The organism is Acinetobacter sp. WCHAc060042, assembly GCF_003231195.1.
Taxonomy (GTDB): domain Bacteria; phylum Pseudomonadota; class Gammaproteobacteria; order Pseudomonadales; family Moraxellaceae; genus Acinetobacter.
In genome coordinates this window covers 1-57671 of sequence record NZ_QKVN01000003.1, presented here as the reverse complement: position 1 = coordinate 57671, position 57671 = coordinate 1, and the positions used below count along the sequence as shown (strand labels likewise).

The 57671-nt window shown below is 38.9% G+C and carries 60 protein-coding genes (1 of these 60 running past the window's edge); 23 read left to right on the top strand and 37 right to left on the bottom strand.

The window, feature by feature from the left end; all coding sequences use genetic code 11:
* Window positions 1-90: the 3' portion of an ABC1 kinase family protein gene (locus DPG01_RS02065; protein ID WP_110974047.1), read on the top strand. 1209 nt of this gene lie to the left of the window's left edge; only the last 90 of its 1299 coding nucleotides appear in the window; its start codon lies beyond the left edge, outside the window; the stop codon is at window positions 88-90.
* 133 nt (window positions 91-223) lie between these two features.
* On the top strand, window positions 224-478 hold the full coding sequence (locus tag DPG01_RS02060) for a type B 50S ribosomal protein L31 (RefSeq protein WP_086208998.1): 255 nt from the start codon (window positions 224-226) through the stop codon (window positions 476-478).
* Window positions 479-595: 117 nt separating this feature from the next.
* Here the strand turns inward: DPG01_RS02060 and crcB are convergent, their stop codons facing one another.
* Entirely contained in the window at window positions 596-973 is a 378-nt protein-coding gene (gene crcB, locus DPG01_RS02055) for a fluoride efflux transporter CrcB (RefSeq protein WP_086208999.1), read from the bottom strand.
* A 221-nt stretch (window positions 974-1194) separates the two neighbouring features.
* Here crcB and DPG01_RS02050 point away from each other — a divergent pair, with 221 nt between their 5' ends.
* Window positions 1195-1527 (top strand): HopJ type III effector protein, encoded by a 333-nt coding sequence (locus DPG01_RS02050; protein WP_086209000.1) that lies wholly within the window; start codon window positions 1195-1197, stop codon window positions 1525-1527.
* 188 nt (window positions 1528-1715) lie between these two features.
* On the opposite strand, the gene DPG01_RS02045 is transcribed toward DPG01_RS02050, so the two are convergent.
* Complete coding sequence (locus DPG01_RS02045) at window positions 1716-2276, bottom strand: hypothetical protein (protein WP_110974046.1); 561 nt, start codon at window positions 2274-2276, stop codon at window positions 1716-1718.
* A gap of 172 nt (window positions 2277-2448) precedes the next feature.
* On the opposite strand from DPG01_RS02045, the gene DPG01_RS02040 reads away from it, so the two are divergent.
* A complete protein-coding gene (locus tag DPG01_RS02040) occupies window positions 2449-3075 on the top strand; it encodes a class I SAM-dependent methyltransferase (protein ID WP_110974045.1) in 627 nt (208 codons plus the stop codon).
* Between the two features lie 73 nt (window positions 3076-3148).
* On the opposite strand, the gene DPG01_RS02035 is transcribed toward DPG01_RS02040, so the two are convergent.
* Window positions 3149-3622, bottom strand: coding sequence for a Holliday junction resolvase-like protein (locus DPG01_RS02035; RefSeq protein WP_110974044.1), 474 nt, complete (start codon window positions 3620-3622; stop codon window positions 3149-3151).
* 123 nt (window positions 3623-3745) lie between these two features.
* Between DPG01_RS02035 and DPG01_RS02030 the strand changes: the two genes are divergently transcribed.
* The 5 genes from DPG01_RS02030 (at window position 3746) to DPG01_RS02010 (ending at window position 9157) form a co-directional block, all read left to right on the top strand.
* Window positions 3746-4390 (top strand): ParA family protein, encoded by a 645-nt coding sequence (locus DPG01_RS02030; RefSeq protein ID WP_086209004.1) that lies wholly within the window; start codon window positions 3746-3748, stop codon window positions 4388-4390.
* A 137-nt stretch (window positions 4391-4527) separates the two neighbouring features.
* Window positions 4528-5649, top strand: a complete 1122-nt coding sequence (locus DPG01_RS02025; protein ID WP_162900251.1) for an AI-2E family transporter — start codon at window positions 4528-4530, stop codon at window positions 5647-5649.
* Between the two features lie 144 nt (window positions 5650-5793).
* Window positions 5794-6345 (top strand): superoxide dismutase family protein, encoded by a 552-nt coding sequence (gene sodC / locus DPG01_RS02020; RefSeq protein ID WP_086209006.1) that lies wholly within the window; start codon window positions 5794-5796, stop codon window positions 6343-6345.
* 218 nt (window positions 6346-6563) lie between these two features.
* Window positions 6564-8714 carry a YccS family putative transporter gene (gene yccS, locus DPG01_RS02015; protein ID WP_110974092.1) on the top strand — a complete coding sequence of 717 codons (2151 nt, stop codon included), beginning with the start codon at window positions 6564-6566 and terminating at the stop codon, window positions 8712-8714.
* Between the two features lie 143 nt (window positions 8715-8857).
* Window positions 8858-9157, top strand: a complete 300-nt coding sequence (locus tag DPG01_RS02010; protein WP_087527333.1) for a DUF3817 domain-containing protein — start codon at window positions 8858-8860, stop codon at window positions 9155-9157.
* Between the two features lie 124 nt (window positions 9158-9281).
* Here DPG01_RS02010 and DPG01_RS02005 read toward each other — a convergent pair whose 3' ends face one another.
* The 5 genes from DPG01_RS02005 to DPG01_RS01985 all read right to left on the bottom strand — a co-directional run bounded on the left by DPG01_RS02005 (window position 9282) and on the right by DPG01_RS01985 (window position 15174).
* A complete protein-coding gene (locus DPG01_RS02005; RefSeq protein WP_110974043.1) occupies window positions 9282-10511 on the bottom strand; it encodes an MFS transporter in 1230 nt (409 codons plus the stop codon).
* 249 nt (window positions 10512-10760) lie between these two features.
* Window positions 10761-11651, bottom strand: coding sequence for a pirin family protein (locus tag DPG01_RS02000; RefSeq protein ID WP_110974042.1), 891 nt, complete (start codon window positions 11649-11651; stop codon window positions 10761-10763).
* Between the two features lie 87 nt (window positions 11652-11738).
* Window positions 11739-13157: an AbiH family protein gene (locus DPG01_RS01995; RefSeq protein WP_110974091.1), complete on the bottom strand. Its 1419-nt coding sequence runs from the start codon at window positions 13155-13157 to the stop codon at window positions 11739-11741.
* A gap of 94 nt (window positions 13158-13251) precedes the next feature.
* Window positions 13252-13623 (bottom strand): hypothetical protein, encoded by a 372-nt coding sequence (locus DPG01_RS01990; RefSeq protein ID WP_087527330.1) that lies wholly within the window; start codon window positions 13621-13623, stop codon window positions 13252-13254.
* Between the two features lie 141 nt (window positions 13624-13764).
* On the bottom strand, window positions 13765-15174 hold the full coding sequence (locus DPG01_RS01985) for an FAD-binding oxidoreductase (protein WP_086209010.1): 1410 nt from the start codon (window positions 15172-15174) through the stop codon (window positions 13765-13767).
* 364 nt (window positions 15175-15538) lie between these two features.
* Between DPG01_RS01985 and serA the strand changes: the two genes are divergently transcribed.
* From serA to DPG01_RS01970, 3 genes are all read left to right on the top strand, one after another.
* The gene (gene serA, locus DPG01_RS01980) at window positions 15539-16771 is read left to right on the top strand and encodes a phosphoglycerate dehydrogenase (protein WP_086209011.1); all 1233 of its coding nucleotides are present in this window, start codon (window positions 15539-15541) and stop codon (window positions 16769-16771) included.
* A gap of 138 nt (window positions 16772-16909) precedes the next feature.
* Window positions 16910-17785 carry an EamA family transporter gene (locus tag DPG01_RS01975; RefSeq protein WP_110974041.1) on the top strand — a complete coding sequence of 292 codons (876 nt, stop codon included), beginning with the start codon at window positions 16910-16912 and terminating at the stop codon, window positions 17783-17785.
* A gap of 179 nt (window positions 17786-17964) precedes the next feature.
* Entirely contained in the window at window positions 17965-18837 is an 873-nt protein-coding gene (locus tag DPG01_RS01970; protein WP_110974040.1) for an EamA family transporter, read from the top strand.
* Window positions 18838-18877: 40 nt separating this feature from the next.
* Here DPG01_RS01970 and DPG01_RS01965 read toward each other — a convergent pair whose 3' ends face one another.
* The 3 genes from DPG01_RS01965 to truB form a co-directional block, all read right to left on the bottom strand.
* Window positions 18878-19336: a hemerythrin domain-containing protein gene (locus DPG01_RS01965; protein WP_110974039.1), complete on the bottom strand. Its 459-nt coding sequence runs from the start codon at window positions 19334-19336 to the stop codon at window positions 18878-18880.
* Between the two features lie 163 nt (window positions 19337-19499).
* Window positions 19500-20267, bottom strand: a complete 768-nt coding sequence (locus DPG01_RS01960; RefSeq protein ID WP_110974038.1) for a sulfite exporter TauE/SafE family protein — start codon at window positions 20265-20267, stop codon at window positions 19500-19502.
* Window positions 20268-20300: 33 nt separating this feature from the next.
* Window positions 20301-21206: a tRNA pseudouridine(55) synthase TruB gene (gene truB, locus DPG01_RS01955; protein ID WP_086209016.1), complete on the bottom strand. Its 906-nt coding sequence runs from the start codon at window positions 21204-21206 to the stop codon at window positions 20301-20303.
* 155 nt (window positions 21207-21361) lie between these two features.
* On the opposite strand from truB, the gene DPG01_RS01950 reads away from it, so the two are divergent.
* From DPG01_RS01950 to DPG01_RS01940, 3 genes are all read left to right on the top strand, one after another.
* Window positions 21362-22396, top strand: coding sequence for a lipase secretion chaperone (locus DPG01_RS01950; RefSeq protein ID WP_110974037.1), 1035 nt, complete (start codon window positions 21362-21364; stop codon window positions 22394-22396).
* Between the two features lie 53 nt (window positions 22397-22449).
* Window positions 22450-23415 (top strand): esterase/lipase family protein, encoded by a 966-nt coding sequence (locus DPG01_RS01945; protein WP_228156955.1) that lies wholly within the window; start codon window positions 22450-22452, stop codon window positions 23413-23415.
* A gap of 172 nt (window positions 23416-23587) precedes the next feature.
* Complete coding sequence (locus DPG01_RS01940) at window positions 23588-24559, top strand: esterase/lipase family protein (protein ID WP_086209018.1); 972 nt, start codon at window positions 23588-23590, stop codon at window positions 24557-24559.
* Window positions 24560-24619: 60 nt separating this feature from the next.
* On the opposite strand, the gene rplS is transcribed toward DPG01_RS01940, so the two are convergent.
* The 12 genes from rplS to ispH all read right to left on the bottom strand — a co-directional run bounded on the left by rplS (window position 24620) and on the right by ispH (window position 35467).
* Window positions 24620-24991 (bottom strand): 50S ribosomal protein L19, encoded by a 372-nt coding sequence (gene rplS, locus DPG01_RS01935; RefSeq protein ID WP_004974529.1) that lies wholly within the window; start codon window positions 24989-24991, stop codon window positions 24620-24622.
* A 136-nt stretch (window positions 24992-25127) separates the two neighbouring features.
* Window positions 25128-25871: a tRNA (guanosine(37)-N1)-methyltransferase TrmD gene (trmD, locus tag DPG01_RS01930; RefSeq protein WP_086209019.1), complete on the bottom strand. Its 744-nt coding sequence runs from the start codon at window positions 25869-25871 to the stop codon at window positions 25128-25130.
* Window positions 25872-25898: 27 nt separating this feature from the next.
* Complete coding sequence (gene rimM, locus DPG01_RS01925) at window positions 25899-26447, bottom strand: ribosome maturation factor RimM (protein WP_086209020.1); 549 nt, start codon at window positions 26445-26447, stop codon at window positions 25899-25901.
* 25 nt (window positions 26448-26472) lie between these two features.
* Window positions 26473-26730 carry a 30S ribosomal protein S16 gene (rpsP, locus tag DPG01_RS01920; protein WP_004718284.1) on the bottom strand — a complete coding sequence of 86 codons (258 nt, stop codon included), beginning with the start codon at window positions 26728-26730 and terminating at the stop codon, window positions 26473-26475.
* Between the two features lie 149 nt (window positions 26731-26879).
* The gene (locus DPG01_RS01915) at window positions 26880-27323 is read right to left on the bottom strand and encodes a type IV pilin protein (RefSeq protein WP_110974036.1); all 444 of its coding nucleotides are present in this window, start codon (window positions 27321-27323) and stop codon (window positions 26880-26882) included.
* Window positions 27310-27834 (bottom strand): type IV pilin protein, encoded by a 525-nt coding sequence (locus DPG01_RS01910; RefSeq protein ID WP_110974035.1) that lies wholly within the window; start codon window positions 27832-27834, stop codon window positions 27310-27312. Before DPG01_RS01910 ends, DPG01_RS01915 begins: the two co-directional genes overlap by 14 nt.
* 9 nt (window positions 27835-27843) lie before the next feature.
* Window positions 27844-31743: a PilC/PilY family type IV pilus protein gene (locus tag DPG01_RS01905; RefSeq protein ID WP_228156954.1), complete on the bottom strand. Its 3900-nt coding sequence runs from the start codon at window positions 31741-31743 to the stop codon at window positions 27844-27846.
* 26 nt (window positions 31744-31769) lie between these two features.
* Entirely contained in the window at window positions 31770-32459 is a 690-nt protein-coding gene (locus DPG01_RS01900) for a pilus assembly protein PilX (RefSeq protein ID WP_110974088.1), read from the bottom strand.
* Complete coding sequence (locus tag DPG01_RS01895) at window positions 32459-33379, bottom strand: PilW family protein (RefSeq protein WP_110974034.1); 921 nt, start codon at window positions 33377-33379, stop codon at window positions 32459-32461. Before DPG01_RS01895 ends, DPG01_RS01900 begins: the two co-directional genes overlap by 1 nt.
* Window positions 33372-33899 (bottom strand): type IV pilus modification protein PilV, encoded by a 528-nt coding sequence (gene pilV, locus DPG01_RS01890; protein ID WP_110974087.1) that lies wholly within the window; start codon window positions 33897-33899, stop codon window positions 33372-33374. Before pilV ends, DPG01_RS01895 begins: the two co-directional genes overlap by 8 nt.
* Before the next feature lie 17 nt (window positions 33900-33916).
* On the bottom strand, window positions 33917-34351 hold the full coding sequence (locus DPG01_RS01885; protein ID WP_110974033.1) for a pilus assembly FimT family protein: 435 nt from the start codon (window positions 34349-34351) through the stop codon (window positions 33917-33919).
* Window positions 34352-34516: 165 nt separating this feature from the next.
* Entirely contained in the window at window positions 34517-35467 is a 951-nt protein-coding gene (gene ispH, locus DPG01_RS01880; protein ID WP_110974032.1) for a 4-hydroxy-3-methylbut-2-enyl diphosphate reductase, read from the bottom strand.
* Window positions 35468-35601: 134 nt separating this feature from the next.
* Between ispH and gmk the strand changes: the two genes are divergently transcribed.
* The 6 genes from gmk (at window position 35602) to bfr (ending at window position 40434) form a co-directional block, all read left to right on the top strand.
* Window positions 35602-36225, top strand: coding sequence for a guanylate kinase (gmk, locus tag DPG01_RS01875; protein ID WP_086209028.1), 624 nt, complete (start codon window positions 35602-35604; stop codon window positions 36223-36225).
* A gap of 77 nt (window positions 36226-36302) precedes the next feature.
* A complete protein-coding gene (gene rpoZ, locus DPG01_RS01870; protein WP_086209029.1) occupies window positions 36303-36584 on the top strand; it encodes a DNA-directed RNA polymerase subunit omega in 282 nt (93 codons plus the stop codon).
* A gap of 223 nt (window positions 36585-36807) precedes the next feature.
* Entirely contained in the window at window positions 36808-38907 is a 2100-nt protein-coding gene (locus DPG01_RS01865; RefSeq protein WP_086209030.1) for a RelA/SpoT family protein, read from the top strand.
* A gap of 70 nt (window positions 38908-38977) precedes the next feature.
* Window positions 38978-39361, top strand: a complete 384-nt coding sequence (locus tag DPG01_RS01860) for a RidA family protein (protein ID WP_004691470.1) — start codon at window positions 38978-38980, stop codon at window positions 39359-39361.
* Between the two features lie 153 nt (window positions 39362-39514).
* Window positions 39515-39709 carry a bacterioferritin-associated ferredoxin gene (locus DPG01_RS01855; protein ID WP_010327639.1) on the top strand — a complete coding sequence of 65 codons (195 nt, stop codon included), beginning with the start codon at window positions 39515-39517 and terminating at the stop codon, window positions 39707-39709.
* Window positions 39710-39969: 260 nt separating this feature from the next.
* Window positions 39970-40434 (top strand): heteropolymeric bacterioferritin subunit Bfr, encoded by a 465-nt coding sequence (gene bfr, locus DPG01_RS01850; protein ID WP_110974031.1) that lies wholly within the window; start codon window positions 39970-39972, stop codon window positions 40432-40434.
* Between the two features lie 32 nt (window positions 40435-40466).
* On the opposite strand, the gene DPG01_RS01845 is transcribed toward bfr, so the two are convergent.
* On the bottom strand, window positions 40467-40652 hold the full coding sequence (locus DPG01_RS01845) for a pilin (protein ID WP_228156956.1): 186 nt from the start codon (window positions 40650-40652) through the stop codon (window positions 40467-40469).
* A 115-nt stretch (window positions 40653-40767) separates the two neighbouring features.
* On the opposite strand from DPG01_RS01845, the gene DPG01_RS01840 reads away from it, so the two are divergent.
* Together DPG01_RS01840 and DPG01_RS01835 are read left to right on the top strand one after the other, a co-directional pair.
* On the top strand, window positions 40768-42678 hold the full coding sequence (locus DPG01_RS01840) for an acyltransferase family protein (protein ID WP_110974029.1): 1911 nt from the start codon (window positions 40768-40770) through the stop codon (window positions 42676-42678).
* Window positions 42659-43819 carry a glycosyltransferase family 4 protein gene (locus DPG01_RS01835; RefSeq protein WP_110974028.1) on the top strand — a complete coding sequence of 387 codons (1161 nt, stop codon included), beginning with the start codon at window positions 42659-42661 and terminating at the stop codon, window positions 43817-43819. Before DPG01_RS01840 ends, DPG01_RS01835 begins: the two co-directional genes overlap by 20 nt.
* On the opposite strand, the gene DPG01_RS01830 is transcribed toward DPG01_RS01835, so the two are convergent.
* From DPG01_RS01830 to DPG01_RS01770, 13 genes are all read right to left on the bottom strand, one after another.
* Window positions 43802-44875, bottom strand: coding sequence for a glycosyltransferase (locus tag DPG01_RS01830; RefSeq protein WP_228156953.1), 1074 nt, complete (start codon window positions 44873-44875; stop codon window positions 43802-43804). The genes DPG01_RS01835 and DPG01_RS01830 overlap by 18 nt on opposite strands.
* A gap of 33 nt (window positions 44876-44908) precedes the next feature.
* Complete coding sequence (gene glf, locus DPG01_RS01825) at window positions 44909-46000, bottom strand: UDP-galactopyranose mutase (RefSeq protein ID WP_110974026.1); 1092 nt, start codon at window positions 45998-46000, stop codon at window positions 44909-44911.
* 9 nt (window positions 46001-46009) lie between these two features.
* Window positions 46010-46912, bottom strand: a complete 903-nt coding sequence (locus DPG01_RS01820; RefSeq protein ID WP_110974025.1) for a glycosyltransferase family 2 protein — start codon at window positions 46910-46912, stop codon at window positions 46010-46012.
* A gap of 13 nt (window positions 46913-46925) precedes the next feature.
* Window positions 46926-47789, bottom strand: a complete 864-nt coding sequence (locus DPG01_RS01815; protein ID WP_110974024.1) for a glycosyltransferase family 32 protein — start codon at window positions 47787-47789, stop codon at window positions 46926-46928.
* A gap of 41 nt (window positions 47790-47830) precedes the next feature.
* Entirely contained in the window at window positions 47831-48841 is a 1011-nt protein-coding gene (locus tag DPG01_RS01810; protein ID WP_162622317.1) for a stealth family protein, read from the bottom strand.
* 38 nt (window positions 48842-48879) lie between these two features.
* On the bottom strand, window positions 48880-50589 hold the full coding sequence (locus tag DPG01_RS01805) for an ABC transporter ATP-binding protein (protein ID WP_110974023.1): 1710 nt from the start codon (window positions 50587-50589) through the stop codon (window positions 48880-48882).
* 6 nt (window positions 50590-50595) lie between these two features.
* Entirely contained in the window at window positions 50596-51450 is an 855-nt protein-coding gene (locus DPG01_RS01800; protein ID WP_110974022.1) for a glycosyltransferase family 2 protein, read from the bottom strand.
* Entirely contained in the window at window positions 51443-53416 is a 1974-nt protein-coding gene (locus tag DPG01_RS01795; protein WP_162622316.1) for a hypothetical protein, read from the bottom strand. Before DPG01_RS01795 ends, DPG01_RS01800 begins: the two co-directional genes overlap by 8 nt.
* A 72-nt stretch (window positions 53417-53488) precedes the next feature.
* Complete coding sequence (locus DPG01_RS01790) at window positions 53489-53920, bottom strand: pilin (RefSeq protein ID WP_110974020.1); 432 nt, start codon at window positions 53918-53920, stop codon at window positions 53489-53491.
* A 196-nt stretch (window positions 53921-54116) separates the two neighbouring features.
* Window positions 54117-54677, bottom strand: a complete 561-nt coding sequence (locus tag DPG01_RS01785) for a TPM domain-containing protein (RefSeq protein ID WP_110974019.1) — start codon at window positions 54675-54677, stop codon at window positions 54117-54119.
* A complete protein-coding gene (locus DPG01_RS01780; protein WP_110974018.1) occupies window positions 54671-55744 on the bottom strand; it encodes a TPM domain-containing protein in 1074 nt (357 codons plus the stop codon). The genes DPG01_RS01785 and DPG01_RS01780 overlap by 7 nt, the downstream gene beginning before the upstream one ends.
* Before the next feature lie 37 nt (window positions 55745-55781).
* The gene (locus tag DPG01_RS01775; RefSeq protein ID WP_058870410.1) at window positions 55782-56372 is read right to left on the bottom strand and encodes a LemA family protein; all 591 of its coding nucleotides are present in this window, start codon (window positions 56370-56372) and stop codon (window positions 55782-55784) included.
* Between the two features lie 148 nt (window positions 56373-56520).
* A complete protein-coding gene (locus DPG01_RS01770; protein ID WP_110974017.1) occupies window positions 56521-57399 on the bottom strand; it encodes a metal-dependent hydrolase in 879 nt (292 codons plus the stop codon).
* Window positions 57400-57671: the final 272 nt, after the last annotated feature.

Here is a 57671-nt window from a genome sequence, read left to right as displayed (position 1 = left end):
GTGTCTGGACATTACTGGAACCTGATTCATCTCAAAGTCCACGACAACCTCAACGATCTGTTTGAAGAGTTGGTACCGCCCACAGCTTAAATAATGACGATAGCTGAGAACAAAACCAATTCAACTCCAATAAACCCAGTTACATAAAGTCACTGGGTTTATTTTGACTTTAATATTGTTATATTATAACATTTCAAAAATAATAGATTTAAGGAGATGCCGTATGCGTGCCAATATTCATCCAGAGTATCGCGAAGTGCTATTTCACGACACCAATGCCGATGCATTTTTCATTATCGGTAGTACATTACAAAGTAACCAGACCCGTGAGCATGAAGGTAAAACGTATCCTTATGTCAGTTTGGATATTTCAAGTGCGTCACATCCGTTTTATACGGGTGAGCAACGTCAAACCAGTAATGAAGGTCGTGTTGCAAGTTTTAACAAACGTTTCGCGCGTTTCAAACGCTCACAATAATTTCATTTTTCTTTAAGCTATACGCGTTATAGTAAAGATATCAAGAAGCCTAAGACCTCCTCCAGCTTAGGCTTCTTTTTTTATGTCTTCAATTGCGACAATGACGGTCTAAAATATTTAAGGCTTAAAAAGGCTGTCGAGTAAATAGAATCCTATTCCAAGTACAATCACGCCCACCACTAAACTTGACAATGCATAACTCAAAGCGAGTAGCATTTGCCCCTGTCTCAGTAATTGAAACGTTTCGAGACCAAAACTTGAGAAAGTGGTAAAACCGCCCAATACACCCACCATTAAAAATAAACGTGCTTCTTGTTGAAGTACTGGATATTTTTGACTGAGTGCAAAAAATAGTCCCGCAGTAAAACAGCCGATAATATTGATCCACCACGTCGGCCATGGAAAGCTCATATTCGGTTTGAAGAGCAATAAGCCTGCACCATAGCGTAAACAGGCCCCTATTCCACCGCCCAAAGCCACCAAGATCCAATTCATTTAATTGCCCTATTTTTCGCAAAAGCTGTATGGATAAGTCCAAAGTTATCCACAGTTCATCAATACTAGACCTATTAAACCCGAATCAATCTACCGACATCAAGGCTTTTCAAGCTTGAGCCGATTCTTAAAATAAGCTCAAAAGTTTTCTCAAATGCAAAACTCACAAACCTACACTTTTTGGGTATGATGTGAGCATAAATTTAATCGGACATATATACATGGCACAGGTCTTATTGGCTCAGCTTGCAACGGGCGAAGCAAAATTTTCAGATGTACTGGCTTTTATTGAAGCTGCTTATACACATACGCCAACTGCGTTTAAAAATGGTTTACAGCACAATGCGGCAACTGAAAACCAAGGCAGTGCCAAAGTGTTTTCGTTTGCACAGCTTCAAGGGCTCGATCAAGCACAAACCTTAAGCTTATTTGCAGAACACTATGCCTCTGTTTTAGCGACACCTGATGCAACGGATCATCAAAATATTCGTCAGTTCATGTTGAATGGTTGGGATGGTATTGCGTTTGATGGTACGGCATTAACCGCAAAATAAAGATAAAAAACCACGTTCAAACAATTTGAACGTGGTTTATCAATAAAATAGTTTAAAATTACGTATCTATAAGTATTTACAGCATATATTAAATAGGTTTCACGTGGAGCAAGACGATATGGTTTGTTCTGTCCTACAATACTGTCGAACAGCATAGTGTAAAGAACTCGTTTAACCTGATTTATCGCTTATCCCTTCACCCGTTCAATCCATTGGATTGAGCTGACACGAAAGACTTCACAAGCGCCATCGCCAGTATCGGTTGGGGTTAAAGAAGACGTCCAGACCAGATCTTTATCTTTGATTTCAACCAAATCACCTTTTAAACGAACCAAGTCACCACGTTTTACATGTTTAATTTGTTTCGCAATTTCAGGGTTAGCTGGAATGATGTGCATATTCGAAACCATCTGCATCGCTTGCTCAGCAGGTACAGGCAGACGATCAATTTTCCAATTGAGATAACGGTCGTATTGATTCACAGTAATATGTCGTGCAATTTCAGGCTCAGCAAATAACCCCCAACTCACTGCATAGTCTATCGGTGAAAATTTGGCTTGCTCATCTTCCGAATAGGTCTTTGAACCCAAAATTCGAAAATCACCTTTAAATGGTTTCAATACCGAAATCGATTGATCTTTAGAGGTCGGCGCTAAACCTTTGGCAATGTTATAATCTACAGTGGCACTGGCACTGATCGGCAACAGTAAACTTGAAAATAAACTGAGTAAGATAAATTTAGATTTCATTGCAAACCTCATTCCCATCGACCTAGGAAAATACGAACTAATCTCATCTTAGTCGAGTTTCCTGAAAAGAAGCTTATGAACTTAGTAACATTGTGAACGAATTATGCAGTCTACTTTTAGCTAGAGCATTTTTCAGTTAGGCTAATCAACAATAAAAAAGATCCATTCGCTCATGCTTTATAAATATTATCAACAACACATTTTTCCACATGTATTAAATCAGGTCATGCAAGTGCCCAGTTTAATGGACAAGCGCCGTGAACTACTTTTACCGATTCAAGGAGAGGTATTGGAAATTGGTTTTGGTACAGGGCTGAATCTGCCTTTTTATCAAAATGTCGATACGCTCTATGCCCTTGAACCCAGCCCTGAAATTTATCATTTGGCTGTAGAGCGGGTACAGGCGGCCCCGTTTGAAGTACATCACTTACAAGCACGGGCAGAAAAGCTACCTTTTGCTGACCACAGCCTTGAACATGTAGTCAGTACGTGGACGCTGTGTAGTATTGCAGAGCTAGAACAGGCTTTGCTAGAAATATTACGCGTGCTCAAACCCGGCGGTACCTTACATGTAGTGGAGCATGTGTTAAACACCAGTAATCTGTATATTCAGCGCCTACAACACTTACTCACGCCTGTGCAAAAGCGTTTAGCGGATGGCTGCCATCTCAATCGAAATATTGAACAGTCCTTAAAAGCAGCAGGATTTAATGTGATAGAACAACACTACTTTTATGCTGAGGGAATCCCGAAACTCGGACAACTGATGTACTTTGCTCGTGCGCAAAAACCCAATTAAGATAATCGCAATATTCATATCATGCTGTATTTGAAGTTGTTCAATTGAATGGACATGTTTGTTGCTACTTGGCTTATTCCGTCGTATCAAAGTCGATGCGTACCGTTTCAAAACGAACTCGCCCTGCTTGAATCGCTTGCGCAATGGCCACTTGTCCTTTGGTCAGCCTCGCCCCACCGCTTTTAATATCAATAAGCACAATTTCAATATCTTCCGCTTTCCCCTCACCATCACGCAGGTCGGTATAACCATCAAACACCACATAGTCGACAGGATCTCCCAAAAATTTAGCATCACTGGGTAAGTATTCAAACTGCGGCATAATCGGTGCCAGTTGCTCTGCCATTTTGCCTTTCAACACTGCACGACTGGTATTGACACTGCGCTTTTGTGCTTGAGCCAAAGCCTGCTGATGCTCTAATTCTAATTCGGCAATGTAGCGCTCATATTCTGCTTTGATGCGTCCATTTCGGCTGTGACTTAAAATAAGGGTGGTCAAGACCACACCAATTACTGCACCGATCAACATTGCCATCCATATGGACATGGTTTTTTCCTAATTTTGTGCTACTGCTAGCAAGATTTAAGCTTATAACTTTGGTCATGTGTCATATCCAGCACACAAAAGAATGATATGCTAGGGATGAGCAGAATAAAATCATTTAAGGTCATGAAAACGATATTAATTGCAAACCAAAAAGGTGGCTGTGGCAAAACGATAACCGCAATTAATTTAGCGTCAGCACTTGCACAGAAAGGTTATAAGGTCGCATTGGCCGATGCTGATAATCAAAAGTCTGCCCGTCAGTGGTTAAAACAACGCCCTGACCACGTAGCACATATTGAAAGTTTGGATTGGCGTCATGAAAAATCAATTGGTGAAGTCCCTAAAAATATTGAATATTTAATTATTGATGCACCAGGCGCACTGTCTGGTGAACATGCGGAACAACTGGTGAGTGAAGCACATGCTATTGTGACCCCACTGCAACCTTCATTTTTTGATATTGACAGTACACGACGTTTTTTAAAACACTTGCAAGAGATTAAACGTATCCGTAAAGGTAAAGTTCAAATTCTCCTTTTAGCCAATCGGGTCAAAGCCAACAGCGCCAGTGCCAAAGACATTCAAGACTTTTTTGAAAAGATTGAACAGCAACCGATCGCATGGATTTCTGAGCGTACCGCGTATGGTCAATTGGCAATGCAAGGCTTAAGCATATTTGATAAAACACAAAAAAATTATTTAACCATCCAAAGCCAATGGCAACCTTTGCTCAATGCAATTGTCGATGATCCAAGTGCATGGTTCTAAGGCATTGAAGATAAAGATAAGCCAATGAACTCTGCTTTTATGTTCAGTAATTCACGAGAACTTACCAAGGGTACATTCTCGTTCGCATTTTTTTCAGTTAATATGACTTTGACCTTAGAGATATAGCAGTGAATACCGTGCAACGATACGCACCAGCCTTACAAAAAGTATTGTTATTTGGACTGATTTTTATTCTGTTCTATTTGAGCTTTCAAGTCCTGAAATACTTTATTGTACCTGTGCTTTGGGCTGCGATTATTGCCTATATCACATGGCCTTTATATCACTCCGTGCAGAAGCTCTGTGGACCGCGTCCAACTTTAAGTGCAACCATTATGATCAGCATGGTTATATTGGTAGTCGGAATTCCATTGACCTTTGCAATCTTTATGCTGCAACACGAAGGTCGGAGCTTATTTTACGAATTACAAAAACAGGTCTTTTCTGGTCACTTAGATGTGCCTCAATTTATCCGTGACTTACCTTTTATCGGTAAGGAAGTCACACGGACCTTAAAAGAAATCAATACTGACCCCAATAGCATCGTACAAAATGTTTCAGGTTGGTTCCAAAGCCACTTAAGCTATGGTCGTTTAGTTCTCAGTGAAATCAGTAAAAATATTTTCAAACTCTGCTTTGCAGTCATGTCTTTATTCTTTTTCTACCGTGATGGACAAACCATTTTAAGTCAGGTTAGTAAGGCACTTGAAATGGTGATTGGACCACGTATTCATCACTATTTAGATACCATTTCTGAAACAACACGCGCCGTGCTGTATGGTGTAGGGCTTACAGCTGTTGCTCAAGCACTCTTGGCAGGCATTAGTTACTTTGTTGCAGGTGTTCCAAATCCAATGGTACTCACCATTGTTACCTTCTTATTTGCGTTGATTCCATTTGGCCCTCCTGTCGCTTATAGTGCCGTATCACTGTGGTTGTTCTCACAAGGTCAAACCATTGAGGCTATAGGTGTGATGGCTTGGGGTGTTTGTGTCGTGAGTACAGCGGACAATGTGATTCGCCCATTGGTGATCTCAGGTGCAACTCAAATTCCATTCTTACTCATCATGTTTGGTGTGCTAGGTGGTTTAGCCAGCTTTGGTATGATCGGTTTATTTATTGGCCCTGTGATCCTAGCCGTGCTGTTAGCTATTTGGCGTGAATGGTTGCATGAGCAGGTCAATGAACCCTTGATGATGCCGAAAGCGACATTAGCTTATGATCCACCTGAAGAGCCATTAGACACGCCAAAAAAATAACTTTAGTGAAATAACTTAAACGCATGCTTTCACCGAGAGCATGCGTTTTTTTATGTCAGATACAAAAACACTGTACGGAGAACATTGAACCCAAGCCTTGCCTTTGTTTGAATGGTTCTGAATTTTAAGGAAAAAGGATCTAATATGTTGTCTTCTACTTTAAAACTAAGTGCGCTCATGGCGTTGATTGGTTTAGGGACTGTGGCATGTAGCACGACTCCAACTGAAAGTAACACGATGGTCAAAAATGTCGATGTTCATGCGGTTTCAACTGCAGGTGTGGGACAAAAAATTGGTACCATTCGTTTTACTGACAGCCCTGCTGGCCTAGTTATTCAAACCAATTTAAGCCAGCTTCCGCCGGGCCCACATGGTTTTCACATCCATGAAAAAGGCTCATGTGATGTGGCTGAAAAAGAAGGGAAACCAGTTGCAGCTTTAGCTGCTGGCGGACATTTTAACCCCGAAAAAGCACCCAACCACGGTACACCGCTCAACGGTCATCTGGGTGATTTACCAATCTTGAATGTCGACTCAGCAGGTAATGCGAAAGTCAATTTACTTGCACCTCGTTTGAGTTTAGCAAACATACAAGGTTTAGCGGTGATGGTGCATGCAGGTGGCGACAACTACTCAGATAGTCCTAAACCACTCGGCGGTGGTGGCGATCGTATCGCCTGTGGTGTAATTCAATAAATCTATCGCATCCTTAGCATGTAAACAAAAAGTGCTTCATCTTCGTTTCTGTGGATAAGTTCTGACTTATACACATAGCACAGCGGATGAATTTTCTGCTGTGTTTTTATCGCTTTTTACTCTCTTTTTCATGTGATGTTCAATCGCATTAAATTGACAGTATGCTAAAAAACGTTCAGGCTAAAAGCAAAATAAAATCAAGCCTAGACAATGACATCGTGAATAATTTTCGCCAGTGGTTTCAATCTTTTCAGTCCAATGCAATTTTTATGTATTGCCTGCAAATTTTTATCGTGCTGAGTGGTACAACCTTAGGGCTCTACTTTTTAGGACTGGAACAACTGATCGTACCGACGACTTTAGGTGCGATTGCAACTGCCTTAACTGACTTCGATGACCGACTTAGTATTCGTCTCAGAAACCTAGTCTATGTCTGCGTGCTGTTCTTTAGTGTCAGCAGTATTTTAGATTTCCTGCATCCCTATAAATTCATATTCATCATTTACTTATCGCTTTCTAGTGCTTGTTTTATCTTACTGGGGGCACTTGGACAACGCTATGCAGCGATGAGCTTTGGCACCATTTTACTCTCCTTATACAGCATGTTTGGCTTAGGAGAATATTCGGTTTGGTACTTTCAACCTAGTTGTTTTGTCTTGGGCGCATTGTGGTATGGCTGTACCGCTATTGTGTTTTATCTGCTAAAACCAACTTTGGCCGTTCAGGACAATCTAGCACGCTGTTTTAAGCAAATTGCAGATTTACTCAATGCCAAAGCACGTTTGTTTGACCTTGATAATCAAAACAATGTTGAAGCATTACTCTACGACTTATCCTTACAAAACAGCACAATTATTCAAAGCTTTAATAGCACCAAAAGTTCGCTGCTCACTCGACTAAAGGCCTCACGCGCCAACCAAAAGACGATTTATTGGCTGAATTTATACTTTCTGGCTCAAGACATTCATGAGCAAGCCAGCTCTAATTATTTACACTATGAACAGCTACATCAGAACTTCAGCCGTACAGATCTTATTTTCCGTATTCAAAAAAATATTCGGCTGCAGGCCCTTGCCTGTCAGGCATTGGCACGCTGTATTCTCAGCAATCAAATCTATGTGTCAGATCCCAATACGAATCAAGCATTGCTGAATTTACACAGTTCCATGCAAGACTGGATTCGAGACAATCCACATAATATTGAAGTCAAAAATCTACAACTGATTTTAAATAACTTAGACAATGTGCATGAACGCTTTCAACACTTAAATGAACTGCAATTACGCCAAGAGCAACGCTATCAAGAACACATCGACAACCTCAACTTATACGATGATGATATTCATGGTTGGCACGATCTGTGGCTCAAACTCAGCCAACATCTCACCCCGCAGTCGGCACTGTTTCGACATGCGGTACGTATCGCCTTTGTCTTTGCTGTGGGTTATGGCATTTCTCTTCTGCCTTTTGCCCAACATGGCTACTGGATTTTATTGACGGGGTTATTTGTCTGCCAAATGCGTTATTTCGCCACCAAAAGTCGCTTAAAAATGCGAACCTTGGGCACCATTTTAGGGGTGATGTTAGGTATTCCTCTGCTGTATTTCGTACCGAGTATTGAAGGGCAATTACTGCTGACCATCATTTTTGGGGTGTGCTTTTTCTATCTCAGCTCTAAAAAATATGCCATGGCAACTCTAATGGCAACACTCATGGTACTGCTGATTTTTAATTTAAAAGGTGCAGGCTATGCCATTATTTTACCGAGGATCATGGATACTCTAATGGGTTGCGCCATTGCGTGGTTCGCGGTCAGTTTCATCTGGCCTGATTGGGACTTTCGTAATATTTCCAACACCATAAAAAAAGCTTCTGATAGCACCCTCAACTATTTTGATGCCATTTGTGAACAGTACCAACAGGGCAAAAACAATAGCATGGCTTATCGCGGAGCACGGCGTGCTGCACACAATGCCCAAACTGAACTTGCAAGCATGATTTCTAGTCTCAGTACTGAACCGAATCCAAACCCAGAACTGATACACCATGCTTTTCGCTACTTGGTATATAGCCACAGTCAACTCAGCTATATTTCTGCTTTGGGCAGCCATCGTGAACTGGTACAAGACAACCAAGTACTGGAACTCATGCTCTGGTGTAAAAACACGCTGAATGACGTACTACTTCAGCATAAGACCTTACCCGAGCGAGAGATTCAACAGAAACTGGCAGAGATCAAATACTTAAACACACAAGAAACAATGAGTCAGCACTTGCACTTGGTCCTCAAACAAATCAGCCTACTACTGGAAACCCTACCAGAATTGCTCAAATTGAAAACCGAACTACTCACCCGAGATATTAAATAAGTCATTAAATAATCCATGTCATCCGAAGCCCTCAAAGTGTTTCAATTTGGCCCAAATGGCTCAGCTTGGCTATGTATCTTAAATAGTTCATTTTTCTTTCATTCTTGAGTACACTCGAGCTTCATTCTCATAGATTTTTGACCATGAACATTCAGACATTACGTGTTGTAGGATTTTTAGAAGGGATTTCTTTTTTACTGTTGTTATTTATTGCGATGCCAATGAAATACATCTTTGATAACCCGATCCTAGTCAAATATGTCGGTATGGGGCATGGCGTATTATTTATCCTGTTTCTCATCGTGCTGTTTGTGGTATGTGAAAAGCAAAAATGGTCTTTGAAGATGTTTATTCTAGGTTTGATCGCGTCCATTCTACCCTTTGGGCCTTTTGTATTTGATGCCAAAATTAAAAAACTAGAACCTGAGCAAGCGGAAGCCTGAGTTTTAATACCATTTTTAAATACTGGCTTTAAAAGGATGTTTTAAAGCCATAATAAAAAAGCGCCTATTCATCTGAATGGGCGCTTTTTTGATGTGAACTTCGCTAAATTCAGCGAATAAAATCTTAGTAGACACCACTCTCAAGACGGCTTTGTATCACTTTCTTCACGGTCACACGAGGAAAACTAAACCACAGGGTAATTAAACTGAGGCAGACCAAACTATAAGCCCAAAGACCAAATTCCACATACGCCATACGCACCAGTTCAATCACGAAGAAAAACGTAAACATCATCAGTACCGAAACGGCTGCGGCAACTGTCCCTTTGGACACTTCAGATGACATCAACGCAAAGCGGTATAACACTGAAAAACTAATACCTTCGCCAAAGCTCACCAAAGTCATCCCCACAATCAGTAACGGTAAGAAATAGCTTTGGAAAATCGTGCCGAGCACCACCAACAGCGTACCGATAAACATCAAGGGCAAACCGAGTAACACGGTTTTACCCAGTGCCATTTTGTCGATGACTTTAATCAGCACAATATTACCTAGAATGAGACCACCCAAGACAGGGAACTGCGCCAAGCCATATTGCATACTGCTCAGGCCAAGTTCCTCGACCAAGATTACGGGTGACAGTGCAATCCACAACATCAATGGCATGGCCACCATAGGCAAACCAAAGGTGAGCGCCAAAAAAGTCTTATTTTTATAGACCGTTTTATAATCATCCCATATATAACGTAGTGGCTTTTTAGGAATACTGTGCTGTGTCGCAGGCATTTTGGCTTTTAAACCAAACCAACTTAAAAAAGCCAAAAAGGCGATGCCAATAAAACCCCAATGCCATGACACATGGTCAATCATAAATGCCCCGACCACAGGACCAAGTAACGGTGCTAGCAAAGAAATATTCGCCATAAGAGCCATGACCTTAATAGCATCACGCTCTTCAAAACTTTCCTGTACTGCGGCATAACCCACCGCAGAAATCATCGACAGCCCAACACCTTGTAAAAAGCGGAGTGCCAAAAAAGACTCAATATTTTGAGTGAGTAAAATTGCAAGGCAGGTCAGCACAAAAAATGCCACACCCGAGAGCAGCACTTTTTTACGGCCTAAACGGTCTGAAAGTGGCCCAAGCAGCCATGCGACACAGGCACCGCCCAATAAATAAAAAGACATGGACGATGGTGCCCATGCACTGCTGACCCCAAAATCTTGGGCAATGGCGAGCATGGCAGGTTGGACTAAATCATTACCGATATAGACCGAAAATTCGAATAAAACCAATGCCAAAGGAAACATCAATGTGGCACGGCTTAACTTTAAAGTTTGTACGTTTTGCATTGTTATCTACATATAAAATGCGTACAAGCCTGAGCGAAGTTCGTTGGAGGGAGAGACGACTAAGCCCAATGGCAAGCACTGTAAAATTGAATAAAAAATGTAATGGGTGCGAGAAATGCACACTGGTTTTACGCTGTATTCACAAAGCGTTTTTAGAAAAGGTGTTATTAAAATAGACTGAGCGGTGACACCAACAAAGCTCATTTAAGCTATTTTAGCAGTGTTGCATCTGTTTGTATTGTTACTTTTTTAAGTTTCATCTGTCACATTGGATTTTATACGAGGTGCGATAAAATGCCCTTGTTTTAAGTCCTCATACGCTTGTAAAACTTCGGCGAAAGTGTTCATGACAAAATAGCCACGTCCATAAATCGGTTCATTTAAAGGTTGCCCACTGAGTAATAAAAAAGTGCAGTCTTGGACAGTTTGTATTTCAAGGTACTCACCATGATTAGACATGACCGCCATCTGTTGGGCTTCAACGGTTTCGCCACTATAAAGCTGAATGCGACCACTACGGATATACAGTAGTGTCGTTTCGCCTTCCAATGCAGGTAAAACCGTTTTCATCCCTGCTGTGAGTTGCACATCCAACACGGTCATAGGGCTATGTGTTTGAGCAGGCCCTGTCTGGTTTTCATACGTCCCTGCAATCACCCTGACCTTTCCTTGAGCTTGCGCGAGTTCCAGTTCTGGAATCATGGTACGACTCAAGTGCTGATAACGTGCAGGATTCATTTTGTCTTTGGCAGGCAAATTGACCCACAGTTGGATCATTTCAAATGCCCCGCCTGTTTTAGAAAATGCCTCACTAAATACTTCTTCGTGCAGTACTCCAGCCCCTGCTGTCATCCACTGTACATCCCCTGCGCCAATCACACCACCACCGCCTGTAGAGTCCTGATGGGCAATTTCACCTTGATAAACGATGGTCACCGTTTCAAAGCCACGATGCGGATGTTCACTCACGCCTTTTTTTAAGTGGGTCGGCTGTAAATAACTCGGGCCGATATGATCGAGCAATAGAAAAGGTGAAACCGAGTTCCCTAGTTCATAGTGTGAAAATACGGAGATGACTGGGGCAAAGTCGCCTACAGCCGTACGTGTACTTTCTGAGTGAATAAAGGCAAGGGTTTTCATTTTATTCTGCTTATCATTTGAATAATTTGATCATAGCCTAGCAAACAACCCTGTTCGATAGGCTAGATGAGTTTCAGTGTTGTAAAATTAGGATGCTTGATCTACATCTGAGCTCTTTTGAGCAAGAAATTTAATTTCTGGATTAGGCTTAAAGCAAAGCCATTTATTTTTCATCCATTGCTCAACTTTGTCTTTGCCCAAAATTGCCAACAAATTATTGAGTAATGAAAATTTTGCAGTTTTATCAAAGTAATAGACTGTAACACGAACATTTCGATCAATGTCATCATTTAAGCTAAAGATATCTATAATATAATCCTTGTCCGAGGTATCTAGTGAATGCCCCCAAATGCTAATATGCATTTTTGGGTTTAACTCTGAGCGTAATTTCCTCAATGCCTCTTTCTTGGCAGTAGAACTAAAGCTATTTGGACGTTGGAATTCACTATCAGGTAAATCCTTTTTAAGATCATAATTTTTATGACGTCTTTTAGATTCTTTAATAAAGTTATCTAAAAATAAATAATGCGTATCTTTAAAAAGTTTCTGATGATATTTAGTGAATCCATAAGCTTTTATTTTCTTTAAGGACTCATCCTCTAAATCAGAAACACCCAAAACAATATTTTGATACTCCCCGCAACTACCATGTAAGTACTCTACATCAACAGAATCATGGAGACGTTGATAGGTATTTGTGTAGTTAAAAGAGAAAATTTTATCAGGATAAGACCACTCAGCATCAATTTCTATCATCTTACTTCGAGATAATTGACCAACAATAATTTCTAAATATAAGTTAAAAATTTCAATAAACCTCTCTAATTCTGTATGCAGAAATGTCATAAACTCAGTAGAACAAAAGCCATTTTTAACATTCTTTCCATGACAAAAATTCATATTAAGATTAAAAGGAATAATTGCTCCTTCATTTTTAGTTGTAAAGTTAAAGAAGTTTAGGGTTTCCAAATCCTTTATCTTTATTTTTAAATAATCTTTTCCTCGCATATTTATATAGTTTATTATTTTATTTGGATGATCCATTGACTCTAGATCAACTATACAACGAGCCACTACAACCAAAACTTCTTCAATTTTCTGTTCAAAATCAATCCAAGTTTTTATTTCCTCAACATGATTTTTAAAATATTGATACCAACAATTTAACTCTAAACGGTATTGAAGTTCTAAAACATCTTTTGCACAAATTTCAACACTTTCAGTTAAATAAAACTCTTTTGTCTTTTCTATAAACTTTGAATCGCGTGTTTTATAGAACAACTCATCAAATGTCATATCGTGTGGTGGCGATGCTATACCCTCACGTTTCTGAAAAGTTTTTTCTAATAAATTAAGCCATTCATCAATACTCTTTTCTGCTAAATTTTTGGGCAGGCCACCTGTATCCTTTTCTGCAATTACTCCCATTACATCCATAAAATGATCGTACTTCGTCGGCAAATAATGCGACAAATCAAAACCGTTCCCAACAATCAAAATATTCATTTTTATAAAACCCCAAAAAGCAAAAAAGCGCATCAACCGATACGCTTTTTATGAGGCAGACTCGCCTAAAGTTCAACCATAAATCAAAGATTTATTATGAGCATTTTGCTGTTTGGAAGTTCTTGGTGTTTTTACCGCGCGCACATTGGTAAGAGGTTTTCGTCGCAGTTTTTTCCCAGTCGCCACCAACCAATTTAAAGTTATACACGGTACGCACCGACTTTACCGAATCATCTAACAACCCTGTTTCTGTCACTTTGACTTCTGCCGCAGTCGGGGACTCAACTGTATTAAAGTATTGACGGATCTCAACCGTAGCTAGCTCATTACGCAAATCTGGACGCTCTTTGAGTACCTGAGCCAACGGTGTATCTGACGAACCGACTTTATTTACTAACTCTTTCGTCGTCGCACAGCCTGACAATAATCCCACACATACGGCTGAAGCTAAAATAAGACGCAACATAAATCCCACCCAAAATTCATTATTTATCAGTCCATCATGCCTTTTTTGTGACCATTACACTATTTAGCAAATGTAATTCAGTCCCATCAACCATAAAAAAAGCGCATCACGATGAATGCGCTTTTGAAACCCAATTCGAACTTAAAGGTCGAATAATTTACCTGGGTTCATAATGCCGTTTGGATCGAAAACTTGCTTCAATGCCTTCATATATTCAATCTCTTCCGCCGAACGGGTGTAATCAAGATATGGCTTTTTGGTCATACCGACACCGTGCTCAGCAGAAATTGAACCGTCGTATTTTTTCACGGTTTCAAAGACATATTTATTCACCACCTGACATTTGGCAAAGAACTCATCCTTGCTTAAGTCCGCAGGTTTTAAAATATTTAAGTGTAAGTTCCCGTCACCAATATGGCCAAACCAACAGATTTCAAAGTCTGGGTAGTTGCTTGCCACAATCGCATCAATTTCTTTAATAAATGCAGGTACATGCGTAATCAGAACTGAAATATCGTTTTTGTACGGTGTAAATGGTGCAATTGACTCAGAAATGTCTTCACGTAAACGCCATAAGCTTTCCACTTGATCGAGGCTTTGGCTCAACACGCCATCTAGTACCCAACCTTGTTCCATACAGTGCTCAAAAATTTCCATCGCCTTGTCCATAATTGGCTCAAATGGCGCTTCAAATTCTAACAATACATAGAATGGACATTCAGTTTCGAATGGACGTTGCACATGACCATTTGCCAACACTTTTTGCATTGCCAGTTCACCAAAGAACTCAAATGCAGTCAGGTCAATTTTGGCTTGGAAAGCATGCAATACAGGCATTACAGCATCAAAATCAGGTACACCCAATACCATTACTTGAAGGTCTTGCGGTTGGCGTTCCAGTTTGATTTCTGCTTCAGTCACTAAGCCCAGTGTCCCTTCACCACCAATGAACAAATGTTGTAGTGCATAACCCGTTGCGTTTTTGATCATGCCTTTGTTTAGACGCAGCACATCACCCTTACCTGTGACTACAGTTAAACCGAGTACCCAGTTACGCGTCATGCCGTATTTAATGACTTTGATACCGCCAGCATTGGTGCCAATGTTTCCACCAATTTGACTCGAACCCGCAGAAGCAAAATCCACTGGGTAGTACATGCCTTGCTCTTCCGCATAGTTTTGTAGCTGTTCAGTCACCACACCTGCTTGGACACGAACCATACGGTCTGCTGGGAAGAATTCCAAGATTTGGTTCATCTTGTCCATGCTCACCACAATTTCACCATTGGCAGCGACTGCACCGGCAGATAAGCCAGTACGACCACCCGATGGTGTAATTGCAACATTAAACTCATTTGCAAGTTTTACAACCGCTTGCACTTGTTCTGTGCTCGATGGAAAAACGATGACTGACGGGTTTGGATCAAAATGTTTGGTATGATCGCGTCCCCAATTTTCAAGGCTATCCGCATCGGTTTTAATGCGGTTTTCACCTACAATTGCTGTCAATTGGGTCAATAACTCTGGGGTTAAAGCGACTGGAGCATTCATCGTTTTCAGACCTTGCAAGAAGTAAACAAGTTGTTTGTGGCGCTAGGGTTCTATGCAGGGAAAGTGTTTGATTTCAGTCTTTGCATACCCTAAAGCTTAGGCAATTCGTGAGGATTTCAGTAGCAGTGCGCAACTGAGTTATTTTCACGGAGTCATATTATAAGGCATTTTTTCTGTTTCCCGCAGAAAAAGCTGTTTTATTCAGGATACCTTTGAAATGATTAATTTAATTAGACCAAAAAGCCTTTTTTACGCACTATAGCGACTAAAAATACCCAATAGAGTCTGTATAAAGGAAATGTATATCGAGCGCGGTACGTGCTATTATATCGCCACTAAATTTGGCCTTTGTAGCGGAGCCGTAATGAGCCAACATCTTTCACTTCCTAAAGATAAAATTCGTTTCTTGTTGTTAGAAGGCGTTCACCAAAACGCAATCGACACACTAAATGCTGCCGGATACACCAACATCGACTATCGTAAAACTGCGCTTGAGGGTGAAGCGTTGAAAGAAGCGGTTAAAGATGCACATTTCATTGGTATTCGTTCCCGTACACAACTCACTGAAGAAGTGTTTGAAGCTGCGAATAAATTAATCGCGGTCGGTTGTTTCTGTATTGGTACCAACCAAGTGAACTTAAATGCTGCGATGGTTCGTGGTATTCCAGTATTTAACGCACCTTACTCGAATACACGTTCAGTGGCTGAACTTGTACTTGCTGAAGCAATTCTTCTTCTTCGTCGTGTACCTGAAAAATCAACAGATACACATGCAGGTGGTTGGAACAAATCAGCTGTTGGTTCGTTTGAAACGCGTGGTAAAACTTTAGGGATCGTCGGTTACGGTTCAATCGGTTCACAACTTTCTGTGCTTGCTGAAAGCATGGGTATGAAAGTGATCTATTTCGACACAGTGACCAAGTTGCCTTTGGGTAATGCACGTCAAGTCGGTTCTATGGGTGAACTTCTTGCAAATGCTGACGTGGTTTCTTTGCACGTACCAGACGTTCCGTCTACACGCAACTTCTTCGGTAAAGACCAATTTGCACAAATGAAAGAAGGTTCAATCTTCATCAATGCTGCACGTGGTACATGCGTACTTATCGAAGATTTAGCAGATGCCTTGAAATCAGGTCATGTTGCTGGTGCTGCGGTTGACGTATTCCCGAAAGAACCAAAAGCCAATGGTGAAGAGTTCGTTTCTCCACTACGTAACATTCCAAACGTGATCTTAACCCCTCACGTGGGTGGTTCAACCATGGAAGCGCAAGCGAACATTGGTTTAGAAGTGGCTGAGAAATTTGTTTCTTATTCAGATAAAGGCATGACTTTATCTGCAGTAAACTTCCCAGAAATCGCTTTACCATTGACTGAAGGCAAACACCGTTTACTTCACATCCATAAAAACGTGCCAGGCGTGTTGTCAAAAATCAACAACTTGTTTGCTGAGCACGGCATCAACATCTCAGGTCAATCTCTCATGACCAAAGGTGATGTCGGTTACTTGGTGATGGATGTAGACGCAACTGCATCTCAAGAAGCGTTAGATACTCTACAAGACGTTGAAGGCACAATCCGCGTTCGCGTATTGTTCTAATTCAACTATATTTAAAAACCACAGCTGCCAAGCTGTGGTTTTTTTATTTTTGAATACTTGTTAAAATTTTATGTGTAATCTGAGCACATACTCCGCTACTTTTTCCAAGTATTCACTTCCCTATCTAGTATTCTAATAATGCCAAATCTAAAAAGCACTCCCCACCTCCAAGCGACCTTTTTATTGCTAATTGCAATGCTCAGCTTGCAAAGTAGTGGTTCACTGGCCAAAGTCTTGTTCGATCAATTTCCCATTTTAACCGTTTCAGCTATGCGCTTGCTGTTGGGATCAATCATCTTGGCCGTACTGTTTAAAATTTGGCAGATTGACTTTAAGCAAGTTAAATACAAGGCCATCATCAGCTATGGTTTTGCTTTGGCAGGCATGAACCTATTGTTTTATTTATCTATTGCTCGCCTGCCGCTCGGCATTGCAGTGTCGTTTGAGTTTATTGGCCCACTCAGTGTCGCGCTGTTTTATGCCAAACAACGCTTTGACTTTGTTTGGGTCGGGCTAGCTATTTTAGGCTTGGTTTTACTGTTTCCTTTCGACCAAGCAGCTCAACCTTTAGACCTTCTTGGGATTGTATTTGCACTAGGTGCAGGTGCATGTTGGGCACTGTATATCGTGGCGGGACAGCGCCCATCGGGTATTTCAGGCAACCATACCGTATGCTTAGGCATGTTTGTCGGTATGCTGATATTAATGCCGCTCGCTCTGTTCAGTGGTTTACCTACAAATGTCTTTGAACCCTCAAATCTAATTTATTTTATTGCCTTAGCTGTTTTAGCCAGCGCCTTACCGTTTAGTCTGGAAATGATTGCACTGCGCAATTTAACCGCTTTAAGCTTCGGCACGCTCATGAGCCTAGAGCCTGCGATTGCAGCACTATCTGGTTTTGTATTTTTAGGTGAGAAACTGCTGTGGTCTCAGTGGCTTGCCTTGAGTGTCATTATCATGGCATCCATTGGTTGTACATATACCGCGCAAAAAGCACGTCAAATCACACAGTGAAGGTCTTTAGTGATATTTGAATTTAAAAATTAGCATCATGCCTGCGTAGACATTATTTTTAAATTCATGTTGTTGCATTTAAAAAAATTCAGCTGATTTCGCATCCCCATGCAGAGCGAAATCGCTATACTAATCCACCTTCTTAAAATAACAGGTCACCATGACCTGATGCATGCATGATGCCTAATTCTCAACTGATGGCAGTGATGTTCATGGTCTTGTCCATGCTGTCCTATCAAATCAGTGCTTCTTTTGCCAAGCAGTTGATTGCAGTGCTGGATCCCCTCACCGTGGTGACCCTTAGACTGTGCTTTGCCGCAATTTTAATTGTGCTGATGTTCCGCTCATGGAGCATTATCAAACGCCTACCGCATTTAAAATGGAAAGATTTACTCAGCTATACAGCAGCTTTATGCCTCATGAATATTTTATTTTACGCTTCGCTAGGTAGACTTCCTCAAGGTATTGCCGTCGGTTTAGAGTTCTTAGGTCCTCTGACTTTGGCACTACTGTCGATCAAGCAACAACGTGATTATATTTGGGTCGGATTGGCCATTTTAGGCATTGCACTCATGGTGCCGTGGCATCAAGCTAACGCCAGTAATTTTTCTTTCTTAGGCGCAGTATTTGCAATGTCGGCAGGAGCCTGCTGGGCACTGTATATCTATTTTGGGCAAAAAGTCGTCCGTCAAAATATCGGCATGCATGCTCTCAGTATTGCAATTGTGATGTCAGCTTTATTGCTGTTACCCATCAGTGCCTCACATAATCCAACAGCCTTGATGCAAACCGAATATTGGCCCAAAGCCTTATTGATTGCCCTATTGGCAACCGCAATTCCCTACGCCCTAGACCTCATGGCCTTAAAACGCTTGAGTAAACTCAGCTACGGTACTCTTTCCAGTTTATCCCCTGCCTTAGCCGCTTTGGCTGGTTGGTTGTTACTCAAAGAACAAATTAGCCTGTGGCAAACCTTAGCGTTGCTTTGCATTATGGTGGCCTCTGTCGGCGTGACATTTAGAGCTAAATCTGATACAGATGAAAGTGTCTAAATCAGCAAAGATCACAATCGTACTTTATTTGAAAACAACCTTAGACCAAGCTGTCTTTGTCGATTTTTTTATATTTTCTATATTCACGCCGATATTGCTCCGCAAGTGTTATCTTCTGCGTGTCAGCTAAAATTTTTCCGGCTTGCTGAAAGAAACCATGTTCCTCTTCTTGTAAGTGATGATGTACAGTTTCCGATAGTTTTTTTGCAATTGCCAACCAACTTGGATTTGAGAACGCTGTCTCGGTCAGTTGTTCCAATAGCTCATCCATTTTATGGTGCTCTGCCAAAGCATGACGGGTAATGTTGAGGCCTGAATCGGTCATCATTAAAGGAATATAAAAATAACGATCTTCTGCAACAGCATGAGCAAATAATTCATTTTTGAGGCGCTCAAATAGCTCACGGCGTTCTGGCGTATCGCCCGAGGTACTTAACAATTGTTCTGCCAAATCGCGTTGTATGACATGACTTTCTCTTAAAGCTTCAAATATATTCATTCTATGCTCCAGTCCAATTCAAGCTAAAACATCTCTTTTTTTTTGCAAAGAATCTCTACACAGCGTTAAGCACGCTCTATTGATCTTAAACAAAAAAAATGAAAAGTCAGGTCATGGTCTGCACGCTTTTTGTAATAAAAGTTTGAATGAATCTGCTGTGTCTTTACATAAAGAACATTTGATAGCTGAGCCTTAAAATCAGAATCGTAACTAAGATGAGGAATAAAATACGGATAAAGCCACTACCATATTTCAGCGCCATTTTTACACCACAAATTGATCCGATCATATTCGCCACCGCCATGAAACCACCAACGACAAAGAGCACATGACCCGAGGGAATAAAGAAGCTCAAAGCAGCTAAATTGGTCATTACGTTACCAATTTTAGCCAGTGCTGCTGCATGTAAAAAGTCGACCCGTAAATATCGGATAAAATAGAAAATAAAGAAGCTACCCGTACCAGGGCCAAACAGGCCATCATAAAAACCAATGGCTAGGCTACCAACACCTGCTAAAAGCAAAATTTTCGGTGTAACCTGTTGTGCCATATGGACTTGTCCAAATTGCTTTTTCATGAGGGTATATACTGCCATCACAATCAGCATGACCAAGACAAAAGGCTGTAAAATTTCTTTCGGAATCATCGCAACACTGGCAGCACCACCAAATGAGCTGATCGCTGCACAAACTGCGACTACTGCTAAAAGTTTCCATTCAAAGCGGACTTTACGTGCAAAAGAGACTGCGGAAGTCGCTGTTCCCACGACTGCCGCCAATTTGTTAGTGCCAAATAAAGTTGCAGGCGCCATAGAAGTAAAAGCATTCATCAGGGCTGGAATTTGGATCAGCCCGCCACCACCAACAGCAGCATCAATTGCCCCTGCACAAAAGGCAAAAAAGATCAGACTGATAATAATGTCAATATCCACACCCTTTCCTTTTTACCAAGTGATATATTTTAATTATAGATTTAAAACACGTTTAGGAACCAATCTTTTCTTCTCGGTAATTTCAGCCAAACCTAAGCATTTTTCTCCATCGAAAACCAAGACCTGTGCTTCTGCTGTATGCTCAATATTACTTTCCATACCGCGACTGAAGTATTCACTGCGCCCTTCTGGAACTTGTACTTTTGGGAAATGATCTACAGGAGCATACACAGGTAACAACAGTGCTTCACGCTCTTGTTCAGACAAACTTTCTAAATACTCGATGCTATAGCTTGGAATCAGATCAAAATGACCCGTTTTAATGCGGTGTAAATAAGTCAAATGACCATAAGTACCCAATGCTTTCGCAATATCTTCGCCTAAAACACGAATATATGTGCCTTTGGAACAAGTAATATCAAGGGTTAAGCTTTCTGCTGTGAATGAAAGCAACTCAATCGCATAAATCGTAATCGGGCGTGACTCACGCTCAATCTCAATTCCTTTACGAGCTAACTCATATAAAGGACGCCCATCTTTCTTCAAAGCGGAATACATCGGTGGTACTTGCTGAATATCACCCATAAATTGAGCCAAAATGGCTTCAATCAGCTCTTCGCTTAACTCAGGTACAACCTGCTCTAACAGCCGTTCGCCCTCCACATCACCTGTGGTGGTACTGTGACCTAGTTGGATTGTAGTTTGATAGCGCTTCACAGAGTCCAACAAAAAGTGCGAAAACTTGGTTGCCTCACCCAAACAAATCGGCAACAGTCCCGACGCTAATGGATCAAGTGCTCCTGTATGCCCTGCCTTTTGCGCACGGTACAACCAACGTACTTTTTGCAGTGCCGCATTTGAACTCAGCCCCAGAGGTTTATTCAATAAAAATACCCCATTGACTGCACGGCGCTGGATTTTTGAAGTAGATGATTTCATAACATACACATGTCTTAAAGCTGTCGTCATACTATCAACCGTTCATCAGTTTTTACAACTTTTCTGTTGTTTATTTGCATTCTCATTGCAAAATAAAACATGTTCAGTCATATGAACATCATAAAAAATACAATATGGACGTTTAGGCATAGGATATGCAAAAAAAGAAATTATGGTTGCTCTTCGCAGTCATCGTTATTGTCGTGCTTAGCTTTTTAATTTGGCTTGCGCCAAATGCTACAGATGGCTCAAGCAACGAGCAAAGCACCATGCGCTCATCAGGACATGATATGAGTGCAGCATTGACCAAATCAGGATTACAATCCTCCACAGCACTCCCTTTTGTAAGCAATAGCCAGCAAGACACTGAAGTGAATTGCCAACTTGCACTCGATCCAAGTAATCATTTGATTGTGAATGAGCAAACACGAAATTGCTTTGAATATTTTATTACCCAGTACGGTGAAAAAAATATTGACCAAATTAAACAAGATTTTAAAGCCTATATAGAGCAAGGCTATAAGGAACCTGCTTTAAAACAGATCTTAGACCTCTGGAGCCGCTATCTAAACTACCGTGTGCAACTGGGCAGCTTAAAAGAGCCAAGTCTAAGTAAAGAAGACCCTGAATATTACCGTAAGATTTTTGGTCTCATGAAAAACTTGCGTAGCCAGTTTTTTTCAGACTATGAAATTGAAGGCTTATTTGGTGCTGAAAATATCTACCATGAGTACACCTTAAATCGCATGAGCATCATGGCAGATAAATCATTAAACGAAGTACAAAAAGCACAAAAACTGAAGGAATTATTTGCCCAACTGCCAGAAGATTGGAAAGAGAATTTAGAACAACTTTCTAAACTCGAAGATTTGCGCAAACTCACTTCAGAGATTAAAGCCCGTGGCGGGTCTGTAGAAGAGCTACGTCAAATGCGCATCAATCTGGTCGGTGTGGAAGCTACAGGACGGCTCGAGCAACTTGACCAAGATCGCGGTAACTGGAAATCTCGGGTCAATAGTTACTTAGAAAAACGTGATGGTATTTTAAAAAGTAACATGAGCCAAAGTGCTCAACAGCAAGCCATCCAACAACTTCGAGATCAACAATTTAGCAATTCCCAAGAACAACTTCGACTAGGAGCATTTGAAACCACTCATGATTCAGGGGGAAAACTCCCTTACGCAGAATAAATCTGTACGGCACGACTTTTTTCAGGATGAAAAAAATGTTTAAAACGAAAATAATGAAACAAACAATGACACTACTCAGCTTGGTTGCAGGTATTGGACTCGGCTCAACAACAGCAAACGCAGGTCTACAAACGGTAACGGCAACCGTAAAAAGTACCTATGCACAAACAAAATATCCCCTCCTCTTTACTCACGGGATGTTTGGTTTTAGTCGTGTGGGCGTTGCAGAATTTGGGCTTGATTATTGGTATCAAATTTTACCCGATTTAGCTCGAAATGGCGCAACGACTTTTGCTGCACAAATTTCACCGCTTGAATCGACTGAAGTACGTGGTGAACAACTGCTACAACAAGTTGAAGAAGTGATTGCCATTACTGGAAAAGACAAGGTTAATTTGATTGGGCATAGTCATGGTGGGCCTACCATCCGCTATATTGAGGCAGTCAAACCGCAATATGTAGCATCTCTTACAGGTGTTGGAGCAACTTTCCGTGGTTCGAAAGTAGCAGATAAACTTCTTGCCAATGAAGGTGGAACACAACTGCTCAGTCTTGCTGCGGATTATATTATTGGTCCATTAATTGCCTATGGTCAAAACAATCCATCATTAAAAAGCAACTTAACCGCATCACTGACATCTATTAGTGAACAAGGGTCTAGTACTTTTAATCAAACATACCCAACCACAGCACTTGCCTCAGACTGTAATAAGAGTGGTGCAACTTCAAGTAATGGCGTGTATTACTACTCTTGGACTGGTACTTCACAAGTCACCAATATTTTAGATGTCGCAGATAGTGCAATCTCACTATTAGGACCTTTAGCATATGGTAATTTAGACAATGATGGGCTGGTATCCCGTTGTAATACACACTTTGGTAAAGTCATTCGTGATGATTATGATTGGAATCATTTAGATGAAGTCAACCAAGTGATGGGTTTACGCGGCCTATTTAGCTCCGACCCTGTCGATGTTTACCGTCAACATGCCAATCGTTTAAAACTTCAAGGTCTTTAATTATATGCTTCTCTTCAAACCCCATGCGTTTTGAAGAGAAGCGCTTTATGAATTATCCAGTTACAAATTGTACTTAATTTAATCGGATTTCTTCCCGCTGTGACAGCGCACATTTTATACTCATCTTGACAACTTAAATTGTCGCCAAAAAAATAAAAAATGAGGATGATCAATGAAATATGGACTATTGATAGCTGGACTGCTATCGACCTACGCACTGACCGCAACACAAACTCATGCGGCTGCTTCGCAAATTAAATCAAGCTATGTTGCCTCTAGCTACGCAAAGACCAAATATCCTTTAGTCTTTGCACATGGCATGGGAGGTTGGATTCGTGCAGGTACGGATGAGCTGGGTGTGGATTATTGGTATCAAATCTTGCCTGACCTAGCCCGTAACGGTGCAAATGTATGGGCAACACGGGTTTCTCCATTTAACACGTCTGAGGTTCGTGGCGAGCAACTACTGCAACAAGTTGATGAAGTTTTAGCCATTACAGGCGCCGCTAAAGTTAATTTGCTTGGTCATAGCCATGGTGGGCATAGCATTGCCTATGTCTCCAATGTTGCTTCCAATAAAATTGCTTCAGCAACGGCTATTTCCAGCCCTTTAAAAGGCTCTCCTGTTGCAGATCTGATTATTTCTGCACAAGGAACCCCATTGGAACAGCCATTGGTGGCGCTGATTAATTTTGGATCTAAGGCGATTGTATGGGCACAGCAACAAGACCCTAACTCTCTACCACATGACGCACTTGGTGCAGGAAAAAGTTTAAGTCAAGCAGGATCAAAAGCATTTTCACAAAAATATGCTTTAGGTATGCCAAAAACAAGCTGTGGCGAAGGTACGGCCATGGAGAAAGGAATTTACTTCTATTCTTTTTCGGGGAACTCAACATTAACCAACATTCTTGATCCAGACTCATTATTAGGTGCAACAGGTTTACTCATGCAAGCACCAAATGATAACGATGGCTTGGTCTCACGCTGTAGTGCAAAGTATGGCAAAACAGTTCGCGATAACTATAACTGGAACCATTTAGATGTCATTAACCAGTTCTTTGGTTTACGTTCTATTTTTGCTCCAGACCCTGTTGATGTCTATCGTCAACATGCTAATCGCTTAAAACTTCAAGGACTGTAACACTTAAACATAAAAAATGCGCCTAATGGCGCATTTTTTAGCAAATAAGCAAAGTTAAAATTAACCTTGTTTACGTGCTGGTAACTTTTCACGAATACGTGCAGCTTTACCAGACAACTCACGTAGGTAGTAAAGTTTAGCACGGCGAACGTCACCACGACGTTTCACTTCGATTTTAGCAACGATTGGAGAGTGAGTTTGGAATACACGCTCAACACCAACACCGCTTGAAATTTTACGTACTGTGAACGCAGAGTTCAAACCACGATTTTTCTTCGCAATTACAACACCTTCAAATGCCTGAAGACGCTCACGGTCACCCTCTTTTACTTTAACCTGAACGATTACTGTATCGCCTGGTGCAAAAGCTGGGATGTCTTGTTTAAGCTGTGCATTTTCTACAGCTTGTACTAAAGGATGCTTACCGCTCATGGGGTATCTCCAATATGTGTGGGTCAGAAGAGGTCTGAGATCCACTGGGTATAGAGGCTAAAACGCATAGACCCGATTAGCTTTCTCTTTATGCCTGACCACTTCAATGCATAAAGAGCCTATTAAAAGGATACTTTTATTGAGTATCCAAATCTTTTAGCCATTTCTTTTGCTGCTTGCTCAACTCAACATTCTCCACCAACTCAGGTCGGCGTGCTTTGGTTCGTTGATAACGCTGCAAAAACCGCCATTTCTCAATATTGGCATGATGTCCCGACTTTAAGACTTCAGGGACATCCAAACCTTCAAAATGGTCTGGCTTGGTATATTGTGGGCAATCCAAAAGACCATCCACAAATGAGTCTTGCACATGAGACTGTTCATCAGACATTGCACCCGGAAGTCTCCGAATAATACTGTCCAATAAAACCATCGCAGGAAGCTCTCCACCTGACAAAACGTAATCCCCTATGGACCATTCCTGATCTACATATTTTTGGATCAGACGCTCATCAACCCCTTCGTAACGACCACACAACACAATCAATCCATCATAGTCGACAAACTGTTGTACCGCATGCTCATTTAAGGTGTTTCCTTGCGGTGACATATACACCACAGGAACATGAACTGCACCTGCTTGCACTGCAAGCTCTTTGGCATGTTGAATCGCTTTCGCCAAAGGCTCAGCCATCATCACCATACCTGGACCACCACCAAAGGGACGTTCATCCACTCGTTTGTAGTTGCCCTCAGCATAATCACGAGGATTAATACAAGTCACTTGTACTAAATCACTTTTTGCTGCACGCCCGCTAATACCGTAGGCTGTAATCGCTTCAAACATTTCAGGAAAAAGCGTAATGACTGCAAAAAACATCGCAGACCCCCGTATTTCCAAAAATAGTTAGTAATCCACGCCCCAATTAACGTAGATACGACCAGCTTCGAGATCAACGCGTTGTACCACATCTTTATGCCATGGGATCATGCGCTCTTCGCGATCAATGCTGTCTGGTGTTGCGTGAACCACCATGACATCATTCGCTCCAGTCTCAAACAGCTCATGGATTTTACCGAGATTTACTTCTTGTTCCTCATCATCCAAACCTAACACTGTTAGGCCTTTCAAATCAGACCAGTAAAACTCATCCACGCCAGCTTGAGGTAATTGCGCTTTTGAAATCCATACATTTGCACCAACTAGGTTATCTGCTGCAGTGCGATCAATCACACCTTTCAACGCAACAACCAAGCCTTTGCCATGTGGTTTCCAACGTTTTACATCAACTGTTTGCCAACCTTCTTTGGTCTCAATATACCAAGGAAGATAGTCAAAAATGTTGCTCATAGGTTCTGTATTGGAATAGATCCAGAGCCACCCATTTAATCCATATGCTGAACGCAACTGTCCAATCTGAATACGATCTTCAGGAACATTCTGTGTTGGTGTCATGGGCTACCTACTACTTAATCAAAAATTATGCAGTAGCTGCAGCTTTCTTAGCTTGAGCAGCTAAAGAAGCAACACGTTCAGATGGTTGAGCACCTTGAGCAACCCAGTGCGCAAAACGGTCAGCATCTAAACGAAGTTTTTCTGCTTTACCTTGAGCTGTTGGGTTGAAGAAACCAATGCGTTCGATGAAACGACCGTCACGTGCATTACGGCTATCAGTTACAATAACTTGATAGAACGGACGTTTTTTAGCACCACCGCGTGCTAGACGAATAACTACCATGATACAACCTTATAGTTTTTACGGATTATCCCTGTATCGACCACCGATACATTTCAAACCCCTTTCATAGAGGGCAGTATTTTACGTTATCTTTAGAGCGAAAGAAAGATCAAAATTTGTTTATCCACAATTTTGAATTTGGGATTTACCTAATGTCTAGTGTCCCAAGAAGATTGGTTGCTTAGGTTTCCAGCATCACAATCACTGCCCTTTTGCCAAAACTTAAATCCGTCTTGGTTTAAACAAATCTCACCATTGTTTTTTTGAACTGTCGAACTATTTGGCTCTGCTTTTAATAAATACCCTTGATTATCCGCATCAATCGCTAAATTTAAAGTATATTCACCACTATTTGGATATGTAGCTGAAATACCAAGACCTGCTAAAGTTGCTCCAGTATAACTATGATTTACAGATTTATAGCTCTGTAAACGCTGGGCAATATTCATCATTTGAGCTTGAACATCCACACGATTTGTTTTTACTCTATAAGATGTATAAGAGGGATAAGCTATAGCGGCTAGAATTGCAATAATCGCAACAACGATCATGAGTTCAATTAATGTCAGGCCAGCATATTTACCATTTTTCATAATTATCCTCTCCACATCCTTCATAATCTTTTACCATATCAGCTGTACGTGTCATACAACGTATACCCGTACTAGTAAGTAATAGATCATAATTCTTAGGCTGTTTTAATGTCGTACCGCCATCTTCAGTAACCCTCTCAACTTTTATTGCCCAGTTTAAACCTAAAACTGTAGAAGAATTATCAGATAAGCTATCCTTTACTTCCAGATCAACAACCGTTAGCTTATATTTCGCATCACTTTCATCACTGCCAACAGGTAAATAGAGCTCACCCTTTGCATTATCATAACTTGGGTAAATATAAGTTGCGTCAAACCCCTTATAACTAAAATTCTTATTCTTAAAACGCTCCAATTCACTGGCTATTTTCAAAGCTTCTTGCTTCGCCATGGCTAAGTCTTTTTTTTGAATATAGGCTTGATAACTAGGCACAGTAATCGCAGCAAAAACTGCGATTATTACCAGAACGATCATCAATTCAATTAAAGTAAAACCCAATTCTTTTTTCATAAGCTTTACCTACTGTGTCTCATACCAGCGCATTTGTTTTAATCTTGAGCTATTATCAAACAACTGGCACTCTGGTTTATTTTTATTTGCAGATAACTCACAATCTTTCGGATCTCGATTGACAACCAATCCAAGTGTACCATCCTGATTTAAATAGCCTTGACCAACACCAGTACCTAAAATCCCTCCACCGAGTTTCACTCGATTCGGTTCAGTAGTTGCGGCAAGATAAAAGCTACAACGCCCTGTAGGTAAGCAAAATTGATATAAATATGAGTCACCTTTTACACCTGCACCGCAGTTACCACCAATACCAACCCCATCTCGATGATACACATTCGCATATAACATTGAATCTAAAGCATAAAGACCGTTCATACCTTTATATTCACCATTATTATTTGAGTAATAATATTTCCACCCTGCTTTAAAGCCATTAGTATCACTATGTTGTACACCAGTAGCTAAGTTCAATACTTCTAAATTTAGATTTTCAGAGTCTAGGGTCACATCATCATCAAATAAAGTTGATTTTGCGACATCATTATCAAATGCAACAAAAAGCCCATCTCTAGCACTTGCAGTATTTGAATTTGCTAAACCTGCTAATGGCGAACTTCTATTTCCTGAGCTAAAGGCAACTGCGGCAAAATATTTCCCACCTGAAAGATGAATCGAAACACTCGGCATATCATAAAAGCGCGGTTTTAATTGATCCTCAGGGGCTTCTTTAAATAAGGTCACCACACGTGGTGAAAAAACGTCTGCATCTTTTGCATTATTTATATCCACACGGAAACCTTGCCCTCCTAAGTCACCAAAATACAAATGATCAGCCAAACCATCACTATCTCTATCTAAAATATTAATTTGAGATACAACGCTGTAGTTCAAATCAGTATTAATCGTTTGTTGTGTCGCACCTGTTCTAGCTTCTGAACTAGTCCACCAGAGTAGTTCCCCTGTCATTGCATCAAACATATAAACGCCGTTCCCTAAAGATGATGTTGGATTCGCAGCAGGATCTTCATAAATCGGATCATACCCACCGCCTACAAACATCACCAAGCGCTTTTCACCATTCCAATTCACATGCGTAATTGTTGGTTTAGACCAGCTTTGTCCCATGCGCTGTAAAGCTTCTGACGCATTTTCTGCTTTAGGGTTTATAACAAACATTAATTTTGGCCGTTGTGTGGCAGATGCAGGATTAGATTCATCTAACTTAGCTTTCAATACATAAGTTAAATCTAAACCATAATAACTATACCCCCCCATTCGTAAACCACCATAAATCCATTGCAATCCTTTAATGGTCTGATCGTTTTCTTCATCATCTTTATTAAGGAGTCGACCTGAATCTTGTACCGTCAACGTCCCATCCGCTTTGGAAACATATTTTGTATATGCAGTCCAAGGTGCATCTACCCCATAAAAAAGATTATTCTTTCCACCTGTAGAACTTGACTCTGGCAAAAATGCAACCTTCTGTCTTTCCATAATTTCATTTGGAATAAAGGCAAATACCTCTTTTCCTGCGCTATCAACAACATGCAAAATGCCTTGAGTTGAACCAAACAGAAGGTAATCTTTTCTTTTTTCCGTTTTAATTTGGTTATTTTTATCTAGATACACTCGCCCTTCTTGTGTTAGTTGAATTGGAGTTGAATGCATTACACTCCCTAACTGTCTTAACTCAGGCTTTTCAGTCAAACGATCACGTGACACATTTTCCCCAATTGGTACATTATATCCCAATACATTAAGCCAATAATTTTTGTCAGGATCATTCTTCAACAGCCCAGAATCATCGGTATTATTTGTTTCACTAAATAATGAATCTAAACTGACTTCAACTAAATTATTAGATTGGGAAACAACCGTATAAGGTGTTGTGGTTCCTTCAATTGCTCTATTAGTAAATACCTTACGCTGCGTAAATTGCACCTCATCTTCTATACCCGTCCTTAGTGGCAAACGACTAACAACACCATCCCCCCAAAGTCCGACAGCAGTCCTATCAATAGAGCCATCACTCTTAATTAATTTAATTGTATTATCGGCATTATATAATTGACCATTGAAAATATTATATTTGTTTAAGTTGCCCACCCATAACTGAGTGCTTTCTTGAGGTTTTGGAATAAACGAAGAATAATAAGCATATGGTAATACTGTCGTTGGATTTAAACTATCCACAGGGATAGTCGGACTACCTGTGACAACAGGATCAAATTCTGGTTTTACTTCATCTAAGAACTTCACAATACTTGTAATAATATCATCCGAAGATTGGGCTGAATAAAATCCACCTTCACCAAATCCACCAACATTTGGTAGGGAGGTGTGTGAGCGCGCACCCCAGTTACATGCATTTCGCGCGTCAACCTTATCAACTGGAATTTTTGAACAATTATAATACTCTCTGAGAGTCCCCTTAGCATCTGTTAAAGAGCGAATCACACGGTCAACTTCGGGTTTATCTAAGTCAGCCTGCTTATCAACATCAAAAACCGAACCAAAGCCCACCACAGCTGTTTTAATTTCCATGCCTTTTGGGTTACTTGTTTTACTTCGTAAGGCTTTCGCAAACTCGCCTACAGCTGGCATACCATGACCAGCTTGTGACCCATTTGGTAAAGTTCCTGTTAAAGGAATACTAAAACTTGAACCATTAGTACCTAAAGCAGCTTTCATTAACGGCTCAGGCACTGGCGAACTGTTCGGTTCACCATCTGTTAAAAAGTAAATACCTTGTCCATTACATTGGGTGCTTGTTGTTGATAATGGACTAATATAGTTTGTACTGGTTTTAGAAGAGGTTACTGATTTCGAGAATCCACTATAACCCAGATTAGCCGCAGTTGAAGTTGTACTTTGCACTAGACAAGTTCTTACTGGTGACCAGCCTAATGCACATTGCTGGGTACTCCATCCACTTGAACCAATAACAGTGCCAAGATTACCATTATATGAATTGCACGAAAATCCAGACCAACCCGCACATTTTGAAAATACTGTTCGCCCCCAACCATCTGTTCCAGAACTTACATACTCTTCCCGCATACCTGTAATAGTCGTTGTAGTATTTGTTCCTAACATATAAGCACCAACTTCTGCATATGCATTTGCAGTTGGAGTACCATTAGAGCCACGTAAATCTGCAACAGCTGTTTTTATAAGATTTTTTTGAGTTGTATTTAAAAGAGCTGCTGGTACCAACATTTTGCCAGAAGAGCCGTCCGCACTGGTATAGACATTATCACTTTCACTTTGTGCTGAGAAATTACCAACACCGATAGATACACGTGTAGGATCTATTAGATTACTGTCCAATAAAGCAAAAATTGCATCTTTGAGGCGCGTCAAACGATCATAATAAATCTTGCCACTAATCGTTACATCCTTAAAGTAAAAACACTCATTATTATTATTACAATTTTGGGCATTACCATTACTATTAAATCTTCGAGCTGTATAATCATCTACGTTCGGGGTAGTTGCTATACCATGGTTACATTGTCCTCTGTCAGTACTACCATTAATATCCACACAGGTGTACCAAGTATAGTTATTATTTAATCGAGCACTTCGTTTAAAGTAATAACGTCTTTCATCTCCGCCACCAACCTCACAATAGCTTCGCGTATAGGAAGGGGTTGTCACTGATGAAACACTTCCTGTTGTTACTGTCCCTGTAGACCCACTTGGAATATCACATGCACTACTACCAACTTGACCAACTGACATACTCCCTGAAGTATCCAACATGAGTGAAATTGTTGTTTTTCCATTCGTAGAATTTGAATAAATTTCTATATCACTGGCATGTGTAACACTTTGGCAGACGATTAGTGTCATACTCATAGATACCATGCTAGCAAGTGCCGTATAGCTATACTTTTTCATTTTATTACTCCTCAACACCCTAGCACTTATGACTTCAGCTTAGGTTGTGCACCAACCTTATAGTCTGCATGTTGAATATTGAAAGGAATATTCAACTCTTGAAAACATTCTTTAACCGTAGAGGCTCTGTGTTTAAAACACTCTTGAATTTCAGCGTCCGATGCATCAGCAAAGCTAGGTAATACAGAAACAACCGTTGCTGAAATATCATTTAAAGTTGCTGGTGTTTCATTCGCCCCAACACTTGAACCTAAAGGTAAATTTGACAATGGTGATGAATTACTTTGATTTGTTTTCTTTAAATATACTTGCGATAGAATGGCTGAACGTCCAGTAGCAAACTCATTCGCTTTACAAAACCCACCAACACCATTTTTCGTAATCCCACCTGATGAATCAATGACACTAGCATTGCTCATAGAAAAAAATTGGCTTTGCGATGCTCTATAACAAAAAACCAACTCATCTGAAGCATTTTCACTCATGTCAAAATAATAATACATTCCATCACTTGCTAACTGACGCTTAACCTGAGAAGGATCCTCCAAGTTAAATAGTGCAGAATTACTACTTTCTAATAACAAAGACTGGATTTGACTATTTGTTGCTAGTTTTAAGCCCAAAATACCTGAACGAATCGCGAATGTACCAATTAAAGTGACGAGCACCAAAATAACAAGTACAATAATCAAAGCTGAACCTAATTGCTTTTTCATCATTCTGCTCCCAAAGTATTTCTTAGGCCCACAAACTGAGTAATTGCTTGTCTAAGATATTTGCCATTATTTGCATTATCTTTCAATTCAACTGGTTGACCTGCAATTGTATATTCAGTTCTGGTATTCATTGAAGCATCTGTACCAATGGATTGGGCCGAAGTAACCAATAACCCCAACTCAATTCCAACAACATTGATATAGACGCTTTCATCTACAATAGATGTTGGCATTAATGAATTTCTATAAACATTTATTGTCGTATAACGTAAATTTCCATCAGGATTCTTAACCAACAAACGGACTTTAAAAGCATCTACATTTTGGATAATAAGCTGACCATTCTCGCCTAGTCCTACGACACTATTGGAGCTATCCACATAATACCCTGCATCACAATACAGTCCAAAACGGCCCAAACTCCCTTGGATTTGCTGATTATTTGGCAATCTATCTAAGTAGTAACGATAAACATACGTCCTACCAGCAACCATTGCAGCTCCTTCACAATCAAATTGATCATCGCCTCTGACATCAGGCATAAATTGCATTGTAATTTGATCACTCTCATCCTCTTTAGTCGCATCCTCACTGATTCCTTGAGTTGTTAGAAGATCCTCCGTATCATCTCTAACATTTTCAGGTAAATTATCACTTACAAAAACAATACCCGAACCGACCAGCTTATTATTTACTCTCTGTGCTGAAGGCGTATTGAGATTTGCATGCCGTAAATCTTGCGTAAGCATTGATAACCCAAAGTTAGCATTTTGTTGTATGTCCCCCATGCTAGTTTGAAAACCCATTGATCTTTGTGCATTCAAGAAAACAGCTAAGCCAGCAGCAACGATTAATAACCCTAATACCAATGCAACCATTAACTCCAATAAAGTTAAACCTTGTTGGGCAGATTTACTCATAGTTATAAACCTCCATGATTACGCATTGTGCATTTGGTTCATAAGATGTTCCATTGGTACATGCCGCACTTTCATCGCTTGAAGCGTCGGAGGAAGATGAAGTGCTAGATGCATCAGTTGCTTCCGTTTTACCCCAAGCAACATATATACACTTACGCCTAAAGGTATTATTAACGCCCTGACAATCTAAAATATTAATCGCCATACCTTGCTGTTCGGCCCTTTCTTCAACTTGGGCATATTCAAAATGCGCCATATCTGTTGGATTGCAATATCGCGTCTCATCGCAAGCAGCAGGAGTATTTGATGAAGGTTCATAAGATAACAATCCTTCCCTATTCATACGCATACGCTCTGATAAGTCTCTTGCTAAGTTCATTGCTTGTACGTTTTGCCCTGCTTCTTCACTAGCTGAAATTGCTCGAACCTGCAAAGCAATAAAACCTAGAACTGCAACACCAAGTAAAAGTAAAGCAACCATGACTTCAACTAAGCCCACGCCAGTTTGAGTTTTTTTTATCATTTTCATTTTTCTCATCAAGCACAACTTGTAGCGGTCTTGTCATAGATAACAGAACCATTCTTATTAAAACGAATCACTGCTCGCAACGCGTTGTCCTTTGCATGTTCCAAAATCACACAATCTGCATCTTCGATTAAATAACCAAAAAAATTATATGTCATAGCATCTGGAGTGGCTGAGCTTACCCAGTTTGTATTTTCAGAAGGTTGCCAATTCTTAAAAGCAGAACCAGCACTAGAAGTCAAAATAATTTGCCTATCCTGCTTTCGAAAAATTGCCTCTGAGCGAGTTTCAATAGCAAGCTGAATAACTTCGTGAGCATCGTTATTGAGTTGGATTCTTCTGACTTGTTGCATAAAAGAAGGAGCTGCCATCGTAGCAATAATTACCATAATCGCAATTGTCACCATCAACTCAATTAAGGTGAATCCTTTATATCTCTTTTGCATACTCCCTCCCCAAGGCAACAAAACTTCACCCTATTTAAAATCATATTCTAATTCTTTACACAACCAACACAATACAGGATAAAAGGCATAAAAAAACAGATGATTGCCAATTTGCAATCATCTGTCAATTTATCAATAAAATTAGAATGTTAACTAATACTCCTTTTAAGCTTGAGTTACCGCAATACGTAACTCTTTTGGCAAACTAAAGGTAATATTTTCTTCACGTCCAGCCAACTCTTGCGGTGGGGTTGCACCCCAATCCTGTAACCGTTGGATGACTTGTTTAATTAAAATCTCAGGTGCAGATGCGCCCGCCGTAACCCCAACTTTAGCAATATTTTCAAACCATGCTTGTTGGAGTTGCTCTGCATTATCAACCAAATAAGCCGATTTACCCATACGCTCTGCAAGCTCACGCAGGCGGTTCGAGTTTGACGAATTTGGTGAGCCAACCACGAGCACCACATCACATTGGGTCGCTAAATCACGCACCGCATCTTGGCGATTTTGAGTCGCATAACAAATATCATCTTTACGTGGTCCTTGAATCTCAGGAAATTTTTTACGCAAAGCATCAATCACTTTAGCAGTATCATCAATCGACAGCGTGGTTTGTGTCACAAAAGCCACATGCTCAGGGTGTTTAACTTCAAGCTCAGCGACATCCTCTTCATCTTCCACCAAATAAATTGCACCACCATTTTTTAGGTCGTATTGACCCATGGTTCCCTCAACTTCGGGGTGACCTTCATGGCCGATTAAAATGGCCTCCACTCCCTCACGAGCATATTTGGTCACCTCAATATGAACCTTGGTCACCAATGGACACGTTGCATCAAAAACTTTTAAACCCCGGCGCTCAGCTTCAATCTGTACTGCTTTCGAAACACCATGCGCACTAAAAATCACAATATTGTCGTCTGGCACTTCATCTAGTTCATCAACAAAAATTGCACCACGTTGACGTAAATCATCCACAACGAATTTGTTGTGAACCACTTCATGACGGACATAAATGGGCGGATTAAAGCATTCAAGTGCACGATTGACGATGGCAATCGCACGGTCAACACCTGCACAAAAACCACGTGGATTGGCCAATACAATTTCCATATGTTCCTCGATACCACTTTTCAATCAGCGGAAACTAATAAAATAAATGCAAACAAAGTGACGCCTAGCTATTTCGTTTAAACCTTGTCTGCTCTAAAATAGAGAAGATATTTTATCATATCAGGAAAAATATCATGTCGGGTCTCTTGTTTGTCGTTTCTGCAGCTTCAGGAACAGGCAAAACATCCCTCGTAAAAGCCCTCCTTGACCGTGTAACGAATCTTCACGTTTCTGTTTCTCATACTACACGTGGGCAACGTCCCGGCGAACTTGATGGTGTTCACTACCACTTTACCGAAAAAGACAACTTTTTAGCATTGGTTGAACAAGGTGGATTTATTGAATACGCTGAAGTCTTTGGTAATTACTACGGCACAGCACAAGCCACTGTGAAAGAACAATTGGCCAAAGGTCATGACGTCCTACTGGAAATTGACTGGCAAGGTGCACAGCAAGTTCGTAAACTTTTTCCTGAATCTAAACAAATTTTCATTTTACCACCAAGCCAATTTGACTTACGTCAACGCCTATCGAACCGTGGCACAGACTCGGTTGAAGTGATTGAGCGTCGTTTAGGCTGTGCGGTTGAAGATATGCAACAATATGTCAACTTCGACTATGTGATTATTAATGATGACTTTAATAAAGCCCTGCACGATCTTGAGTCTGTGATTATTGCCAATCGTCTTGTTCTTTCTCAGCAAGCCAATCGTCATCAAAAAATGATTTCTGAACTGATCACCCCTGTAGAGAAGTGATTAAAACTTGAGTCTACAGACAAAGCGCCTTATACTGCACAGTCTGTTTTATTTTCCCATTCATAACGAGAACTCTTATGGCACGCGTAACCGTTGAAGATTGTTTAGACCATGTAGACAACCGCTTTGAGCTTGTACTAGTGGCAAGCAAACGCGCGCGTCAATTGGCACGTCAAGGCATTGAACCTACTGTTGAGTGGGACAATGACAAACCGACTGTTGTTGCATTACGTGAAATCGCAGTAGGTCATGTTTCTAAAGATATTTTGAAACAACGTGAGCAAGACTACCAAACTTCGAGTCTTGATCTTGCCCTTTCTGCAAACAATTTGAATTTAGATGGTTTTTCTTTCCAATAAGAAAAATTTATCGTTTAAAAGCCTAGTTTTTAACTAGGCTTTTTTATTGGATAACTTTTATATTTCTGCAATACACGTTATAACTAGAAGATAAGATTCATCGTGGTTTAGGTGTATCTTTTTTGCTTTTATTCCAATGAAAAAATTGACAACTCATGCAATATGTTTTTCATTAGATGATCAGTAAAATTTTCTTGTAATTGCTACGTCTTAAAGGTGTTTTATGCCAGGCCCAATGGTCAGCCAAGCTAAACAACAGCTCAAAACTATTATCGATGCTTACTTAACTGAAAGCGATGTCGAGCGTGTGCTTGCGGCCTGTGATTATGCGGATATTGCCCATGATGGTATTACCCGTAAAAGTGGCGAACCGTATATTTTACATCCGATAGCCGTAAGTTGTATTTTAGCGCATATGCGTCTAGACGCAGAAACACTCATGGCTGCACTTTTGCATGATGTCATTGAAGACACTGATTTTAGCAAAGAAGATATTGCTGAGAAATTCGGCAAAACCGTCTCAGAGCTTGTCGATGGCGTCACTAAGCTCAGCCAGTCGAGCGATAAAGAATATAATAAAGCGGCTTCATTCCGTAAAATTCTGCAAGCAACACTACAAGATCCTCGTGTCATTATTATTAAACTGGCTGACCGTTATCATAACATGACCACCTTGGATGCACTGCGCCCCGACAAACGCGCACGTATTGCCCAAGAAACCTTTGATATTTTTGTTCCAATGGCACGTATTGTTGGTATGAATGAGATGGGCGATAACCTCGAACATCTGTGTTATCAAAACCTCGATCTCGATATGTATAACAATGTCCAAGAGGCTTTATTACAAACCAAACCCAAACGCTGTGAATATCAAAGTAAATGGGAACATAATCTAACCGAATTACTGAAAACCCATCAAATTTCAGGTCGTATTAAAAAGAAAAATAACAATATTGAACTACTGCGCCACTTTGTCAAAAATGACATTGATCTACATGAACTCACCCACAGCCATGCCTTTGAAATCATTTTAAATAGCATTGCAGACTGCGACCGCTTAGCCGAGGTGTTGCGTGAGAGTTTTCAAGTTTTGCATTTTGCAGACCATATTCGCAAACCGCTCCCTGGTGGTAACCAATCGTTACTACTACGTTTGAAAGGTGAAAATACGACACTATCAGTAACCATTCAAACAGAACTGATGCGTAAAGCTGCGCGTTTTGGCGTGGTGCTTGGTGACAGTGCACCACAAGCTTGCCGCTCTGCAATTCAAGCCTCAATGCAGAACTTAAATGTCTTAATTGATGGTGCCTGTGCTAAGACCACCTTTAGTGAATTACTCGACTATCTACATCAAGAGAAAATATGGGTCTACACTCCACAAGGTCATTTACATGAATTACCGCAAGGAGCAACAGTAGTCGATTTTGCCTACTCTGCCAGCTTATTTTTAGGTAACCATGCAGTAGGTGCAAAAATTAATGGGGAAACCAAGCCCCTTTCTACACCATTGCACAGTGGCCAAGTGATTGAAGTGATCACCGATGTCTTAGCCACCCCAAACCCTGACTGGCTGAGTTTTGTCAACACGCAAAAAGCCCGTCGTGCTTTGCAAAATATTTTGCGCGATCAAGATATCGAAGAACAACGCTTGGTGGGTCAACAAGCCTTAAATCGTGCCTTAAAGCTATTTAATGTCTCCATCAAAGACTTAACTGAAGCCGACTGGTTAGAGCTTCTACAATGGCGTCATATCGAAACTAAAGACCAACTGTTTGAGCAAATTGCCGTAGGTGATTTATTACCACAACTGGTTGCGAATCATTTATTTGCACATGATCAAGGGCAACAAGAGTCTGATCGACTGATCCAAGGTACTGAGGGAGTCGATGTTAAATATGCACATTGCTGCAATCCTGTACTCGGTGACCCAATTCAAGGACACCTATCCCGTCGTGGTCTGATTGTCCATCGAGCACGTTGCCACAACCTCTTACATGAACAACATCTGCACCCTGAAAACATCATGCCATTACAATGGACGAATGAAAACGAAGAAGAAATTAGTTTCACTGCATATTTACTCATTAATATGGCAATGGATGATGAGCAAATTTCCGATCTAATCTACCAATGTCGTAAAGAAAAAATCGGGGTAGAGATGGTTCGCAACCAAGATGATAAAACCTATGTCAATGTGGTCGTGCATAACCGCAAGCAAATTGCCAAAATTATCCGCGATTTACGCATGCATTTTGGCTTCCCACGCATCAGCCGACTGGCTCAACCCGTCAGCCTTTCTGAAACCTCAGTTGCGAGTTAATTATTTAAATCTGCACATTTTAATGCCAATCTAAGCTATGATTGATGGTGAATGATAATAGGAGAACACGATGTCCCGCCAAGTAATTCATACTGAAAATGCCCCTGCTGCAATCGGCACTTACTCACAAGCGATTCTAGTCGGCAATACACTTTATCTTTCTGGTCAGATTGGTTTAGATCCGTATAGTATGGAATTGGTTGAAGGCATTGAAGCGCAAATTCGTCGTGTTTTTGACAACCTAAAAGCCGTATGTGAAGCAGCAGGTGGAACTCTGGCTGATATCGCTAAATTAAATATTTTTTTAACCGATCTTTCAAACTTCCAACTCGTTAACCAAATTATGGGCGAATATTTTGCACAGCCCTATCCTGCACGTGCTGCACTCGGCGTGGCGAGCTTACCTAAAAATGCACTCGTTGAAATGGATGGCATTGTAATTATTAATCAATAAGTTATGATTTCAAAAAAAAGCCACCGATCAAGTGGCTTTTTTTTATCCAAAATCTCAATAAAAACGAATGGAATTCCAAATGATTTTTATTGACAAACGATAACAATTATCAATAATATCACTTATCTTATTTATTTCATGTGGCTTGCTGAAATGTACGTGTGCTTATGCCGTGGTATTACAGATCAAGATATTAAAGATGCCGTCGAAAATGGTGCGGGAAGCTATCGTGAAGTCCGCGAGATGCTAGACCTCGGCACATGCTGTGGGCGCTGTGCACCAGAAGCACGTTCGATCATTAGCGCTGAAGTATCTGCGATTGCCTCACGTTTGGCGATTGCGGCATAAATAAGTATTTGTTTCATATTTTAGAATAATCATAATTATAAAATTACTCTTTATGAGTAACTCCTCCCCCGCTTATGACTCTAGGCGGGTTTTCTTTTCTTGAAGTAACCAGAAAATTCAACTCTCATTCCGCATGCTTTTGATTGCGATTTTCATTTGCTGTTCTATAAATTACTCGCCAAAGATCGCATTGTTGTTTAAGATATTTCTCATAAGTTATTGATATTATTTTTTAGCAGCAGTTTGAATGGAGCTTCCTCATGAAAGGCAATCGTGATGTAATTAATCAGTTAAATCAGGTGCTTTATCATCATTTAACTGCAATTAACCAGTATTTTCTTCACTCGCGCATGTTTAATGACTGGGGTATTGAGCAACTTGGCTCTGCCGAATATAAAGAATCCATTCGTCAAATGAAACATGCCGATAAAATCATTGAGCGTATTCTTTTTTTAGAAGGCTTACCAAACCTACAACACTTAGGCAAACTTTATATCGGGCAACACACGGTTGAAGTACTGAACTGTGATGTACGTAAGGTCAATGAGAACATTGAAGCCATTCAAGCTGCTGTGAAGCTCGCTGAAGAGCAGCTCGACTATGTCACTCGTGATCTTGTGCAAGAAATCTTAGAAAAAGAAGAAGAATGGTTAGACTGGACAACCACACAGCTTGATTTGGTTGAGACTGTGGGTATTGAGAATTATATTCAGAGCCAGATGTAAATTTTTTAAAGCCCGCTGTAGCGGGCTTTAAATTAAATACCTTTACACGCTGTAGGTAAATATAATTGCCTAATTTCTGTAGATGCACACTCCCAATGTGCAGAGCCATTACCAGCATAATTCATCATTGTAAAAATAAGCCTCTTGCCTGAAACACCAGCATTCATAACAGAACTATTAAATGTGAACTCAAAAACACATAGAGCTGACGGATAAATTGAATAGATTTATGCAGAAATATGTACAATACAAAGCAAAATATAATTTAAAACTAAAAAAAATATTATAAAATTTACTATATATTTAAGCTCAATATATAATTACCAAAAATCCATGCATCCCCCTTATCAACCTCATGTCGATATTCTACGTGCTCTTGCCGTTTTACTTGTCATATTTAACCATTTAGAATTTCCCTATTTCTCTGGAGGGTTTATTGGTGTAGATATCTTTTTTGTCATTTCTGGCTACCTGATTACACAAAATTTACTTAAAGAGAAAAATACAACTGGGAAATTCTCTTACAGTAATTTTTATAAAAAAAGAACAATACGTTTAGCACCAGCTTTCTTTACTGTAACGATTGCCAGCTCAAGCTTTTTTTTAATTATTTTGACTCCTGAAGAAGCCATTAACTACCTAAAAACGATTATAGCCTCACTCACTCTAACTTCGAACATTTACTACACATCATTACTAAACAACTATTTTAGTATTTCTTCAAAATCAACACCTCTACTTCATTTTTGGTCTTTAAGCCTAGAAGAACAATTTTACTTATTCTGGCCTTTATTCTTTATCTTCATCTTGAAATTTTCACTTAAAACAAGAGTACTATCTATAATCGCCCTAACAATTAGCTCTTTATTTTTTTCACATATACTTGTTCAAGAAAATCCAACAGCAGCATATTATCTTTTACCCTCTCGTGTTTTTGAATTTGGAATTGGCGCATTGCTTGTATTTGTTCCAAAGATTAAAATTCAAAGAAATATATCTGTTTTTATTGGAAGCATTATATTTCTTAGCTTAGTTTTTATAAGCAACTGGATAAATCCAAGCACATTATTTCCATCTTATACAGCACTTATACCCTGCTTACTAGCTGCCGTTTTCATTTATGCATCTCAATCTTTAGATTATAAATATTTAAATTCAGTAAAATATTTAGGTAAAATTTCTTACCCAATGTATTTATGGCATTGGCCAATTATTGTCTATTTATCATTATTATCTGTCAATTTATCATTTTTAGTTAAAACATTAACTCTTATTTCCACTATTTTCCTAGCAGCACTTACTTATGAATTTATAGAAAAAAGAATTAGGAAATATTATTCCAATTTAAAACAACCAATTCTTACACTATTTATACTACCATCAACACTTATTATATTATTGGCTACTATTTACTCAATTACCATGTATAATAATAAACCCACATCTAAAATACAGAATAATGGTGGTCTAGATGATATAAAATGTATTGATCAATCTTTACACCCCCGTAAAGATTGCCTTTTAGGTAATAAAACAAAAAATAAAGTTGATATATTCTTAGTTGGAGACAGCCATGCAAACTCACAATCAGGCTTTATTGACTATTTAGCAACTAAAGCCAATTTACATGGATATGAAATCACACATTCATCTACCGCATTTCTACTAAATATAGACAATTCCATCTATCACAATAAGACCAAACAACTTAAAAAAGTCGAAGATTTCAATAAAATTAATAAAAATGTTTTAAAAATGATAGCCCAAGAAAAACCTAAATATGTCGTTATGGGAGCTTACTTCCCTCACAACTGGGAACGAAATATTTACACATCGCCAGATTACCCAAATTTAAAATCAAAAGCTGTATTTATGCAGGGACTTTCAAATGCAATAACTGAGATTCAACGCATAGGCGCCAAAGCTGTTTTAATCAATGACAACCCTTTTTTAGTTGATATTGATATTCATTGCAATTTAAGAAACCTATCAAAAAAATGCTACTTCGACAAAAGTATATATTTAATGGATTTTTCGGAGTGGGACCGTACTTTAGACACTATAAAAAAACAGCATCCAAGTTTAATTGTTATTAACTTCAATGATATGATTTGCAAACTTGATAAGTGTTACTCCTCCTTAAACAATATTCCGCTCTACCGAGATAGCCAGCATATGACTTATAGAGGAGCGAGAGAAATAGCAATTGAGTATCTCAAAAAAAATGAAAACCCATTTAATTAAAAACACGACACATCAAATGAAAATTTTATTAGTTACGCGTAACCTTCCTCCCTTAATAGGAGGTATGGAGCGCCTTAATTGGCATATAGGCGATGAGTTAAGCTTAAAAAATGAAGTATTAATTTTAAGCCATACAAAAGCTAAAAGGCTTTCTCCCAAAGAATGTTCTTTTTTTGGAGCCCCATTAAATCCATTAGCTATATTTTTAATATTTGCATTTATTAAAACATTTTTTATTTGCTTAAAACACAAACCCGATGTGATTTTTGCTGGCAGTGGCTTAACAGCACCAATTGTAGTTTTTTGGGCAAAAATATTTCGCAAAAAAAGCATTGTTTACATTCATGGTTTAGATATTGCAACAAACCACCCAATTTACAATCGTATTTGGATACCTATGATCCGTTCGGCGGATAAAGTGGTAGCTAACAGCACACCTACACAGGATATCTGTCTGCACAAAGGTGTCTCATATAATAAGTTAACTATTATACATCCAGGTGTCACATTCCCTCCCATAGAAAAAGATCAAACTCTTATTAATTACATAAAAAACAAATATGATTTAAACAATAAAAAAATACTTATTTCTGTTGGTCGTTTAACTGCGCGCAAGGGAATTCTAGAGTTTGTAGACTATTCACTACCAACTATCATTCAGTCTTGCCCTGAGACCATACTTGTGATTATTGGCGACACCCCCATTCACTCTCTGAATAAAAACTTACAAAGTAAAGAGTCGATTATTTCAATGGCTGAAAAATATGCAATTCAAAGCAATATTCTTTTTGTAGGCAATATCTCTGATGATTCCTTATTATCAGCTTGGTATTATTTGGCTGACATTAACGTTTTTCCAGTAAAACATATTCCTGAAGATCCCGAAGGTTTTGGAATGGTTGCCATAGAAGCTGCCACTTACGGCACACCGAGTATTGCTTTTTCTACCGGAGGCATTACTGATGCAATTCAAAATAATGAAAGTGGCATTTTAATTGAGGCTGGAAATTATAAAAAATTTAGTGAAGCTGTTATAAATGAACTAACAAACTCATCTTCTATAACAGCACTTAAATGTCAAGAGTTCTCTAAAAAATTTAGCTGGAAAAATCTAGGAAAAAATTTAAATGATCTTCTTTAAACTCTGATTAAATATAATTAATGCGTTTCTCCAATCTAAAATTGGTACACTAAGTTTATGGGATTTATATGCCTGTTTCTTTATTTTATTGGCTAGCCCCTGAAAATCTCCAACTTCATATAAATGCTCAGGGGAGTAATTTAGTAGCAATTTCATATCCCCAATTGTTGAAGATATGACGCTTAAATCACATGCCAGCATTTCATAGGCCTTTTGTGGGAAACAGTAACGCCCAAACTCATCATCAGGTATACATAAAACTCCCACATCTAAGGCATTAAAGAGATTAGAAACATTCTCATGGGAAATTAAGCCAAGATAAATCACACGATCTCCTGATGGCAAAGGCGTGTTTAACTCTGTTGGTCCAGCTAATACTAAGTGAATTTGCTCATCTTCTCTTTTCAATATTTCCCAAGCATTAAATAAGTCATCAATTCCCTTCATTCGAGTTAAACCACCAGCAGTACCGACTAATGGCTTATCCAAGGGCAATTTTAATAATTGCCGTGCTTGGTTCTTATCTAAGGGTTTAAAAATTTCTTTATTAATAACACTAGGCATTGAGATCACGTCAGGAACTTTAGGCTGCTCTCGTTTAATTTTGTCAGCCAAACTCTTGCTAGTTGTCGAAATCAACTTGGCTTTGGATAATGCTTTTTGAAATAATTTTTTAAAAAATGGAATTTTCGCCTGTCCATACGCTTCAAAATTATCATAAAGATCCACCACAAATGGGATATCTAACTTTTTTGCTAACCAACTCCCCATAATGATATGGGGTATATCAGATGCAGCAATGATAATATCTGGCTTATTTTTAGAAAGTAGATTAAATAAATAAAATGGATACAAACACAGCTTGACCTTATTCACACCCAAATATGATTTAGAATGCCACTTTAAACTTTTAGTTCCATCTGATTCATCCCAAATACCTGCGTCATGTGATTGGTAACTCAGACAAAAACACTCTACATCATAGCCAAGCAAAGATAATTGATTCGGTATCTCATATAAACGAGCATATTTATCCAAAATCACATCTTTAGACATATATTGTCGTTTACATAAGAATGCAATTTTCAATTACTTTTTCTCCAAAATTTTGTCTACTGCATTTAACGCAGCACCTACAACTTGATCCATATTGTAATAACGATACTCAGCCAAACGTCCAACAAATGTTATTTTCTCTTCTGCATTTGCAAGGAACTGATATTTTTTAAATAGCTCTTCATTCTCATCACGTGGAATTGGGTAGTATGGGTCACCCTTATCCGTAGGATATTCGCGCACAATAGATGTTGACTCTGCCTTTTGCCCAGTTAAATACTTAAATTCTGTAATTCGAGTAAAGTCATAGTCATTTGGATAGTTGACTGTTCCAACACTTTGGTAGTGTTCAATGCTTAAATGCTCATGTTCAAAGCGCAGTGAACGATATGGCAAATGTCCAAATTGATAATCATAAAATGCATCTATTGGACCTGTATAGACCAGATGATCATACTTAATATTTTGTGCCAGTAAGTCTTTATAATCTGTGCTTAATTGGACTGTAATATTTGGATGTTTCAGCATATTTTCAAACATAGCCGTATAACCATGCAATGGCATGGCCTGATATGTGTCAGTAAAGTAGCGGTCATCTGTATTGGTTCGTGTTGGTATACGTGCTGCCACACCTGCCTTTAACTGGGACGGATCTAGCCCCCATTGTTTTTTTGTATAGTTCAGAAAGAATTTTTCATATAAATCACGCCCAACCGAGTTAAGCACAACATCCTCACTGGTCTTTATCGAATCACACGGTTCACGTACTTTTTCAAAATATTCAGCAGCTTGCTGCTCGGTTAAATCTAGACTATAAAGCTGATTTAAAGTATCTCGATTGATTGGAAACGGATATTCTTTGCCCTCTACCACACCACGAACACGATGTTCATAGTGGCGCCACTCGGTAAATTGCGATAGATAGTTAAAAATACGTTCACTGTTCGTATGAAAAATATGTGGTCCGTATTGATGAATCAAGATATCATGTGAATCTTTAACATCATAAGCATTGCCACCAATATGGTTGCGACGGTCAACGACTAATACTTGATGTCCTGCTTCTGCTAACTCTCGCGCAGAAACCGCACCAGAAAAACCAGCCCCAACAATTAAAAACTGCATACTATTTCCTTATAAATCCCACTTATCATGACGTCTTCCAGTATTATGAAATACACCATCATAAAAACCAGCAAAAAATGCTTTAAGTTGCTTTGACCGATTTTTTCCACTTCTTAACGCTAGAATTAAACGAAAAATCAAACTTGGAATTGTTTGAGTATAAAGTTTAAGACCATAGTATTTCTTAGCAATAAGGAGCCGATTACGTGTATCGTAATAACGCTTCCATGGTACTAAATTTAAATAAGTAATTTTTTTCCCTAAAATATTAGCCTCATAACGATCCGATTTTGGATGCTCAATTTGGCTTTGCCCGCAAATAAAAATTTTATGCCCTGCATGCTGCGCACGCATACAATATTCAACATCATCAGCTGCAATAAAGTATGAAGCATCTGGCAAACCAATGTTTTGATAGATTTCTTTACTGGTTAAGAAACCTAGAAATGGCAAAGATTGCACTTCTGCTAATTCAGGAACATGATTTTTTAGATGAACCGTCTTATTGTTAGCCAATAATGTGGTTGCCCACGCAGTGTCTTCTCCATTTACAGCCAGTGAACCATAAATATGTTCAGGTGTTGCATGCCGCATAATTTCTTCTAAGGCGGTAGGATGAGGAACAGCATCATCATCCATCATCCACACATAGTCTGCACCTTGCTCAAAAGCGTACTGCATACCAGAAGAAAAACCTCCTGCTCCACCTGTATTTTCTTTCAAAGCAATTAACTGAATTTTTGGCTGCTCTAACCAACCATTTTGTTTTAATGTTTCAATTGTTCCATCTGTTGAAGCATTATCAACAATCAATATTTTTGATGGACTCAATGTTTGTAGTAATAATGCTTGCAAACAGTCTATTAATAGAAATTTCCTATTAAAAGTTACCACCAATAAATAAATATTCATAACAATCGTATAATTAAAATTTAGTAAGATTATAATACAGGATTTTTAATCGCTCATTAAATTTAAAATATTCTGTATCTCTTCTCAAAATAGTTCTAATAAAAAATCTAGCAAGAATAAACGTTTTATAATATAAAACTTCTTTTCTCGTCCGAGGAATTCTAATTGGTTCTGAACAAAGACTATAGTGACTTTTCATCAACTTTATATGCGTTTTTTGGGTAGTCAACATACTATACTTTAAATTAAAATCATCATGTTTTCTTACATACCTATGGCTATATTTATTCAACAATGGGTGTATTGCTAAAGTATAAGGTATTGGGCCTGTTAGACGAAGAACCCCCACTTTAGCAACACCAACTTTCCAAGGAGTATAGTCTTTTATATTGGATAGAACCTTATCAATTACTGCTTTTAAAAAGGGAGAGTTAGGTTTTGATATAATATACCATTGCTGATACTCTCCATATTCAATATCTTGTAATTCTTTCAATAAGCCAGCCCCATAGAATTCCTCACCTTTTAAATTAGGCCAATTCGAAATAAAGAACTCATCATTTTCATCTATTAGATCTGAAAGAGGGACTGAACATGAGCTTTTTATATCAAGATAAACTCCCCCTTCTTTATACAATACTAAATAACGAAATAAATCAGCTCTTGCAGCTCCATAAGAAGGATTTATAGAATTATAAATACTATAAACTTCAGGATCATAATTTTTCGAAATAAAAGAAGATCGCGCCTCCTCATCATAAAATCTATATTCCCAATCTGGGTTTCTCAGCCTCAAATCCCGCGAAATACTTTCTAATTCATCAGGAAGAACTGGTGAGCTATAAGTTTGATGAATTATTTTTGGTATTTTTGACATATTAAAATTAAAACCCTAGATTAATACTAAAAAGTAATTCATTAGAAAACTTCAAATTTTGATTTTTCTGGAAATTTATTTCTGAATTCTTGTAAAACGTATGACTGCAAGAATTTAAAATTTTTTGTATTTTCTCCATCATTTATACATATTTCTCTATATTTTGAATTTAAAATCCCTGGAAGCTTATAATAATTATTTTCATCTAAAAATAATGCATATCCAGATTTAGATTTATCTATAACAGAAAATTTACCTTGAACAAGATGCCAATATCTAAACAAGTATTGGTTAACCTCATTACTTGTTCTAAATTTATTCATTGAACATTTTTTTAAATAATCTTCTTCAAGAAACCACACATCCTTAAAGCTACTTTTTAACAAAGGTTGTGAAAGATGATAATCATGAAATGATGAAAAAAAACCGTAAGGGAACTGGAAAAAATTCTTTAGAAGAATTTCAAAGTTATAAGAAGTGTTAAAAAATTTTCCTAAATTTTTATACCCAACTTCTTTCTTATTAAAATATTTATTAACAATACTAACTCCATTATGCCTTACTTTACTCCATAAATTTTCGTTACCTATTTGAAACAATGGTTCCATGAATAATGTATCACATGGCAATCCATCTCTAAAAAAGTGTTTTTCATCCAATTCAGAATTTACAAACATATCATCATTAAAATATACAAAATGTTCAGAAAGTCCATTAATATTATGCAAAAACAATTCAATTACTTGAGAATTAAAAGTAGGTAGAAATTCATTTGGTATAATATCTTTGTGTTTAACTAAATTAATTTTTGGATGATTTAAGTTAAGCCAATTAGGATAATGATCGCATGTTACTAGATGAATTTTCCTGACCCAAGGGCAATATAACTCAACAGACCTAAACCAGAAGTTAAAAATACTCCAGTCTCGAAATCTCGACTCATCATTTTCATTAAAATTTATATTAGACTGCTTTTTTTTATAAAAATTATAACTATCTATCCACTCTTTATCTTCATTATTAACCCAAGTTACAACAAAATCTATATCCACTATATTCCTCATAAATTAATATTTTAAAGTGTAGTTAACTAATTAAGGGATAATATATCATTACACCTTGCCACAGCACTCTCTCGATGTGCAATAATTACCATAGTTTTTTCCCCACTTAGCCCCTGAATAGCCTCATTTACTGCTTGCTCAGTTTCTGTATCTAAAGCACTGGTTGCTTCATCCATAAACAACACTTGAGGGTCTTTATATAAAGCCCGAGCAATACCTATACGTTGACGCTGCCCACCAGAAAGCATAACCCCACGCTCGCCTACAAAAGTATCATAACCATCTTTTAAATTATGCACGATAAAATCATGAATTTGTGCAGCCTTTGCTGCTTTTACTACAGCATCTAGGTCAATACTATCTTTTGGGGTACCAAACGCAATATTTTGCGCAACTGTATCATCTGCTAAATAAATAAACTGAGGGATATAACCCACCAAATTTTGCCACAAATGAGCATTTTTTTTATTGATCACCTCACCATCGACCAACAATGCACCGTGTTGTGGTTGCAACAACCCCAACATTATATCCATTAATGTGCTTTTGCCGGACCCACTCTTTCCAATAATTCCAATACTACTCTTATAAGGAATAACAAGATTAAATTGTTCTAATACATTTTTTTCGGGATAAGTCGGGTAAGCATAACTTACTTGTCGTAATTCAATTTGGTGCCTAAATTTTAATTGCGAATAATCCTGTTCTTGCTCTACTTGAGTTGGTAAATACAAATCATTCAAAACTTTATTCGCTGATTCCAATGAAAAACGCATACTAGATACAGCACGATAAATATTTTGTGCTGCAGGCAACATACGGTAAGCAGCAAAACCAAATAAACCTAGAGATGGCAATATTGTCGAAATATTTTGATTATTTAAAACCAGACTAACTGCCAATCCAATAATTGCACAATACCCAATTGCTTCTACCATTAATAGTGGAACATTTCCTATTGTCTGATTTGCAGCAAGATGGCGTGCAAAAATTCGAGATTGTTCTTGAAAGTGCTTTAAATAACCCTGATCCGCTTGATTAATTTTTACATCCTTAATTCCACCCAGTACTTCATTACATGCTTTGAAACGTTCACTATTTGAATGATGAAATTCATGTCCAATTCGGCTTAAAAATTTTCTGACACCTAAATAAATTACAACATATACCATAAAAAACAAAATAGCTGCCGTAATTGCCATATAAGGGTTGTGCAAAAATATCAAAACAATCATTGCAACAATAACCAAACCATAAGAAATAATGGTCATAATAGGTTGAATAATATTATCTACAAGTTGATCAATTTGAGAAAGGATATTTTTTGTTAATTCTGAGCTATTTTTTTGTATAAAAAATTCATAATCTTGTTTCAAATATATCGACAATAATCGTGTTGAAAGATAGTGGCGTTGCAAACTAATAAAACGACTTGTTCCATAGCTATGAATAATTTTAAATAAAGCAGAAGTTAAAATTAATATCATAGAAAATATGCCCAATTTAATAACAAAATTAGCATAAGAACTTGAATTCAATATTTGATAAAAATAGTGAATTCTCGGATCACTTTGAATAATATCTGGACTTGAAAGAACAGCTAAAAATGGCACAATAGAAATTACACCCAACATTTCTAAAAAAGCCATTAATATTGTTAAAATCAAAACTATTATAAATTTTCTTCGTTCTAAGGGCGTCAAACTCCCCCATAAACGTAAAATAATATTTTGCATATATGATTATTCACTATCTTTATACATCAGACTCGTAATCTGCTCAGAGATCAGTCCCATTAAGAAAATCATAATACTGCCCGTATACAACAAAGCACTCATATTTGTAAAACGCTGATATTCATATAAAGTATATCCATACCAACCTGATCCTAAAGCAAAAAGTAATATAGCAAATGGTAAAAACATTTTTAAAGGTGAATATAACGTCGCAATTTTAAAGATAATTAGAAAAAATCGAACACTGTCTTTTATAGGATGAATATGACTCTTTCCAATTCGCTTTGCAGCATGTATCGGTACGTATGTCACAGAATACCCAGCTCTAAAAAATGCCATAGTACTCGTTGTAGGGTATGAGAAGCCATTTGGCAATAAATAGATAAACTCCTTAAATTTCTCTGCACGTACTGCCCTAAATCCTGAAGTTAAATCTTCGACCTGATGTTCAGACATGTATGAGGCTAGATTATTATAAAGTTTATTTGCTATACCACGCCCCACACTGGCTTGTGATCCTTTCTGACGGGCACCTACAACAAGGTCATACCCTTGTTCAATTTTTTCAATGAGTTTAAGAATATCATTGGCATCATGCTGACCATCAGCATCCATAAATACAATGACATCACCTATTGCATTTCTCGCACCAGTTTTTATAGCAGCACCATTCCCTTTGGAATAAGGATGGTTAATTACTTTAGCACCTGCTTGTTCTGCAATCTGTGCAGTATCATCAGTTGAACCATCATTGACCACAATAATTTCATCAACTCTATTAAGTTGCTTAATTGCCTTAACTGTCTGCAGAATAGCCCCCGCTTCGTTTTTGGCTGGTAGAACCACTGTAATTTTATTCATGACTCTTATCCACAATTTTTAAAGACTCATCTGTTTGTTTAATAGAGTTTTTTAAACTACTAAGACTAACTATCCAAGATTTCTTAGCAGCATTCGTAGGCGCATAAGATAGTGATTCATCTATCCATCTCATTGCAGCCTGATTCTCATGCATCTGAAATAGTTTTAAGGCAATTATCTGCGCAATAGAAAGGCTCGGATAGTCATAAAATGCTTTCTTAGCAAAATCAATATATAACTGCTGATTACCAGAATATTGATAATTTAGTGCAATTTCATAGTTTATATGATGTCTAATTTTAGGATTTTTTTGCACTCGTGGTAGTGTCAACAATTTATATAAAAAGTTCTGGTAATCATCGAGAGCAACTCCAGTACAGCGCCCCTCTCGAATTAATCCTCCAAGAGAAGCAAGACCCGTAGTTAACTCCAAAGGCGCTTTAACTTTTGAAGAATGGTCAATTAAGCCATAGAAATATACTTTTAGATTCTTTGGACTATGTGCACTAGTTGAGCACATTTGTATCATAGTACCCATACCAACGCTAATATGTTCAGGATGCTTCTGATAAAATTCATTTAAAATTTTAATAGACGCATCTTCAAAATCATATAAACGGTATTGCCATGATAAGGTCTGAATTGCTCGTGCAGACTCGGGATGTCGCATAGCCCATAATTCAGCAGCAACTAATGGTTGCCCCCAAATGGATGTTACTTGCTGGGTTGAATAAATCTGAATAGCACTGTAAATAAAAACAAAAAACCAAACAATAAACTTAGATGTTACAACATATAAACTTTCAGCAATCAAAACAGCTATTAAAAGTGAAACCCCAAGTATTGCAACATAATTCCTATGTTCAAAGTATAACTCTAGTGGAATAAATGTAGATTCTATTAAATGAGCCGCTAAAAAAAATAAAATAGAAAATGTTAGAAATTTCACCCAAACAGTCTTAGGGTTTTTTATAAATAAATATACTACCGATATAATAATTAAAACCCAGAAACTTAGGGCTAGCCATGTTTGGTACATTGACCAATCATATATCTTATAATCATCATGAAATGGTCCAAAATCAATTGCTCTAGGTATAACAATCTGCTTAATATAATCAAATAATATAATTAATTCTGTTGCTAATCTTTCTGATAAATCAAACTCTCTATAATAATTAAAATTATTTGTAATACCCTTCCATGTTACAAGCCCATAAAGCAACAAGAAAAGAGGAACAATTATTAATGACAATTTAGACCAAAAAAACCATAATTTTTTATATACTGGTTTAGCTAAGTCGTTCAACAAAAGAATTTCACACAACCCAATATAAAGGATGGTTAAAACCCCATTTTCTTTAGAATATAGACTTAATAATACACCTAATGATACAAACAGACTCATAGTGACAAGTTGCCACAAACTGCTCTTACCAGCATATTTGATACGCCACCATATATAATAGGCTAAAGTTATAAGACTAAAAAAGGCAGAAACGAGCGTCATCCGTTGTACAGGCATGAGTATTGAACTCACCTGCATTGGTGAAAAACACCAAAAAAAAGTCGTAAAACAAGCCATCCACCATGCATTATTTTGGAATTTATCTTGAATGCTAAAAAGCTTATAGGCGATAAAAAAAACCAAGAGACTATTTAATACGTGCCAGAATAGTGAAACTTGCACAAATCCCCATGGATTATTGGGCCAATCATTCACATTTGGAATAAAACTCAATAAAGAAATTGGCCGGCCTGTAGGCCCTGCACCACCACCAAATACAAAATTGATAATGCCTTGATAACTATCAGCAGTTGCCAAACCTTTTAAATTAGCAAAATCATCAAATTGCCAAGTTAATCCCTTTGCTTGAGCATAAATAAAATATAAACAGAGAGTTATGACCAATAAGAATACACAGCATAGTTGTATTTTTTGTGCTTTTTTAACTTGTATGTTCAAATCATCGTTCCCATGAATATACACTTTATATAAAAAATCCAGCATAAAGCTGGATTTTTTATTGTCTTTAAATTAAGAAGGACGGAAAGCTTTCGGCGCCCATTTAGTATCAAAAGAACAACGCCCAGTCCAAACCACGCTACCACCAGCATCACGTGGCGTAACTGTACAGGTTCCATTATTAATTTTCGAGTTTACATTACGACCATACAATGCTGTAATAGCCCCATTAGCACCTACAGTAACGCTTTGCACATAAGTTCCTACAATAGAACCTGCCGTTGGCACACCAGCAGAACCATTACTAGCAGGGAAACGGCCTTTGTCTGCCCAGAAGTCAGCAACACCTGATTTAGCGCCAGCCATTAAGTTAACACCTTCACCAACTTGTGTACGGATTACATAGTCTTGATACGCAGGAATTGCAATCGCGGCAAGAATACCGATAATTGCAACAACGATCATGAGCTCGATAAGGGTGAAACCCTGTTGAACTGATTTCATAACATTCTCCACAAATGTTTTGTTAATTTTTTATAAGCTTTTAAGGCTACATTGTAATTAGCATGTATTATGCCAACTTTTATTATATTTATTTTCAAATAAAAAACAGCACTTTATTTCACTATTTAAAAAATTATTTTTTGTGCTTTGTTTTTTTATGTGACAAAGTGACAAAGAATGTCAACTTTATCACATTTTAGTTCAGCATGATTGGGGCGTTCTCAAGTTCATCGTTTTGATCCTGTATTTTATTGGCATAAAACCGATCCAAAATTATCCCAATTTGAATTACACCATCAAGCAAAGCCTGTCGATACTGCTGTTGTGCCATTTTCGTAATAATGGACTGGCAAACCTCATCCCATACTAGCTGTGTCGTGGCTTGTTGTATGCCACGATCTATAACAATTTCAACCTTACGCTCACACAAATTAAGGTATAACAAAATCCCACTGTTAAACTCAGTATCCCACACCCCAAGCTCAGCAAAAAGCTGTTTGGCACGTCCACGTGTGTCTAGATAATAAGCCTCTCGAGCAGGCATGTGCCCTTCGATCACCACTTGGATTTCCCCAACATGGCCCTGTTCAGCATTTACCACGGCTTGCGCAATTGCATGTTGATCTTGCTGATTAAAAAAACGTTTACTCGCAGGCATATGCAATAAATGCTTTAACCACCGTTTAAAACTGGGTTGTATTGCTTCATCTAACTTTGGTTCAGTGACGATTTCCGTCGTTTCCGTTGTTGTTACCATGACCCTGATGCTCCTCCACCGCCGAATCCACCGCCCCCGCCACTATATCCACCTCCGCCAAAACCACCGCCACCACGACCTCCACGCCCACCTCCACCGCCAGAGGAAAGAAAAAGCTGAAAAATTGTTTGGGCTAAGGTGGTGATGAGTAGAAAAAAAATCCCCCCCCCAATCAGTAAGCTGGTGATTAAGCCTGCTCCATTCACCAAACCTGCAACTATTCCTGCAACTGCAGCAGTTGACGCACTTAAACGCTTCCCCACCACCAAAGATCCAATTGCCCCTGCAATGAGAATAAATAAAGCAGTACTCAACGTTTTACTTTTGGCTTCTTGTTCCCGATTGGCTTGGTCTTGACGTTGTTGTAGCTCTTGCGCTGCTTGAGCCGCAACTTCAGGGTCAAGATTTAAAATACGTTCAATTTCAGTCAGTCCTGCGTTAATCCCTTGGGCATACTGACCTTGTTTAAAATAGGGGGTGATTTGTTGGTTAATAATACGGTTCGCAATAATGTCAGGAATGACCCCTTCCAAGCCATAGCCTGTAAGAATCTGAATGCGCCGATCATTAATAGCAATTGCAATCAATAAACCATTGTCCTGTTTGGCCGAACCAAGTTGCCATTGGTCTGCAATACGCATGGCAAAACTGAAAATATCCTCTTGCCCTGTGCTCGGAACTATCACCACGCCTATTTGTGCCTTTCCTGTATCATGTAAAGCACGAATTTTTTGACCAATCGCTTGTTGTTCTTCAACACTGAGGACGTGAGCTTGGTCGATTACTGGCGCATTTAAAGTCGGTAAGGCCCGTATCGACTCGCCCTCTGCCATATCATTCGCAACAAGCGGTTGAGATACAGCATCAGCGCTTTTAGAAGTCACGTTATTGGAGGTCTCTGCTTGCTGATCTTGGATCATCTTTCCAGCGATGACTGTTTCAGTCGCACTATCTGTTGCAGTCGCAACCTCCGCCCACGTTAATGAACTTAGACACAACAGTCCTGATAAAATGAATGCAACCATCCATTGATACGGAAACCGTTTCCCCTGTTGTGCTCCCTTCATTCATTCACCCTCTATTCATAACGACAAGAAACCCGACTTAGTTAAATGATACCGTTGGTGCTTTTTGTGCACTTTGCTCCGCACTAAAGTTCGGTTTGGTGTCCATACCAATCACCTTGGCGGTCATGACTTGTGGGAACTGGCGTGAATAGGAGTTAAAGTCTTGCACCGTAGTAATATAGCGATTACGCGCGACAGCAATACGGTTTTCGGTACCTTCGAGTTGAACCTGTAGATCACGGAATTGCTCATTGGCTTTTAAGTCAGGATAGTTTTCTGAGACTGCAATTAAACGCGACAATGCTCCTGTCATTTGCGCCTGCGCTTCTTGATATTTTTGGAATAATGCAGGGTCTTCTAATACCTCTTTATCGACTTTTAAACCCGCGACATTGGCACGAGCCTGTGTGACTTCGGTTAGGACTTGTTCTTCATGTTTGGCATAACCCTTTACCACATTCACCAAGTTCGGCACCAAATCTGCACGGCGTTGATATTGGTTTTGTACTTCTGACCATGCTGCTGTAACTGCCTCATCTTTGACCTGTAAGGTATTATAACCACAGCCCGATAGGGTTAAGGTGCTCGCAAGGGCAACAACGACAGCAGTTTTTTTCATAAAATTCATTCAACTATCCTCTTTCTTTTGTATTTATTGCAATAACCTGATTGTAAACATATTTGAATACCCTTTTGTTGCATTTAGTTAAAGCTTTTAAAAATGAAAAACCGAGTGATCTTGACTCGGTTTTGATTATTCGTTTTTTAAACTTAAACTAAACAACCGCGTGCAACTCCTGCTGAAAACCTTCTAGTTGATAGTCTTCTGCCAAACGGGTTTTCCAGTATTTCAACAGTTGGGCGTAATCAATCTCTGAGGGATGAAAGTTGCTTTTATAATAGGACAAATATTCAGGCAGCAATTGCACAAACATCTTGGCCAGTAAATACAATCCAAAGAGATTCCCGCCCAATTTAGGCATACTCTTTTTAAGGTCTTGTAAAAATAAACGGCTGGCTGAATAAAAAGTTAAACTGGCGAAACCTGTCGTTACACTGCGCATAATTAAACGACGAATCTTGTTATCGCCATAGACATCTTGATAAACATCGAACGCCACCGAGCGATGCTCAATTTCTTCAATGGCATGCCAGACCCAAAGTTTAACGGCATCATCATCCAAGGTACTCAATACCTCAGGATGCCTTAAAATATAACCACCTAAAAGTGCGGTAAAATGCTCAAAAGCGCAGGTGATTGCGAGCTGAATTTTAGGATGCAGGTTTTTCACATAATCATCTTTACGCGCCAACCACGCCTGAAAACGATCGAGATTATAATCATCCCGTCGCCAAGCAGCGTTAAATGCCGTGTGTGCTTGAGAATGCATCGCCTCTTGACCAATAAATGCCGCAATCTGCGCTTGCAGATTTTCATCCTTCACCTGATCACGGACATTGCGCACACTATGCACAAAGAACTGCTCACCTATGGGAAAGGTCGAAGACAATGCTGTCAGCAAATGCGACATGACTGGTGAATTGGCAAAATAATGTCGGCAAATGGCTTTGGGGTTGAATTGCAAACGTCGAATTGTAATACCCTGTGCTTTTGGACGATGTTGATATAATTTTTCTGTCGTCACTTGAGTCATGTCTCTTTCCTAACATTTAACCGAGCGATCTTCAGTATCTGAATTTATCAATGCGACACATATGGCAAAAATGCTTAGTGCGTTTGCAAATTCATCCATTTTTATCGGACTCTCCACCAGATCTTTTTCGATTTATCCCGAACCACCTCATTCATATCATCTCAGGCAAATAGTGATCATAAAAAACCCGCCGTATGATCTGACCCCATAAAGTTGGACGAATTAATTAAGCGGCTTTTAAGGACTGAGTTCTGTACTGTACGGGACTCAAC

Excerpts from the sequence above, each read along its gene's own strand:
- DPG01_RS02060 (WP_086208998.1), top strand. The coding sequence starts at position 224 with ATGCGTGCCAATATTCATCCAGAGTATCGCGAAGTGCTATTTCACGAC.
- crcB (WP_086208999.1), bottom strand. The coding sequence starts at position 973 with ATGAATTGGATCTTGGTGGCTTTGGGCGGTGGAATAGGGGCCTGTTTA.
- DPG01_RS02050 (WP_086209000.1), top strand. The coding sequence starts at position 1,195 with ATGGCACAGGTCTTATTGGCTCAGCTTGCAACGGGCGAAGCAAAATTT.
- DPG01_RS02045 (WP_110974046.1), bottom strand. The coding sequence starts at position 2,276 with ATGAAATCTAAATTTATCTTACTCAGTTTATTTTCAAGTTTACTGTTG.
- DPG01_RS02040 (WP_110974045.1), top strand. The coding sequence starts at position 2,449 with ATGCTTTATAAATATTATCAACAACACATTTTTCCACATGTATTAAAT.
- DPG01_RS02035 (WP_110974044.1), bottom strand. The coding sequence starts at position 3,622 with ATGTCCATATGGATGGCAATGTTGATCGGTGCAGTAATTGGTGTGGTC.
- DPG01_RS02030 (WP_086209004.1), top strand. The coding sequence starts at position 3,746 with ATGAAAACGATATTAATTGCAAACCAAAAAGGTGGCTGTGGCAAAACG.
- sodC (WP_086209006.1), top strand. The coding sequence starts at position 5,794 with ATGTTGTCTTCTACTTTAAAACTAAGTGCGCTCATGGCGTTGATTGGT.
- DPG01_RS02010 (WP_087527333.1), top strand. The coding sequence starts at position 8,858 with ATGAACATTCAGACATTACGTGTTGTAGGATTTTTAGAAGGGATTTCT.
- DPG01_RS02005 (WP_110974043.1), bottom strand. The coding sequence starts at position 10,511 with ATGCAAAACGTACAAACTTTAAAGTTAAGCCGTGCCACATTGATGTTT.
- DPG01_RS02000 (WP_110974042.1), bottom strand. The coding sequence starts at position 11,651 with ATGAAAACCCTTGCCTTTATTCACTCAGAAAGTACACGTACGGCTGTA.
- DPG01_RS01995 (WP_110974091.1), bottom strand. The coding sequence starts at position 13,157 with ATGAATATTTTGATTGTTGGGAACGGTTTTGATTTGTCGCATTATTTG.
- DPG01_RS01990 (WP_087527330.1), bottom strand. The coding sequence starts at position 13,623 with ATGTTGCGTCTTATTTTAGCTTCAGCCGTATGTGTGGGATTATTGTCA.
- DPG01_RS01985 (WP_086209010.1), bottom strand. The coding sequence starts at position 15,174 with ATGAATGCTCCAGTCGCTTTAACCCCAGAGTTATTGACCCAATTGACA.
- serA (WP_086209011.1), top strand. The coding sequence starts at position 15,539 with ATGAGCCAACATCTTTCACTTCCTAAAGATAAAATTCGTTTCTTGTTG.
- DPG01_RS01975 (WP_110974041.1), top strand. The coding sequence starts at position 16,910 with ATGCCAAATCTAAAAAGCACTCCCCACCTCCAAGCGACCTTTTTATTG.
- DPG01_RS01970 (WP_110974040.1), top strand. The coding sequence starts at position 17,965 with ATGCCTAATTCTCAACTGATGGCAGTGATGTTCATGGTCTTGTCCATG.
- DPG01_RS01965 (WP_110974039.1), bottom strand. The coding sequence starts at position 19,336 with ATGAATATATTTGAAGCTTTAAGAGAAAGTCATGTCATACAACGCGAT.
- truB (WP_086209016.1), bottom strand. The coding sequence starts at position 21,206 with ATGAAATCATCTACTTCAAAAATCCAGCGCCGTGCAGTCAATGGGGTA.
- DPG01_RS01950 (WP_110974037.1), top strand. The coding sequence starts at position 21,362 with ATGCAAAAAAAGAAATTATGGTTGCTCTTCGCAGTCATCGTTATTGTC.
- DPG01_RS01945 (WP_228156955.1), top strand. The coding sequence starts at position 22,450 with ATGAAACAAACAATGACACTACTCAGCTTGGTTGCAGGTATTGGACTC.
- DPG01_RS01940 (WP_086209018.1), top strand. The coding sequence starts at position 23,588 with ATGAAATATGGACTATTGATAGCTGGACTGCTATCGACCTACGCACTG.
- rplS (WP_004974529.1), bottom strand. The coding sequence starts at position 24,991 with ATGAGCGGTAAGCATCCTTTAGTACAAGCTGTAGAAAATGCACAGCTT.
- trmD (WP_086209019.1), bottom strand. The coding sequence starts at position 25,871 with ATGTTTTTTGCAGTCATTACGCTTTTTCCTGAAATGTTTGAAGCGATT.
- rimM (WP_086209020.1), bottom strand. The coding sequence starts at position 26,447 with ATGACACCAACACAGAATGTTCCTGAAGATCGTATTCAGATTGGACAG.
- rpsP (WP_004718284.1), bottom strand. The coding sequence starts at position 26,730 with ATGGTAGTTATTCGTCTAGCACGCGGTGGTGCTAAAAAACGTCCGTTC.
- DPG01_RS01915 (WP_110974036.1), bottom strand. The coding sequence starts at position 27,323 with ATGAAAAATGGTAAATATGCTGGCCTGACATTAATTGAACTCATGATC.
- DPG01_RS01910 (WP_110974035.1), bottom strand. The coding sequence starts at position 27,834 with ATGAAAAAAGAATTGGGTTTTACTTTAATTGAATTGATGATCGTTCTG.
- DPG01_RS01905 (WP_228156954.1), bottom strand. The coding sequence starts at position 31,743 with ATGAAAAAGTATAGCTATACGGCACTTGCTAGCATGGTATCTATGAGT.
- DPG01_RS01900 (WP_110974088.1), bottom strand. The coding sequence starts at position 32,459 with ATGAAAAAGCAATTAGGTTCAGCTTTGATTATTGTACTTGTTATTTTG.
- DPG01_RS01895 (WP_110974034.1), bottom strand. The coding sequence starts at position 33,379 with ATGAGTAAATCTGCCCAACAAGGTTTAACTTTATTGGAGTTAATGGTT.
- DPG01_RS01885 (WP_110974033.1), bottom strand. The coding sequence starts at position 34,351 with ATGCAAAAGAGATATAAAGGATTCACCTTAATTGAGTTGATGGTGACA.
- ispH (WP_110974032.1), bottom strand. The coding sequence starts at position 35,467 with ATGGAAATTGTATTGGCCAATCCACGTGGTTTTTGTGCAGGTGTTGAC.
- gmk (WP_086209028.1), top strand. The coding sequence starts at position 35,602 with ATGTCGGGTCTCTTGTTTGTCGTTTCTGCAGCTTCAGGAACAGGCAAA.
- rpoZ (WP_086209029.1), top strand. The coding sequence starts at position 36,303 with ATGGCACGCGTAACCGTTGAAGATTGTTTAGACCATGTAGACAACCGC.
- DPG01_RS01865 (WP_086209030.1), top strand. The coding sequence starts at position 36,808 with ATGCCAGGCCCAATGGTCAGCCAAGCTAAACAACAGCTCAAAACTATT.
- DPG01_RS01860 (WP_004691470.1), top strand. The coding sequence starts at position 38,978 with ATGTCCCGCCAAGTAATTCATACTGAAAATGCCCCTGCTGCAATCGGC.
- DPG01_RS01855 (WP_010327639.1), top strand. The coding sequence starts at position 39,515 with ATGTACGTGTGCTTATGCCGTGGTATTACAGATCAAGATATTAAAGAT.
- bfr (WP_110974031.1), top strand. The coding sequence starts at position 39,970 with ATGAAAGGCAATCGTGATGTAATTAATCAGTTAAATCAGGTGCTTTAT.
- DPG01_RS01840 (WP_110974029.1), top strand. The coding sequence starts at position 40,768 with ATGCATCCCCCTTATCAACCTCATGTCGATATTCTACGTGCTCTTGCC.
- DPG01_RS01835 (WP_110974028.1), top strand. The coding sequence starts at position 42,659 with ATGAAAACCCATTTAATTAAAAACACGACACATCAAATGAAAATTTTA.
- DPG01_RS01830 (WP_228156953.1), bottom strand. The coding sequence starts at position 44,875 with ATGTCTAAAGATGTGATTTTGGATAAATATGCTCGTTTATATGAGATA.
- glf (WP_110974026.1), bottom strand. The coding sequence starts at position 46,000 with ATGCAGTTTTTAATTGTTGGGGCTGGTTTTTCTGGTGCGGTTTCTGCG.
- DPG01_RS01820 (WP_110974025.1), bottom strand. The coding sequence starts at position 46,912 with ATGAATATTTATTTATTGGTGGTAACTTTTAATAGGAAATTTCTATTA.
- DPG01_RS01815 (WP_110974024.1), bottom strand. The coding sequence starts at position 47,789 with ATGTCAAAAATACCAAAAATAATTCATCAAACTTATAGCTCACCAGTT.
- DPG01_RS01805 (WP_110974023.1), bottom strand. The coding sequence starts at position 50,589 with ATGCAAAATATTATTTTACGTTTATGGGGGAGTTTGACGCCCTTAGAA.
- DPG01_RS01800 (WP_110974022.1), bottom strand. The coding sequence starts at position 51,450 with ATGAATAAAATTACAGTGGTTCTACCAGCCAAAAACGAAGCGGGGGCT.
- DPG01_RS01790 (WP_110974020.1), bottom strand. The coding sequence starts at position 53,920 with ATGAAATCAGTTCAACAGGGTTTCACCCTTATCGAGCTCATGATCGTT.
- DPG01_RS01785 (WP_110974019.1), bottom strand. The coding sequence starts at position 54,677 with ATGGTAACAACAACGGAAACGACGGAAATCGTCACTGAACCAAAGTTA.
- DPG01_RS01780 (WP_110974018.1), bottom strand. The coding sequence starts at position 55,744 with ATGAAGGGAGCACAACAGGGGAAACGGTTTCCGTATCAATGGATGGTT.
- DPG01_RS01775 (WP_058870410.1), bottom strand. The coding sequence starts at position 56,372 with ATGAATTTTATGAAAAAAACTGCTGTCGTTGTTGCCCTTGCGAGCACC.
- DPG01_RS01770 (WP_110974017.1), bottom strand. The coding sequence starts at position 57,399 with ATGACTCAAGTGACGACAGAAAAATTATATCAACATCGTCCAAAAGCA.